The following is a 56,341-nucleotide window of genomic DNA, read 5'->3' on the forward strand; positions in this document are numbered from 1 at the left end:
CCTGGCACAACCTCGCCAATGCATTGCGGCGTCAGGGCATCCCGACGCGAGCGGTCGTTTGCGCCCGGCGTGCGATCGAGCTGCGCGGCGATACACCTTCGTTCCACAACAATCTCGGCGCGATCCTCGCCGATCTGAGCCAGTTCGACGCGGCGCTCGAGTGCTATCGCGCGGCGCGAGCACTCGATCCCGATTTCGGTGAATCGCACACCTGCGTGCTGTTCGGGCAATCGTACGTCACCGAATGGTCGGCCGACACTCACCTGGCCGATGCGCGATACTTCGGCGAGCGGATGGCGGCGAGGGCCAAACCCTACCGGCATTGGCCCGTGCTCGACGCGGCACGCGGCGGCGCGCGAGCGCTGAGAGTCGGATTCGTGTCGGCCGATTTCAGAAAACATCCGGTCGGCTACTTTTTCGAATGCGTGCTGAGCCGTCTCGATCGCTCGCGTATCGAGCCGATCGCCTATTCGAACGGTCTGCAAAACGACGAACTCACGGCACGCATCAAGCCGCGTTTCGCGGCCTGGCACCACGTTGCCGACACGGGCGACGCGGCGCTCGCGCGGGCGATTCACGAGGAAGGCATCGATATCCTCGTCGATCTGTCGGGCCATACCGGCCGCAACCGGCTGCCGATCTTCGCATGGCGGCCGGCACCCTTGCAGGTGAGCTGGCTCGGTTACTTCGCGACGACGGGTCTTGCTGAAATCGACTACGTGCTGGCCGATCCCCACGTGGTTCCGCCCGACGAGGCCTCGCAATATGTCGAGCAAATCTGGCGATTGCCCGACTGCTATCTCTGCTTCACGCTGCCCGACCTCCGTGTGCCGGTCGCGCCGCTGCCGGCGCTGACCAACGGCTACATCACCTTCGGTTGCTTCAACAACCACAAGAAGCTGAACGACGGCGTCGTTGCACTGTGGTCGCGACTGCTGCGCGCGATACCCGACGCGCGCCTGATGCTGAAGAATCACCAACTGAGCGAGGCCGTCATCCGCGGCGAGACGATCGCGCGCTTTGCGGCCCACGGCGTCCCGGCCGATCGGCTCGTGCTCGAGGGGCCGTCATCGCGCGAGGCTTATTTCGACGCCTATCGTCACGTCGATATCGCGCTCGATCCGTTTCCATATCCGGGCGGCACGACGAGCGTCGAAGGACTCTGGATGGGCGTGCCGGTGCTGGCCCGGCGCGGCGACCGCTTTCTCGCGCACCTCGGTGAGATGGTGGTGCGCACGGTGGGACTCGACGAATGGATTGCCGCCGACGATGAAGACTACCTGGCGCGCGCGATCGCTTTCGCCCGCGACTTGCCGGCGCTCGATCGATTGCGCGCGAGCTTGCGCGAGCGCGTCGAACGTTCGCCGCTCGCGGACGCCGAGCGTTTCGCAGGCCATCTGGCGACGGCCTTCGAACAGATGTGGCAGGCACGCGTGAGTCGCCCCCTGGAGCTGACGCAATGACGACCGCAACGGTGGCGCAGCCGGCGCTGGCTGTGGCCCAGTTCATCGACGAAGGGCTGGCCCTGCATCGCGCGGGCCATCTCGATGCCGCGCTCGCCGCCTATCAGCGCGCGCTGGCGCTCGTGCCGCGTCACGCGGACGCGCTGCATCTATCGGGCGTCGTCGCCATGCAGCAGCAGCGGTTTGCCGATGCCTTCGATCTGATCGGACGCGCCATCGAAATCAGTCCGCAAGCCTCGTTCTTCGACAATCTCGGTTGTGCGCTGTTCGGATGGGGCAAGCTCGCCGCGGCGGCCGAATGCCATCGGCAGGCCATCGAGCTCGATGCGTCGAGCTTTCGGGCGCACAACAATCTGGGCAACGTATTGCATCGGATGCGGCTGCCGGCTGCCGCTGCGGCCAGTTTTCGCGCCGCCGTCGCGCTGAACCGCTCGTTTGCCGAGGCGCACTGCAATCTCGGCAACGTGCTGCGCGAACTCGGCGAGGCGACGCTCGCGGCCGAACATTGCCGACAGGCGATTGCGCTCAATCCGTCGTTCGGCGAGGCCCACAACAATCTCGGCAATGCGCTGAAGACGCAGGGCAAGCTCGATGAGGCCGCACGATCCTATCGCGCTGCGGCACGGCTGATGCCGCACGAAGCGCAGGTACCGCTCAATCTCGGCATCGTGTGCCGGGAGGCGGGCCGGCACGAAGAAGCCGTCGCTTGTTTCCGGCATGCGTTGACGTTGCGGCCCGCGTGGCACGAAGCCTGGAGCAATCTGCTTTTCACGCTGAGCTTCGCGCAAGGCGTGAGCGTGGCGGCCTATCTCGAGGAGGCGCGCCGCTATGGCGAACTCATGCGCGCGCAAGTGTCGCCCTATACCGATTGGCGTGCCGATGCGACGGACGGCGCGCCGTTGCGCATTGGCTTCGTTTCGGCTGATTTGCGCGTCCATCCGGTCGGATTCTTCATCGAGAACGTCGTGGCGCATCTGGACCCGCAGCGTGTGCAGCTCTATGCGTATGTCACGCGGCCCCATGAAGATGCGCTGAGCGCGCGGATCAAGCCGCGTTTCGCGGCATGGCGCAGCATCGTGGATCTCGATGACGAATCGGCTGCCCGAACGATTCGCGATGACGGCATTCATGTGCTCGTCGATTTGTCGGGCCATACCGACTGCAACCGGCTGCCGGTTTTCGCGTGGAAACCGGCGCCGGTGCAAACGAGCTGGATCGCCTACTTCGCGTCGACCGGGCTGGACGCCATCGATTATGTTCTCGGCGATCGATGGGTGCTGCCGCCCGACGAGGCCGATCACTTCGTCGAACGCGCATGGCGGTTGCCGCACGGATATCTATGCTTTACGCCGCCCGATGCGACGGCCGAAGCCGACGCGGCCTTGCACGCGGAGCGACAAGCGAGCGCGCCGGCTACCGAGCGCGCGCCGACCTTCGGTTATTTCGGCGACCTCGTCAAATTGAACGATCAAGTGCTCTCGGTGTGGGCGCGGATTCTTCGCTCGGTACCCGAGGCCAGGCTTTTCGTGAAGGCGCAGCAGCTTGGCGACGAAGTGCAGCGCGAACGCTTGTCCGCGCGCTTATCCGCGCTCGGCATCGAGCGCTCGCGACTGGTCATGGAAGGCGCTTCGCCGCGCGCGCACTATCTCGCGGCCTATGGCCGCGTCGACATCACGCTGAGTCCTTTCCCCTATCCGGGCGGCACGACGACCGCCGAAAGCCTCTGGATGGGCGTCCCCGTGCTGTGCCGCCGCGCCGATCGCTTTCTCGGCCATCTTTGCGAAAGCGTCCTGCAGAGCGTCGAGCTGGGCGATTGGATTGCGTCGGACGACGCGCAATACGTCGAGAAGGCCGTAGCGTTCATGCGCGAGCGCGCATCGTTGAGCGCGCTTGCCGCGGGATTGCGCGAGCGGATGCTGGGCTCGTCGCTGTGCGATGCAAAACGCTTTGCTCGTTCGCTGGAAGGCGCGTTTGCCGCGATGTGGCAAGCGCACCTGCAAGCGCGGTGACGCAACTGCTGTAGTGGACTGCGGAGGAGCGGGGCGGGCGGGCGGCCGGACGAGCCTGCTTATGCCTGCATGCCCGCGGCTTTGCGCGCGTTTTGCAAGAGCGTCGCACGGATCTGATGGAACATGTCGAGGTAATGCGCGCGGCGCGTTTCGATGGCCGCGGTCTTGAGGGCATCGAGCACGAGCAGATCGGCTGGATAGCCTCGCACGATCGAGACAGACATCGGCAGGCGCAGCGGATCGAAGTGGTGGACCCGCCAGCGCGGATCGGCGGCGAGCACGAGTGCGACGATGCGCTCGATGATGAACACTTTCGACGGCGCGGCGCCCGGGCCGTAGGCGATCGGTGCATTCAACAGTCGCGCGAGCTCGCTCGTGCCTGCTTCGGCGATGGCGAACAGGGGCTCGGTGACACCGAGCCACATGCGCCAGAACGCCGGCTTCGCGACGAAATAATTGCAGAAGATGCTGTGGCGCGAGTCCATCGGCAACGTGTGCGGATCGATTCCGGGCGCGACGACCTTCATGACAGCCTCGAAGATCGGCCAGATACCCGGGTGGTTCGTCGCGGCCTGCTCGAAGACGTTCAGATGAGCGGCACCCTGGTCGAAGAACGGTGAAAAGCCAATGACGTCGACGTCGGCGGGGGCGGCTTCGATGAATGCGCTGACAGTCGCGGAGTCGAGCGTCGTCTTCTGTCGGAACTTCGGCGAGAAAAAGCCGTAAAGCGTGCCTTCGTCGAGCGAATGCCCGAGCAGGTAGGTCCGCATGGGCCAATACTCGCGCCAGTCGGGGCGGTGCCCGCAGTTGTCGAGGGCAATGAAGCCCGGGTCGAGCTGCAGCCGCGTTTGCTCGGAATAGTAGATCTGTCGGATTTCGACAGACCGGGCGCCGCGTGCAGTAGACGGCGATTCGATCATGGCCTCGGTTCCGGTTCAGTGTTTGCCGCTAGCGAGCCGCGCAGCCTTCACGCTCGCGGGACCCAGACGATATTTTAAGCGGCACGTGGTTTCGCTCGATTGGTGGAAATGAGCGGAGATTCAGCTTCAGTTCGTCCCGATGAAACGGCCGAGCCAATAAAAAAAGCCGCGTTGCCGCGGCTTCGAGAGTGACGCACCGCGCCTGTTTCACGCGGTTGTTCTTCTTCGTTCGATATTGCCGCGCTGCAGGCGGCCAACGCGCATCAGCGCAACTGTTCGGTGGCGAGGTATTGACCCGCGGCCGCGACGCGCCGTTGCGCATCGTTGTACCGCGACGAGATCGCATTGCGGGCGGCGGCCGCCTTGTCCATGATGGCCGCGTTCATCGCCAGGATCTCGCGGATCATGGCGAGCCCCGTGTCGGACTGCTCGCGCCCCAGCGACATCAGAAGCGGCGAGCGTTCGTCGGCAAGGTCCGCGGCGCCGCAATAGTCACCGGCATCGAGCGCGGCGACGAGCGTGCGCGTCAACTCATAGGCGCGCGTCAAGGTTTCATTCGACATGCTGGCTCACTCCTGCTCGGATGGGACTGCATCAGGCCGACTTGTTCAGCGTGCCGGCACTGCCGTTGCCGCCGAACAGCTGATTGAGGTACGACGTGTTGTTCGCCATCTGCGTCATCAGCGTGTTGAGCGCGGTGAACTGTGCGTTGTACTGCGCGGCCAGCGTGTTTTGATAGTCGGTCAGCGCCGTTTGCTGATCGGTCAGGCTGGTCAGATCGGAAGTGATCGTCGCGGTGCGTTGATCGATCTGGCCGGTGGTCGACTCGGTGTACGCGTTGACGAACGAATTGAGCTGCTGCCCGATGCCGTTGGTTCCGTTAAAAAGCGCCTGAACCGAAGCGGGGCTCGAGGCGAGCGCAGACGACAGCGTGGCGCTGTTGACGACGATCGTCCCGTTGTCCTGTAGATCGAGGCCAATCTGCGCAAGGCTGTAGGTCGTACCGTTGGACGTGACACCGTTGCTGACGATCGAGGCCAGGCCGTTGACGACCGAATTGAGCATGGCGTCACCCAGCAGCGGCCCCGCCGTCGACGTGCTCGTGTTGAACGAAGACAGCGACTGTTCATTCGTGATCCACGAGTTATACGCCGCCGCGAAGTTCGTGATGGTCTGCTGGATCGTGTTGTTGTTCGTCGCCACACTGAGCGTCTGCGTGGTACCGACCGCGGTGGATGCGAGCTGCAGCGTGACGCCCGTGAGCGCACCCGTCACGGTATTGGTCGCGCTCGTGACGGTGCTGCCGCTGATGGTCAGCTTCGCGTCCTGCGCGGCCGTGACCTGCGTGAAGCTTGCCGTTTGGAGGCCGGCGTCCACGCCGGCGCCGCCGCTGATCGTTACCGTATTGGCCGCGCCCGTGGTCGTCGACGTGAGTACGAGATGCTGGCCGTCGGCCGCTGTGACGACCGAAGCGGTCACGCCCGGATTGGTGGAGGCGCTGTTGATCGCCGAAGCGAGACCGGACAGCGTATTGTTCGTCGAATCGAGCGTGACCGACATCGACTTCGCGCCCACGCCGACCGTCACCGTACCGGTGCCGAGCGTCGCATTGCTCGCATAGGCCGCCGACGAAATCTGATTGGCCTGTGCAAGCTGCTGCACGTTGATCGAATAGCTGCCCGCGACGGCGCCCGTCGTCGTGCTCGCTGTGACACCCGTGCCGCCCATCGTCGCGGTGAGGGCAGTGAATGCGGTGCCGTCGGACAGGCCGGCGAGCGCCGATTGCAGTGCGGAGAGCGAGGACTTCATCGTGCCCAGCGCCGACAGCGTCGTGTTGTCGGTGCTTTGCGCAGTGCTGATCGCAGCGGCTTGGCCCGCTGTCTTGGCGGTGACGAGCGCGGAGACGAGCGAGTTGACGTCGAGTGTCGATTTCGTCGCGCCGCTCAGAATGGACTGTGCGGCCTGCTGTAGCAGACTGTTGGTCGAAGAGGTCGTCGAAGATGCTGTCGTCATTCCAGGCTCCGTGCGGCGCTGCCGTGACAGTCCGCGTCGCTGTGCCGCTCGTGCGGTCGTTATTCCGGTCGATCAGCAATGCGCAACGGGAGGCATGCCTCCCGCGTACGCTTCGCTTGTACTGCGATGTTGCCGGCCAGGCTGCGGTGCGCAATATACCTTTCGCGTACCGCAGCCTGGCTGCATGACAGACGACGTGCCAGACGGCGCGCCGTCCGTCATGCGAGATGCGAGTCTTACTGGAGGAGCTTGAGCACTTGCTGCGGCAGCGAGTTCGCTTGTGCGAGCACCGAGATACCGGCTTGCTGCAGCACTTGCGCCTTCGACAGGTTGGCCGTTTCTTGCGCGAAGTCGGCGTCTTCGATTTGCGAACGGGCGGCCGACATGTTCGTCGACGTCGTTTGCGAGTTCGAGACTGCAGCCTGGAACGTGTTCTGCGTTGCACCGAGCGTTGCTTGGAAGTTGTTCACTTGCGCCAGAGCAGCGTCGATTGCCGTGATCGCGTTTTGCGCGCCCGAGGTCGACGAGATGTCGACAGCCGAAACGCCAAGACCCGTGGTGTTCCAGGTCGTCGTGCCGAAGTTCGCCGTGATCGTCTGGTTGGCGCTGGCGCCGACTTGGAAGTTCACGCTGCCCAGGCCGCCGAGCACGCTTTGGCCGTTGAACGTCGTTTGCGTTTCGACGCGGTTGATTTCAGTCAAACGCGTGGAGACTTCGGTTTGCAGGTTCGCTTGGGCGGCCGTGCCGAGCGAGCCGTCGCCCGATTCGACTGCGAGCTGGCGGATACGCTGCAGGTTGGCAACGGTCGACGAGATGGCGCCCGAAGCGGTTTGCACCATCGAGATACCGTTGTTCGCGTTCATCACGCCTTGGTTCAGCGCGTTGATCGTTGCGGTTTGCGTCGTGGCGATGGCGAGACCCGCGGCGTCATCGGCAGCGGTGTTGATCCGCTTGCCCGAGGACAGGCGGTTGATAGCCGTCGACAGCGCGCTTTGCGAACCCGACAGGTTCGATTGCGTCGAGAGCGACAGGATGTTGGTGTTGATGTTGAGCATTTCTTTCCTCGTGTGGAAAACGTCCAGGAACTAGGCCGTACGGGGTTCGGCGTCGCGCTTTCGCGAATGGCGCTGCCCGCCTGTCCTGGTTGTCGGCGAGGCGCGAGCGAAACTTTAGGGAGCGATTGGGAAATTCACCGACGAATGCGGCGCGGTTTGTCTCTGAGCCCCGTGCGGCGGGGCTCGGCGGCTCGTGCAACGTTTGCGCCGGCAGCCGGCGAAGGCGTGGTTTTACGACTCCGTGCCCCGGTTTTCGGGCGTGCTCAGCGCCGGTTGCGTGCGCCCGACGGAGCGAAACAGCGGGTGCGGCCGTCACAAAAACTAGGCAGCGGGGCGTTTACCTGTTATCATCGCCGGTCCAAATAACATCGCCGCTGGCCTCCAATGAGGGGCGAGCCGCGCGTGAGCCCCTGCCGCCACGCATTTGACCGTAACCTTGGAAGTGACATGACCACCATTGTTTTGAAGGAAAACGAGCCGTTCGAAGTAGCGATCCGACGCTTTCGTCGCGCGATCGAAAAGAATGGCCTGATCGCCGAGCTGCGCGAGCGTCAGTGCTACGAAAAGCCGACGGCGGTTCGCAAGCGCAAGAAGGCTGCCGCAGTGAAGCGCTTGCACAAGCGCCTGCGCAGCCAGATGTTGCCGAAGAAGCTCCACTGAGTACCGGATTAGATCTGGCCTCGCTGCCGCCAGGGCGTGCGGCGAGCTGGAGTGGGCAGGAGCTTGACGCGTAGGGCACGGCCGGACAGGTCGCGCCGAACGGCGGCGGTGCTTTCGAAGCACGCCGCCGTTTGCGTTTGGTGTTCAGGAGCCGCCTTCGCGGCGTTGCCGTGGACGCCGCGCCGCTTTCCTCAAGCGGCGTATTTTTCGAGCCGCGCGGTCGATAACCGGAATTGGCGGGCAATCGATCCGAGCCGTTCGCGCCATTCCCATGTGCCGAACGCATCGTGAACGTTTTGCAGGCAGCTCAGCAGATCGACGGTGCCGGGATCGAAGACGTTGACGCGTGAGCGCAGCAGCGCGCGTTTGAGTGCGGCAACGCCGGCATCCATATAGGCCGGCACCCGGTTCGGCGGAAAGCCGATATACCGCACCGGCACCCCCTCCATCGCCGTCAGGTAATCGCGCGGCGCGATCAGACTGCCGACTGGGCAACCGCCGCGATAGCCGCGGTAAGCGCCGCCGCCACGCGGTAACAATGCGGCATGGCCTTGATCGAAAAGATGATCGACAGCGCGATCGAAAAGGTCCTGGTGCGTCAGGAAATGCAGGTTTTTCATCGTTCGAGGGCCCGCTTCGTTCAGGCGGCGCGTGGGTGTGTTCAATACGGATAACGGCCGCATCGACGCGAACTGGAGCCAATTCGGGGTAGTCCCTGCGGGCGTGCGAACCGCGTCATGCCCGCCGTGCCTTCGCGCGCTTGGGCTTGGCGAGCGCCGCACATCGCTCGCGCCACGCGCAATTCGATTGATGATCGTTGACCATGCCGACCGCCTGCATGAACGCGTAGCAGATGGTCGAGCCGACGAATTTGCATCCGTAGCCCTTCAGGGCGCGGCTCAGTGCATCGGACGCGGGAGTCGAGGCCGGCGCATGTTCCTTGTAGGTGGCCCAGTCGTTCTGTACGGGCTCCCCGTTCACGAACGCCCAGACGAAGTTCGCGAGCGAGCCGTGCTCTTCGCGGATCTTCAGCACGGCTTGCGCATTGACCACGGCGGCTTCGATCTTGGCGCGATTGCGCACGATGCCGGTGTCCGTCAGCAACGCTTCGATCTTTTGAGGCGTGAAGCGCGCGACGGCTTCGGCATCGAAATCGGCAAACGCGCGACGATATCCGTCGCGCTTGTTGAGAATCGTCGACCAGGAGAGTCCGGCTTGCGCGCCCTCCAGCACGAGCATTTCGAAGAGGTGGCGGTCGTCGCGCGACGGCACGCCCCATTCGGTGTCGTGATAGTGCTCGTCTGCCGGCGTTTTGACCCAGTTGCAGCGCTGATCCATTGATTTATTGCCCTCGAAAATGACGCACGACGCACACGCTTTCGTTCGCGTACGAAGCATAGCGGAACGACGACAATCGTGAACGGCTCCCCGAGCGTTGAGCACTCGGCCATCCAGCCAATTGGCGTGGCGCCCGGTTGCGGATACCCTCTCGAACGAATCGTTACGCGCGACTGAGCTAAAGGCAAATATGACGGATCGATCGAAAACAGTACGGTATTGCGTCGGCATCGATGGCGGCGGTACCGGCACGCGTGTCGTGGTGGCCGATGCGCAGGGCGTCGAGCTCGCGCAGGGCACGGGCGCGGCGTCGGGTCTCGGGCTGGGTATCGAGCCGGCCTGGCAGGCCATCGAGGCTGCCGTGGCGCAAGCCTTCGCTAGTGTCGCGCTCACGCTCGACTGGCGCGAGTGCGCGCTCGGGTGCGGGCTTGCCGGGGCCAATAACCCCGAATGGCTCGCTGCGTTCGTGGCGAAGGCGCCCGGGTTGGCGGCGCTGGCGGTGCAAAGCGATGCGTACACGACACTGCTGGGCGCGCACGGCGGCTCGCCGGGCGTCATCGTGGCGCTGGGCACGGGCAGCATCGCGGCTGCTCTCGACGAGAACGGCCATTGCCGGACCGCGGGGGGCTACGGTTTTCCGTCGGGCGATGAAGCGAGCGGTGCCTGGCTCGGCCTGCGCGCGATCGCCCATGCTCAGCAGGCGCTCGACGGCCGCGTCGTGCCCGATGCGTTTTCGGAGGAATTGCTCGTTCGAACGGGAGCAACCGACCGGGCGAGCCTCGTCATCTGGTGTTGCGGGGCCACTCAACCCGCTTATGCGGCGCTCGCGCCCACGGTCCTCGCGCATCGATCGCATCCCATTGCCGCGAGATTGCTGCGGCAGGCCGGCGCGGACATCGCCCAGCTCATCGACGCACTCGATGCCGGCGGGCGTTTGCCCGTCGCGCTCTGCGGCGGCCTCGGCGCTTCGCTGGCCGACTATGTACCGGTAGCGCATCGCGCGAGACTCGCGCCGCCGGCCGCCGATTCCGCGCATGGCGCGGTGCAGCTTGCGCAGCGCGCCGCACGGCAGGCCGAGCAGCGCTAGAATGACGGCCGTTGGCTCTGCCTGCCGCTCTCATCCCATCATGTACCAAGTCATCGCCACCGATCTCGACGGCACCTTGCTCAATAGCGAGCATCAGCTCGATCCGTTTACGATCGCCACGGTGCGTCGGTTGTCCGAAAGCGGCGTGCATTTCGTGATTGCCACGGGCCGGCATTATTGCGACGTTGCGGGCATTCGCGAAGTGCTCGGCATCAAACCTTTTCTAGTGACGTCGAACGGTGCACGCGTGCATGCACCGGACGATACTGTCATTCATGCCCGGAATCTCCCCGGCGATATCGTGCGCAGGCTCGTGCGGCCCGATATCGTGGGTAAGCACGGCCGCGTCATCGTCAATCTGTTCGCCGACGAGGCATGGCTCATCGACCGCGATGCCCCGCATTTGCTCGCTTTACATCAGGATTCCGGCTTCCGATATGAAATCATCGATGTCCGCGAACATGACGGCAGCGAAATCGCCAAAGTGCTCTACATTGGCGAGCCCAGCGATCTCGCGGAAGTGGCGGCCAACCTCGAGCGCGAATTCGGTGCATCGCTATATGTGACGTATTCCCTGCCGGATTGCCTCGAAGTCATGGCGCCTTCCGTTTCGAAAGGCCGCGGGCTGCTGCATGCGCTCGAGCGTCTCGGCGCACAAGCGTCAGCGTGCGTCGCATTCGGCGACAATATGAATGACATCGATTTGCTGGAGACGGCCGGTTACCCGTTCATGATGAATAATGCAAACCCCGATCTCATGGCCCGCCTTCCTCACGTCCCGCGTATCGGCAACAACTTCGAAGCGGGCGTCGCACGCCATTTGTGCAAACTTTTTCCGATTGGTGGGGAATTGACAGTTTGACGTGCGCTATGCGCGACTATTTGATCGCCAATGTGGCTTTACCGACGGTGTAACCGGATTTAAGAATTATCATACGATTACCTGGTATACCCAGGTGAATGGAGCATTGCCAGCTCAGTGACTTCCGTCTAACCTCGGAACAAATGAATTTTTAAGGGAGACCACGATGTCCCAATACGCGGAACTGAAGGCGCAGATTGCGAAGCTGCAGGCACAGGCGGACGAGGCGAGGCGTGCTGAACTCGCCACTGTAATCGCGGACATTCGGCAAAAGATTGCGGAGTTCGGGTTATCGGCGACCGACCTCGGCTTCCCGCAAGGTGCGCGCCGCGGCCGTCCGCCGAAGAAGACTCCCTTGCCGCCGAAGTACCGCGACCCGAAGTCCGGCGCCACCTGGAGCGGGCGTGGCAAACCGCCGAAATGGATCGCCGGCAAAAATCGCAACCGCTTCGTTCTCGATCAATAAACGATTCGAAACGCTGCCGTTATGGCGGACGCAATACAACGCCATTCGGCGTTTATGCGGTGTGCGTCCGATTCCGGCGACATGCGTTGAATGCGTTGCTGCAGACGATAAAAATACCCGGTGCGTCGAAGTCCCACCGGGTTGCCGCAATGGTCGTTCAGAACTTCCATTACAGGTTCTTACAAGAGCGCATCGATGGCAGGCCCCGGGGCATTCGAATTCGCTGTGAAGCTGCGCGCATTCGCCCGACGCCTGCCTTACCATCGTCCGCCGTTTATCCTGCCACCACGCTGCGCAGTATTGGGCGACGCGCGCGCTGCTCGATCAATGCGGTATAGCGCTCGACATATTCGCGCGCCATGGCCTGAGCGGTGAACCGTCTTTCGAATTGAGCACGGATTTCCTCGCGCGACAGTTCGTCGAGCCGCTGCAGCGCCGCGACTGCGCCTTGAACGTCTTCGACGATATAGCCCGTGACTGCATGGTCGATGACTTCGGGAACCGAGCCGCGATTGAATGCGATCACGGGCGTGCCGCACGCCATCGCTTCGATCATTACGAGGCCGAACGGCTCGCACCAATCGATCGGGAACAAAAGCGCCTTCGCGCGCGACAGGAACTCCGGCTTGCGCGTTTCATCGATTTCGCCGATGAATTCCACATTCGCGTGGCTCAGCAGCGGTTCGATCTCGCTCTTGAAATAGTCCTGGTCTGCCTTGTCGACTTTTGCCGCGATCTTCAGCGGCAGCCCGCTCATGGCCGCGATCCGGATAGCCGTATCGACGCGCTTTTCAGGGCAGATCCGCCCGAGGAACGCCAGATACTCCGGTTCGCAATGGGGCTGAGGCGTCAACAGCTTTTCGGGCAGGCCATGATAGACGTTGCCGAGCCACCGCGCCTGCGGCAGCGGAATGCGCTGCGACTCCGAGATCGAAATGACGGGTGAATCGGTGAACGTATTGAAGACCGGTTGCAGCTCGGGCAGATCGAGTCGCCCGTGCAACGTCGTGACCGACGGTGTTTCGGCATCCGCGAAGAGCGAGAACGGCAGATAGTCGAGGTGAAAGTGCAGCACGTCGAAATCGGCCGCCACGCGGCGCACCTGCTCGAGCAGCAACACATGCGGCGCGAACGGATCGCGGATCGACGGGTCGAGCCGCAGCGCCCGTGGCCAAGCCGCTTCGAGCGTGGCGGACGTGACCGAGTCCCCGCTTGCGAACAACGTCACATCATGGCCGAGTTCGACGAGGGCTTCCGTCAGATACGACACGACGCGCTCGGTACCACCATAGAACTTCGGCGGGACGGCCTCGTAAAGCGGCGCGATTTGGGCGATACGCATGCGTCAACCTCCTTCGTCAAAAAGTCGGCGCGACAGTGTTGCCGCGCCGCATGAGTGCCTTGGTAGCCATTATCGGGAGACGCCGCGCCCCTTATTAGCGTATTTTCAAACCTTTAAGCCTTGTTACAGCCCGAAACAGCAAGAGGCTCCGTCAAAATGCGGATTCGGTAAATATTCGGTAAAGTCAGCGCATTCCGTTTCTGCTACCGGCATTTGTTGCGGCTCGATAGCTATTCTTCCTATAATCCCCGCGCCATCGGCCGTAAAAGCATCCGCCCATTTCCGCCGCGGTTTTCGGCCACGCATCCTTCCCCCGACCTTCGCACGAAGCCCCAAGAACGCAGTCGATGCGCTCTGTAGGAAGAATTCCGACACGCTTAATAGACATTTCCGACGGCACTAGCCGGGCTTCTTCCGATTTCCACTGCTTTTACATTTCGACACAATTCGGCCAAAGACCAGAACGACCTGTTTACGCCGGGCGGATTGTGCGTCGCCGGGCAAACGTTTCCGCACGAAAGACCATTTGAACGACTCGGGGGAAATGATGAGCGCCACCAGCGAAATGCTCAGCGAGATCAAGGAGATCAACCTGTCGTATCTGTTGCTTGCCCAACGTCTGCTGCGCGAGGACCGGGCGATGGGGATGTTCCGCATGGGCCTCACGGGCCAGCTTGCCGATGTGCTCGCGAACCTTTCATTTGCTCAGACCATCAAGCTCGCGGCGTCGAACCAACTGCTCTGCCGCTTTCGCTTCGACGACCACGCACTGCTCTCGTCGCTGGCGGACAAGGGCCGCGCAGGGGCGCTCGGCCATACCCATGCGGCGATCCTGATGGCGGGCCAGCCGGCCGAGACGATCGGCTAGCCGTTATGGCAATCAAGAGCGTCGTGCTCGAAGTGTAGGAAATCATGCTGGCCGTCGAGCTGATCGAACTGGGCGCGCCCTCGCCCCTGAAACACCCCTGAAGCGCCCCTGAAACGCCTGTTCGCGCCCTGCCACCGGCGCAAACGGGGCGGCAACCCTCCCTCTCCGGGTTTGCACGGCACGTAACCGTTTGCTCTCGTCCTCAAAGTTTCGGTTTGCCTGCCGTAAACCTGACTAACGGCGGTCTGTCCGCTGACCACTATGAGGACCCGGCAGTGCTGATTTTCGTTGGAACACTCGTGACCGTGCTGTCCGTTTTCGGCGGCTACGCGTTGGCGGGCGGCCATCTGGGCGCGCTCGTGCAGCCTGTCGAGATCCTGATGATCGCCGGCGCGGGCTTGGGCGCGTTCATCCTGGGCAACGGATTGAAGACGATCAAGGCGACTTTCCGGCTTTTGCCGACGCTCTTCAAAGGCTCGAAGTATACGAAAGAGGTCTACATGGAGCTGATGGCCCTGCTTTACGTTTTGCTTGCAAAGGCGCGTAAGGAAGGGACGCTGACGCTCGAGGCCGACATCGACGATCCCGAAAAAAGCCCGATCTTTACCCAATACCCGAGGATTCTCGCCGACAAGCACATCGTCGAGTTCCTGACGGACTATCTGCGGCTCATGGTCGGCGGCAACATGAACGCGTTCGAGATCGAAAGTCTCATGGACGAGGAGATCGAGACGCACCACGCCGAAGGCGAAGGTCCCGCGCACGCGCTCATGCGTGTGGGCGATGCAATGCCGGCTTTCGGCATCGTCGCGGCCGTGATGGGCGTCGTTCATACGATGGCCTCGGCCGACCAGCCGCCCGCGGTGCTCGGCGCGATGATCGCGAAGGCCCTCGTGGGCACGTTCCTCGGCATTTTGCTTTCGTACGGATTGATCGGTCCGCTTTCCAGCCTCGCCGAACAGCGTGTGGCTGAGTCCACCAAGATGTTCCAGTGCATCAAGGTCACGATTCTCGCGAGCCTGAACGGCTACGCGCCGGCGATTGCCGTCGAATTCGGCCGCAAGGTGTTGTTCTCGACCGAGCGTCCGTCGTTCACGGAGCTCGAGGAACACGTGCGCCGCGTGAAGGCGAAGTGAACGGGCCGGATGAAGCGAGGATGAATGCGCAATGAGCAAGCCTAAGGACAAGGCAATCGTCGTCAAGCGCGTGGCGCCCGCAAAGAAGGGGCACCACGGCGGCGCGTGGAAGCTCGCCTATGCGGACTTCATGACCGCGATGATGGCTTTCTTCCTGCTGATGTGGCTGCTGAGCGCTGTGACGCCCGTCCAGTTGAAGGGCATTGCCGAGTATTTCAGCCAGCCGCTGAAGGCGGCGCTGTTCGGGGGCGATCGCAGCGCCGACGCTTCGAGCATCCTCAAGGGCGGCGGACGCGACATTTCGACGGATATGGCCGGCGTCACGCGGCAGACCGACGGCGCGAGCCAGAAGGGGGCGCATACGTCCAGGGCCGCGGAGGACGCGCTCGATGCACTGTCCGGCGCGCTCGAGCGACGCGAGCAGGCCCGCTTGCACGACCTGCAGGTCAAGCTGATGGCGGCCATCGAGGCGAATCCGGTGCTGCGTCAGTTCCGCCAGCAGATCCGTATCGATTCGACGCTGCAGGGCTTGCGCATCGAGATCGTCGATACCCAAAAGCGGCCGATGTTCGCAACGGCGAGCGATGACGTCGAGCCGTACATGCGCGACATCCTGCGCGCGATCGGCAAGACGCTGAACGACGTGCCGAATCGGATCGTCGTGCAGGGACATACCGACGCCGTGCCGTACGCCGGCAACGGCACGGGCTATAGCAATTGGGAGTTGTCGGCGGACCGCGCGAACGCATCGCGCCGCGAGCTGATCGCGGGCGGCATGGACGAGGGCAAGGTGTTGCGCGTGCTCGGCCTTGCTTCGACGCAAAACCTCGACAAGGCGGATCCATTGAATCCGGAGAATCGCCGCATCAGCATCATCGTGCTCAACCGGAAATCGGAGGAGGCGATGACGCGCGACGATTCCACGTCGACGACGTTGTCGAACGACGCCGCGGGCGCGAACCCGCTCGCGGACAAAATTGCGCCGGGGCCGGCCATTGCGCCGGCGGCCGGCTCGGGCAGCAAGCAATGAAAGCGGCAGGCGCACGATTCGCCGATGCGGTTCGGCGCGGTGACGAAGGGCAATGAGGCATTCATGATCAAGGACATTCTGGCGATCGACGATTCGGCCGCGATGCGCGAGATTCTCGCCGCGACGCTGCGAGCGGCGGGCTATCGGGTCACGGTCGCATCCGATGGCGACGAAGGCCTCGCGAGCGCGCTCGCGCAGCCGTTCGATCTCGTCTTGACGGACCAGTACATGCCCAAGCGCAGCGGTCTCGATGTCATCGCGGCGCTGCGTCTGGAACGAAGCTACGAGGCGACGCCGATCTTCGTGTTGACGACGGAGGATGGCGATGCGTTCAAGGATGCGGCGCGCGCGGCGGGGGCGACGGGTTGGATTGCCAAGCCGCTCGATCTCGACACGCTGACCGACCTGATCGCGGCGCTGCACGCGTGACGCGAGCGGCGGATAGGGCACGAACGGATACACGCGTAGCTCGCGGATAAGAAGGCACAGATTCTTTGCGGTGACTCAGCATGACACTCGACATCACACAGTTTTATCAGACGTTCTTCGACGAGGCCGATGAGCTGCTCGCACAGATGGAGCAGCTGCTGTTGAACCTCGACGTCGGCACGCCGGATCCCGAGGACCTGGCGGCCATCTTCCGCGCGGCCCATTCGATCAAAGGCGGCGCGGCGACGTTCGGGTTCACCGCGCTCACCGAAACGACACACATTCTCGAATCGCTGCTCGATCGCGCACGCAACAACGAATTGACGTTGCGCAAGGACATGATCGATACGTTCCTCGAGACGAAGGACGTGCTCGCCGATCAGCTTGCGGCCTACCGCGCCAGCGAGGAGCCCGACGCGGCGGCAGCGGCAACGATCTGCGCGAAGCTCGAGCGCTTGAAAGGCGGCGATGAGGCAGCACCGGCGGCAGCCCCGGTCGTCGAGGCGAGCGCCGACGTGAACGCGAATGCGGGCGGTGCGCCCGAGCATGTCGTCTCGCAAGCCGTCGAAGCGACGCATGGCGGCGCGGCCGGTACGCCGGACGCCGCAACCGATGCAGGACCTCACCTGAAAATTACGCTACGGGGGGTGGGGGAGAAGGACCAGGGGCTGCTGACCGAAGAGTTGGGTAACCTGGGTAACATCGTCGGGCGGGTGAAGACGGACAACGATCTCGTTGTCTATCTTCAAACGGATGTCCCGTCCGACGACATCACGGCCGTGTGCTGCTTCGTCATCGACGAAAGCCAGATCACGATCGCGCGTGGGACGGCGCCGGACGAGGGTACGCAAGCCAGTACTCCCGCGCCGGCGGACGTCGCAGTGCAGGTTCCGCGGGCGAGCGCGCCCGCGGTGTCTGCGCCCGCCGTACAGGCGCACTCCGCGAGCGAGCCGAAAGCGGAACCGAAGAACGAATCGCCGGCTCCGGCCGCGAATGTGCCGGAACCGGCCGCCGCATCGAATGCCGCGGAAGAAAAGAAAGCGCGTCCGGCCGCCGCGGCCGCGGCGGGCGAGGGCAGCTCCATCCGCGTCGGCGTGGAGAAGGTCGATCAGCTGATCAACCTGGTCGGCGAGCTCGTCATCACGCAGGCGATGCTGGCGGAGACGACGAGTACGTTCGATCCGGCGTTGCACGACCGGCTCTTCAACGGCATGGCGCAGCTCGAGCGCAACGCGCGCGATCTGCAAGAGGCCGTGATGTCGATTCGCATGATGCCGATGGACTACGTGTTCTCGCGCTTCCCGCGTCTCGTGCGCGACCTGGCGGCGAAGCTGGGCAAGGAAGTCGAGCTCGTCACGTTCGGGCAAGCCACCGAGCTCGACAAGAGCCTCATCGAACGCATCATCGATCCGCTGACGCACCTCGTGCGCAACAGCCTCGATCACGGCATCGAAACCGTCGAAGCGCGACGCGCGGCGGGCAAGGACGGCATGGGCCAACTGATTCTCTCGGCGGCGCATCACGGCGGCAACATCGTCATCGAGGTGAGCGACGACGGCGCGGGACTGCGCCGCGACAAGATTCTGGCCAAAGCGATGAAGCAGGGCATGCAGGTCAGCGAATCGATGACCGACGAAGAGGTCTGGAACCTGATCTTCATGCCGGGCTTCTCGACGGCGGAGCAGGTGACCGACGTATCGGGCCGCGGCGTCGGCATGGACGTCGTCAAACGCAACATTCAGGCGATGGGCGGCCATGTCGAGATCACCTCGCATGCGGGCAAGGGCACGACCACGCGCATCGTCCTGCCGCTGACGCTGGCGATTCTGGACGGGATGTCGGTGAAGGTCGGCAGCGAAATCTTCATCCTGCCGCTGAATTTCGTCATGGAGTCGCTGCAACCGAGAGCCGAGGACATCTACACCGTCGCCAACGGCGAGCGTGTCGTGCGCGTGCGCGGCGAATATTTGCCGCTCGTCGCGCTGCACGAAGTGTTCTCGGTGGAAGGCGCGCGCACCGAACCGACGCAGGGCATCGTCACGATCATGCAGACGGAAGGCCGCCGCTTTGCGATGTTGATCGACGAGCTCGTCGGGCAGCAGCAGGTGGTCGTGAAGAATCTCGAGACCAATTACCGCAAAGTGCGCGGGATCTCGGCGGCGACGATTCTCGGCGACGGCAGCGTCGCACTGATCGTCGACGTGGCAGCACTGAACCGTGAGTCCCGTGCCCTGCACGGTGCTCTGAACTTTTCGTAATACCCAACCGTTTGGGGGCTAACGTGGCAGAAGTCCAAACCACTAATTCGAACACTGCGCTCGTCGCAGGTGGGCGCCGCGATGCGCAGCAAGCCGATGCGGCCGGCCAGGAGTTCCTGGTCTTCACGCTCGGCGCGGAAGAGTACGGCATCGACATCCTCAAGGTGCAGGAAATCCGCGGCTACGACAGCGTGACGCGCATCGCGAATGCGCCCGAGTTCATCAAGGGCGTGGTCAATCTGCGCGGCATCATCGTGCCGATCGTCGACATGCGCATCAAGTTTCACCTCGGACGCGTGGAGTACGACCACCAGACCGTCGTGATCATCCTGAACGTCGCGCATCGCGTCGTCGGCATGGTCGTGGACGGCGTGTCAGACGTGTTGACGCTCACCCCCGATCAGATCATGCCCGCGCCCGAGTTCGGCGCGACGCTGACGGCCGAGTATCTGACGGGCCTCGGCACCGTCGACGGCCGGATGCTGATCTTGATGGACATCGAGAAGTTGATGGTCAGCAAGGAAATGGCGCTGATCGAGTCTTTCTCGGGGCAGTAATTCGGACGAGCGGTGCGGTGCGGACGCCGGCGCGCGATGCCGGCGCGCCGCCCCGCGTGCGGTCCAGAACGGAGATTTGAAAGATGCTGCAGAACTGGTCGATTCGCACCACGCTCACGGCCATGGGGGCCGTGTTCGTCGCGCTGACACTCGCGGTCGGTGCGCTGGGGCTCACGGCGCTATCGAGCGCCGGCCGGGTCGTGGATACGCTCGCGGGCGACGATTTGCCGGCGATTCACGCGCTCGACGACGCGGGCTCGTACCTGCTGCGCACGCGCATTTCGCTCGACCGCTATCGCGCGCTGACCGAGTCGAACAATCTCGACGAGGCGAAGAAGGTACTCGATCGTTCGCAAGTGCTGCTCAACAAGGCGAACGAAGCCTGGCAGGCCTTCCAGAGCGAGCCGAAGCAAGGCGTCGATGCCGCACTCGTCACCGAGATCACCGCGCGCTACGCGACGCTGTTGCATGACGGCGTCGAGCCCGAATTCGCGGCCGTTCGTGCGGGCGACATGGCCGGCTACCACGCGCTCGCCGATACGAAGATCAGCCCGATGTTCGTCGCGTTCGGCGATGCGGCCGATCACATGCTGAAGGCGTTGCGGGATCGCGCCGAAGAGCAGCGCGTGCAGTCGGCGTCGAATATTTCGATGATGAACGTGCTGATCGTCGGGGCGCTCGTGCTCTCCGTCGTGCTGATGGTGGCGATCCGCTTCGTGCTGCGTGGTCTGATCGTTCAGCCGCTCGACGATGCGATTTCGCACTTCGGCCGCATTGCCGACGGCGACCTCACGCGCATGATCCAAGCGAAAGGGAAAAACGAAATCGGCCGGCTCTTCGATGGCGTGCGGCAGATGCAGGGCAGCATGGTGACGATGGTCAAGGCGATTCACGGCGGCACGGAATCGATCGATGTCGGTGCGCGCGAAATTGCGATGGGCAATACCGATCTGTCGCAGCGCACCGAAGAGCAGGCGTCGTCGCTGCAGCAGACGGCGTCCAGCATGGAGCAGTTGACGGGCACGGTGCGCCAGAACACCGAGAACGCGCGCCAGGCGAGCCAGCTCGCGGTCAATGCGTCGGATATCGCGATGCGCGGCGGCGAAGTCGTGAGCGAGGTCGTGACGACGATGCAGGACATCGCGACGAGCTCGAGCAAGGTCGTCGACATCATCGGCGTCATCGAAGGCATCGCATTCCAGACCAACATCCTCGCGCTGAACGCGGCCGTGGAAGCGGCCCGTGCCGGCGAGCAGGGACGCGGCTTCGCCGTGGTGGCGGGCGAAGTGCGCAGCCTCGCGCAGCGCAGCGCGGCGGCAGCCAAGGAAATCAAGGCGCTGATTGGCGATTCGGCCGACAAGGTGGCTAGCGGCTCCGCGCTCGTGGGACGTGCCGGCACGACGATGGACGAGATCGTGCAGGCCGTGCGGCGCGTGACCGACATCATGGGTGAAATCAGTGCCGCGTCGGAAGAGCAATCGACCGGTATCGAAGGCGTCAACCGCGCGCTGGCTCAAATGGACGACGTGACGCAGCAAAACGCGGCGCTCGTCGAAGAGGCTGCGGCCGCGGCCGCATCGCTCGAAGAGCAGACGCGGCAACTGAAGACGGTGGTTGGCCGTTGGCAGGTGCAGGGCTCTCATGTGTCGGCTGCCGCGGCGAAGCCGGCCGCCGTTGCGGCGAGCAAACCGGCCAGCGCGCCGGCGGCCCGCTCGATGGATCGATCGAGCGCGAAGCCGCTCGCCAAGACCCCGGCAGCGTCGGCTCCGAAGGCCGTTCGCGCTGCCGCGCCGGTGGCACATGAAGCTGGCGCGCCGAGCCGGATCGCCGCGACGGGCGAGAAGCGCGCCGCCGCACCGGCCGTTGCCACGGCGCCGAAGGCAAGCGTTGCGCCGAAGGCAAGCGTTGCACAGAAGGCAAGCGCGGCGCCGGCCGTCAGACCCGCGCCGCCCGCCAAGCCGGCGCCGGCCGTGACGGCTGCGTCGGGCAAGTCGGACGACGACTGGGAAACGTTCTAACACCGCCGCGCGGCAACGCGCGACGGGTAGTGCAGGTAACCGAGCAACATCATGACAGCGCGCGCACCCCAACGGCCCGAGCGGGCCGAGCCAGCCGGCACAGGTCCGGCCGAGCGTACCGCGTTCGCCGATCGCGATTTCGAATTCACGTCGGCGGATTTCGCACGCATTCGCGAGCTGATCCACCGGCGCGCGGGCATTTCGTTGTCCGATCACAAGCGCGACATGGCGTACAGCCGGCTCGCGCGGCGCTTGCGAGCCCGCAACCTCGAGACCTTTCGTCAATATCTCGAGTTGCTCGAGTCGGAAAACGATCCGGCCGAGTGGGAGGCGTTCACGAATGCGCTGACGACGAATCTGACGGCATTTTTTCGTGAATCGCATCACTTCCCGATCCTGGCCGAGTTCGTGAAGCGCCGCCAGCAACCGGTATCGATCTGGTGTTCTGCCGCTTCGACGGGCGAGGAGCCGTACTCGATCGCCATGACGCTCATCGAGGCGCTGGGCGATGCGGCCGCGCGCCAGGCGACGATTCTCGCCACCGATCTCGATACGCAAGTCCTCGCGAAGGGCGAGGCCGGCATCTATTCGCTCGAGCAGGTCAAGCCGCTCTCGCAGGAGCGCCTGAAGCGCTTTTTTCTGAAGGGTACCGGGCCGCATGCGGGGCTCGTCAAGGTGCGCCCGGAGCTGCGCGCGATGATCCGCTTTCAGCAGCTCAATCTCACGGATGCGGACTACGGCTTGCGTACGCAGTTCGACGCGATCTTTTGCCGCAACGTGATGATCTACTTCGACAAGCCGACGCAATCGCAGGTGCTTTCGCGTTTCGATCCGCTCACGAAGCCGGGCGGATTGCTGTTCGCGGGGCACTCGGAGAACTTCACCTACGTGACGCAGTCGTTCCGGCTGCGCGGCCAGACGGTCTATGAGCTCACGCGCGACGTGGCGCCCGGCACGCGTCCCCGCGCGCCTGCTCGCACCACCGCGCGCACAGGCGAGGAGGCTGAAGCATGAGCGGACTGCCCATCGCAACCAATCTGTATTTCGACAACCACTTCGAGCGGCGCGGTGTGAAGCTGCTGCCGAACGAGTTCTATACGACCGGCGAAGACATGGTGCTCGTCACCGTGCTCGGCTCGTGCGTGGCTGCCTGCATTCACGACCGCACGCTCGGCATCGGCGGCATGAACCACTTCATGTTGCCCGACGATGGCGACAATCCGGCCGCCGCGGCGTCCGACTCCATGCGCTACGGCGCGTTCGCGATGGAAGTCCTCATCAACGAACTGATCAAGATGGGCGGACGGCGCGAGCGCTTCGAGGCCAAGGTATTCGGCGGCGCGGCGGTGCTGGCCGGGATGACGACGATCAACATCGGGGACCGCAACGCCGAGTTCGTGCGCCGCTATCTGGCGCTCGAGAACATCCGGATCGTCGCCGAGGACCTGCAGGGTCAGCATCCGCGCAAGGTCGCGTTCATGCCGGCCACGGGCCAGGCGATGGTCAAGAAATTGCGCCTGCAGCAAGAGCCGAATGTCGCCGAGCGCGAGCAGGCGCTGGCCAGGCAGGTCGCGGAAGCGCGCGCGGCGCGTCATGCGCGCGCGCGAACGAAGGAACACGCCGAGCTGTTCACATCGCCCGCGGCGGCGGGCGCAGCCAAGCCTCGCATCGAGCTGTTCGGTGCGCGACCCGCGCCGTCGCGCGTCGAGGCTTTTGGTGCCGGCATCAGCATGAACGACAGCGCCAAGACCGTGAAGGAGGCATGACCGCTGTGCAGAAAATCAAAGTATTGTGTGTCGACGATTCGGCGCTGATCCGCAGTCTGATGACCGAGATCATCAACAGCCAGCCCGACATGTCGGTCTGTGCAACGGCGCCGGATCCGCTCGTCGCGCGCGAACTCATCAAGCAGCACAATCCGGATGTGCTGACGCTCGATGTGGAAATGCCTCGCATGGATGGGCTCGATTTCCTCGAAAAGCTCATGCGGCTGCGGCCGATGCCGGTCGTCATGGTCTCGTCGCTGACGGAGCGCGGCTCGGAGATCACGCTGCGCGCGCTCGAACTCGGGGCCGTGGATTTCGTCACGAAGCCGAAGGTCGGCATTCGCGACGGCATGCTTGAATATGCTGAGAAACTCGCCGACAAAATCCGCGCGGCCGCGCGCGCCCGTGTGCGTGCCACGCAGGCGCAGCCCGCGCATGCCGCCGCTGCAGCGCCCGCGGCGAGCCATGCGCCGATGCTCGACAACCCGCTCATCAGTAGCGAGAAACTGATCATCGTCGGCGCCTCCACGGGCGGCACCGAGGCGATTCGCGAACTGCTCGTGCCGCTGCCGCCCGACTCGCCGGCCGTGATGATCGCGCAGCATATGCCGCCCGGTTTTACAAAATCGTTCGCGCAACGCCTAAATGGTTTGTGCCGAATTACCGTTAAAGAGGCTGAGCACGGCGAGCGTGTGCTTCCGGGCCATGCCTATATCGCGCCCGGGCACGCACATTTGTTGCTGGCGCGCAGCGGGGCCAACTACATCGCCCACCTGTCGGACGATCCACCCGTCAATCGGCATCGGCCGTCGGTCGATGTGCTGTTCCGCTCGGCGGCCCAGCACGCGGGCAAGAACGCCGTGGGCGTGATCTTGACCGGCATGGGGCGTGACGGTGCGGCGGGTTTGTTAGACATGAGAAATGCGGGCGCATACACTCTCGCGCAGGATGAGGCGAGCTGTATCGTCTTCGGAATGCCGCGCGAGGCGATCGCGCTGGGTGGGGCCGACGAAGTCGCGCCGTTGTCGGAGATGAGCCGGCGCGTGATGACGCGCCTGGGCGATCGTGTGGGACGCGTATAGCCGGGGCCGAGAGCAGCGTCTTCGCCGCGAAATTGGGATAAAGGGATCGAGATGGATAAAAGCATGAAAATTCTGGTGGTGGACGACTTTCCGACGATGCGCCGGATCGTCCGCAACCTGTTGAAAGAGCTCGGCTATGCGAATGTCGATGAAGCCGAAGACGGTGCCGCCGGGCTCTCGCGTCTGCGCGGCGGCGGCTACGACTTCGTGATTTCCGACTGGAACATGCCGAACCTCGACGGCCTGGCCATGCTCCAGGAAATCCGCAAGGATCCCGCGCTTTCGCACCTGCCGGTGCTGATGGTGACGGCGGAGTCGAAAAAGGAAAACATCATCGCGGCGGCGCAAGCCGGCGCGAGCGGCTACGTGGTGAAGCCGTTTACCGCTGCAACGCTCGACGAAAAGCTCACGAAGATCCTCGAGAAGATGCAAAAGACGGGGTGATCGAGTGGACCAGTCGACCGATATGGGCGCTGCCGCGAGCGCGGGTGCCGAAGCCGGCACCGAAATCAACGCGGACCGCATCCTGGCGAGGATCGGACAACTCACGCGCACGTTGCGCGATTCGATGCGCGAGCTTGGTCTCGACAAGCACGTCGAGCACGCGGCCGAGGCGGTGCCGGACGCGCGCGACCGGCTTAAGTATGTCGCGGCGATGACGGAGCAGGCGGCCGAGCGGGTGCTGACGGCGATCGACATCGCGAAGCCGATGCAGGAACAGCTGCAGGCCGATGCGGCGACGCTCGATGCACGCTGGGCGCAGTGGTTCGCAGCTCCGATCGAGCGTGACGAGGTGCGTGCGCTGATGACCGATACGCGTACGTTCCTCTCGCGTGTGCCGGACTCGACGAGCGCGACCAACGCGCAATTGCTCGAGATCATGATGGCGCAGGATTTCCAGGATCTGACGGGTCAGGTGATCAAGAAGATCATGGATGTCGTCTATCTGATCGAGCAGCAACTGCTGGGCGTGCTGGTCGAGAACATTGCGCCCGAGCGGCGCGAGCAGTTCGCGCAAACGGCGGCGGCGCTGGCTGCCGAGCCCGGCTCCACGGGCAGCCCCGAGCATCTGCTCAACGGCCCGCAGATCAATCCGGAGGGCAAGACCGACGTCGTGCAGGATCAATCCGACGTCGACGATCTGCTCGCCAGTCTGGGTTTCTGACGCAACTCCTTTGTTTCAGGTTACGAGGTGTGGCCCCGCGTTGTGCGGCGCCGCTCTCGGCATGTGTGTAGCGGGGTAGCGCTGGCTCACCCCCCGCGCGCTCGGCGCGACCGTTTGTGCGCCGATGGTTGTTCAAAAGGTGATGCCGGCATCAAGCGCCGAAGTGCGCAATAAGAAATCAACCAAAAGAGGGTTTTTCCGATGTTGAATCGAACCATGCGCGCCGCGGTTTGCGCGGCGCTGACGTGCGGGGTATGGGGCGTGGCCGCGCCCGCTTTGGCCGCCCTCGGCGGCACGCCCACGCCGCCGCCGGCGGGGGCTGTCTCGAGTTCGCTGGCTCCTGTCGTCCATGCCGCGTCGGGCGCGGTCGTCACCGCGCCATACACGGTGACACAGACGACGTTCACCGCCGGCACGATCGTGCGCGAGTACGTCTCGACGGCCGGAACGGTGTTCGGCATCGCCTGGAATGGGCCGATCATGCCGAATCTGCCGGTTCTTCTTGGTACCTACTTCCCCCAGTTCGATAGTGCGCGTGTCGCGTTGCGCGCGGCGCATCCGGGCCGCGGTCCGATTGCCGTGGACTTGCCTGACCTCGTCGTGCATTCGGGTGGCCATATGGGCGGCTTCTCCGGGCAGGCTTATCTGCCGCAGTCGCTGCCGGCCGGCGTAAGCGCCGCCGACATCCAATAACGAACGAGAGCGAGGAGAACCATGTTGCGTATTCAGAGCAAATTGGCCCGAGCGCTCGGCGCGTTCGGTTTGGCGGCAGCCGTTGCGCTCGTCGCGGGTTGCGGCGGTGGCGGCGGATCGAGCGGCACGACGACGAGCACGACCGGTAGCACGAGTAGCACGAGCAGTACCGGCAGCACGAGCAGCACGGGCAGTTCCAGCACGACCACGTTGGCCGCCGGCGCTCCGGTGTCGACCACGCCTTCGACGCTTGCGAGCAACCAGGTCGCTGTCGTCGTGGCGTCAAACGCGGTGAGCCGTGCCGCAAACATCCCGATGGTCAGCGTGAAGGTTTGCGTTCCGGGTACGAGCACCTGTCAGACGATCGACGACATTCAAATCGATACCGGATCGTGGGGCTTGCGGCTCACGAAGGATGCGCTGAACAGCACGATGCAGAGTGCGCTGACGGCCGAGACGGTGAGCGGCCAAACCGTGGCCAACTGCGCGGGCTTCGCCGACGGCAACACGTGGGGAACGGTGCGTACGGCGGACCTGACGATCGGTGGTGAAACCGCTTCGAGCGTGCCCATCCACGTACTCGGCGATCTGCCGCAGTCGGCGGCCGGCGGCGCGAGCAACAGCTGTGCGAGCGGCACGCTCAACGATACGTCTTCCGCAATTGCCTCGCACGGCATACTCGGCATCGGGACTGCAAAGTTCGACTGCGGTTCCGGCTGCGCGAGCACGACCCCGAACGGCGTCTATTACGGATGTACGACGGTTGGCAGCACGACGACCTGTACCGACTTGGCGGTGCCGGAGGCGCAGCAGGTGACCAATCCTGTGCGGCTCTTTGCCACCGACAACAACGGCGTGATCCTCAACATGCCGGCTGTAACGGCAGCGGGGTCGACGAGTGCTTCGGGTTTCCTGACCTTCGGCATCGGCACGCAGGCGAACAATGTGCTGCCGGGTTCGGGTATCAAGCAGATGACGACAGACCATTACGGCAACATGCAAAGCGCATCGTTGAGCGGTACGAGCACGAGCGCTGCGTTTTTCGATACCGGATCGAACGGCTTGTTCTACGCCGATTCGCTGACTCGGTGCTTACCGAGTTTCGGTTTCTATTGCCCTGCCTCGACAGTGTCGCGTACGCCTTCCGTGACCGGCTTCAACGGTACGACGACCTCCGTCGCGCTGAGCATTGGCAACGCGCAGGACTTGTTCAACGACGGTGGTTATGCCTACGACAACATCGGTGGCGCCCTGTCGGGGGGGGCTTTCGATTTCGGTATGCCGTTCTTCTACGGCCGTACCGTCTACGTCAATTACGACCCGGCCGCCGACGGCAGCATCGGTGTTTCGTCACCGGCTTTCATCGCGTTCTGATCGGGCGCATCTGACCTGAATCCTGTTGTCTCCCGAAGGGCGGCCCGCGCAAGCGGTGCCGCCCTTCGGCGCTTTCCGGTCGAATTTTTCCCAAAATCGGGTCTGGCGCGAATATTGCACATTGCAAGATGACAGTAGCCAGTCGTCCTGGTGTGCGTTAGATTTTTGAAAGGCGTTGTCCTGAAGACTGGCAGTCGTTCAGGCGTTTGACGTGCAGGATGCGCCGAGGGGCGCGTAACAATACTTCGAAAAGAGGAACCATCCCATGTCGATCCGATTGATTCGAGCCCTCGTGCCGGCAGCGCTCGCTGTCGCCACCACGCTGGGGGTTGCCCCACCGGCCCGTGCCGCGCTCGGAAGCGCCCCCATGGCGACGCCATCCGGCGCGGTCGCAAAAACCGTTTCGCCGGTGGCGAGAGCCGCCTCATCGACGAACGCTTCGAGCGTGTCCGCGTCGGCGAACTACACCGTGAAGGAGACGACGTCCTCGTCCGGCACCGTCGTTCGCGAGTATGTCGGGACCGACGGCAACGTGTTCGGCATCACTTGGCGCGGACCGTTCATGCCGGATTTGTCCGCGCTGCTTGGCACGTACTTCCCGCAATACAAGAGTGCAGTCGAAGCACAGCGCTCGCAGCGCAAGGGGCGGGGGCCGATTGCCGTCGAGCAATCCGGGCTCGTCGTCCATTCGCTGGGCCATATGGGCGCGTTCTTCGGACAGGCCTATCTGCCTGCGGCTTTGCCGTCGGGCGTGAGCGCCGACGATATTCGATAACCGACAGCCACGAGGAGAACGATCTTGCAAACAAATGGCAAACTCGTGCGCGCACTGGGCGCGTTGACAGCCGCGTTGATAGCGTTGGTCGTTGCGGGCTGCGGCGGAGGGGGCGGGTCAAGCAGTAACAGCGGTTCGGGCGGTAACGGCAGCGGCGGCACTACCCCGGTGGCGGCGAATCAGGTGGCGATCACGGTGGCACGGGGGACGAGCGGGGCGGTCAACATCCCGACGGTCAGCGTAACGATCTGCGCACCGGGCACGACGACCTGCCAGACGATCGACAATATCCAGGTCGATACGATGTCGTACGGTTTGCGCATCGTGAATACGGCAGCGGCTACGGTGCTCGGCAGCCTGCCGATCGAGACGGATGCCAGCGGCAATCAGATTGCCGAATGCACGGTCTTTGCCGACGGCTTTACGTGGGGATCGGTGCGCAAAGCCGATGTGACGATTGGCAGCAAGACGGCTGGCAGTCTGCCGATCGCAATTGTAGGAGATATGGGGGTGTCGACCGTGCCGACGGCCTGTTCGAGCGCCGGGGCCGCGGAAAACACGGTGTCGGCGCTTGGCGCGAACGGGATTCTCGGCATCGGTGTGGCACCGTATGACTGTGGCGCGGCGTGCGTATCGTCCGTGCCGAGTTCTCCCAGCACGCCGCCTTATTATGTGTGCCCGAACGGCGCGAATTGTACGGCGACGACAATGCCGCTCGCACGGCAGGTGACGACGCCGGTCGTCAAATTCGCGAGCGACAACAACGGCGTCGTGCTGACGATGGCACCCGTCAGTTCGGGCGGCCAGGCGACGGCAACCGGCACGATAACGTTCGGTATCAATACACAGACGAACAATGCGCTCACCGGCGCAACCACCTATGGCACCGATGGGGCCGGCGACGTCAATGCCACGGTCAATGGCGCGGCGGGCTTTGCGTTCTTCGATTCAGGGTCGAACGGCTTCTTCTTCAACGATACGACGCTCGCGAAATGCGCGAGCCCCAATTCAACGTTCTATTGCCCATCGGCGTCGACGACGCGCTCTGTCCCTATCTCAAACGCGTCGGGCTCGACGGCGTCGACCACAGTGACGATGGCGATCGCCAATGCGAATACGATCTTCACCAACTCGACGAACAACGGTTGGTTCGCATTCGACAATCTGGGTGGCGATCTGGGCCTCACCAACGTGGTCGACTTCGGCATGCCGTTCTTCTATGGCCGGACGGTCTTCTTCGGCTATGACCAGACTGCAAGCGGTGCGGGCACCCAGACGCCTTACGTGGCGTTCTGATCGATAAACGCTTTACGCCGGCCTCGCTCGGAGGCCGGCGCGTTTTCCTCGTGCGAATCTCCTCTATTTGATCGATGTCAGCGCAATCAAGGGTTTTCCCTTATTAAGCCCGCGCAACCTATCACTCGAAATACACCCCTTTCCCCGTCCTTATCCGCCGATCGTCGATAGACGCCAACAGGAATAATCGCTCTCAATGAAGAAGCGGCATGTTGCCGCGCCTGGAGCGGAGAAAACCCTGTGGCAGAGGATAGCGACCTCGAAAAGACCGAATCAGCCACCCCCCGGCGCCTGGAGAAGGCGCGGGAAGAGGGGCAGGTTGCGCGTTCGCGGGAGCTGGCGTCGTTTGCGCTGCTCGCGGCGGGCTTCTTCGGTATCTGGGGTCTTTCCGGTCCGATCGGCGAGCATCTGCAAACGATGCTGCGCGGCGCGTTCACGTTCAACCACGCGAGCGTCGTCGATACGAACCGCATGCTGATCGGCGCCGGCGCGGCGGGCCGCGAAGGGCTGCTGGCCGTGCTGCCTGTGCTCGCGCTGACCGGTATCGCAGCGCTCGCGGCGCCGATGGCGATCGGCGGCTGGCTCCTGTCCCCCAACGTTTTCCAGTTCAAGCCGGAGCGCGTCAATCCCATTGCCGGCTTCGGCCGCATCTTCTCGCTCAACGGTCCGATCCAGGTCGGCATGTCGATCGCCAAGGTTCTCGTGGTCGGGGGCATCGGCGGCACCGCCGTCTGGCATCGCAAGGACGAACTGCTGGCGCTCGCCAACGAATCGCTGACGGCCGCCGTCGGCCATGGACTTTCGCTGATCGCGGTGTGCTGCGCCACGACGGTGGGCGGCATCTTCGTGATTGCCGCGCTCGATGTCCCGTACCAGATCTGGCAATTCCACAAGAAACTGCGCATGACGAAGGAAGAAGTGAAGCGAGAGCACCGCGAAAGCGAAGGCGATCCCCACGTGAAGGGGCGCATTCGCCAGCAGCAGCGCGCCATCGCCCGCCGCCGCATGATGAGCGCCGTGCCGAAGGCCGACGTCGTGGTCACGAACCCGACCCACTATGCGGTCGCGCTGCAATACGCCGACGGCGAAATGCGTGCACCGAAGGTCGTCGCCAAAGGCGTCAACCTCGTGGCCGCCCGGATTCGCGAGCTTGCCAGCGAGCACAACGTGCCGCTTCTCGAAGCGCCGCCGCTCGCTCGCGCGCTCTATCACAACGTCGAACTCAACCGCGAAATCCCGGGCGCGCTCTACAGCGCGGTCGCCGAAGTACTCGCGTGGGTCTATCAGCTGCGGCGTTTCCGCGACGAAGGCGGCGATGTACCGGCGGCGCCGACGGAGTTGGACGTGCCGGCCGGCATGGACAAGAGCCCGATTTCGGATAGCGACGTGCGTGAAGAAGAAGACGATGTGCTCGGCACGGACAACGGAGCTTCGGCATGAACGCGCGCGTCGGAAGCTTCTTCGGCAAGCGGCCGCCGGCACTGGCGGCAACGAATCTGAGGGCGCTCGCAGGTCCGGTTCTGATCTGCATGATCCTCGGCATGATGATCCTGCCGCTGCCGCCGTTCCTGCTGGATCTGCTCTTCACGTTCAACATCGCGCTCTCGGTGATGGTGCTGCTCGTCAGCATGTACACGATGAAGCCGCTCGATTTCGCGGCCTTCCCGAGCGTGCTGCTGTTCTCCACGCTGCTGCGGCTCTCGCTGAACGTCGCCTCCACGCGCGTCGTGCTGCTCGAAGGCCACACCGGGCCGGCCGCGGCGGGGCGCGTGATCGAATCGTTCGGTCACTTCCTCGTCGGCGGCAACTTCGCGGTGGGTATCGTCGTCTTCGCGATCCTCATGGTCATCAACTTCATGGTGATCACGAAGGGCGCGGGCCGTATCGCCGAAGTGGCGGCACGCTTCACGCTCGATGCGATGCCGGGCAAACAGATGGCCATCGACGCCGATCTGAACGCGGGCCTCATCAACGAGGAAGGCGCACGCAAGCGCCGCCTGGCCGTGTCGCAGGAAGCCGAGTTCTACGGCGCCATGGACGGTGCCTCGAAGTTCGTGCGCGGCGACGCCATCGCGGGCCTCATCATCATGGTCGTCAACGTGTTCGGCGGACTCATCGTCGGCATGGTTCAGCACGGCATGGATTTCGAATCGGCCGGCACGACCTACACGCTGCTCACGATCGGTGACGGACTCGTCGCGCAAATCCCGTCGCTGATCATTTCGACCGCGGCCGGCGTGATCGTTTCGCGCGTGGCCACCGATGAGGACATCGGCACCCAGCTCACGGGCCAGCTCTTCACGAACCCGCGCGTGCTGATGATCACGGGCGTGATCATCATGGTACTCGGCCTCATTCCCGGCATGCCGCACTTCGCGTTCGTGCTGCTGGGCGGCGGCGCGATCCAGTTGAGCCGCATGCTGAAAAAGCGCGCCGAGCAGGCGAAGGCGAGCGCCATCCTCGTCGATGCGGCACCGGCCGTCACCGCCCCCGCCGAAGCGCACGAAGCGAGCTGGGACGACGTCACGCTCATCGATACGCTCGGGCTCGAAGTCGGCTACCGCCTCATTCCGCTCGTCGACAAGAACACCGACGGCGAGCTGCTCAAGCGCATCAAGAGCATCCGCAAGAAGTTCGCCCAGGAAATCGGCTTCCTGCCGCCCGTCATTCATATCCGCGACAACCTCGAGCTGCGCCCCAACGGCTATCGCATCGCCTTGAAGGGTGTGGAAGTGGGCGTCGGCGAAGCGTATCCGGGCCAGTGGCTCGCCATCAATCCAGGGCAGGTGTCGGCCGCCCTGCCGGGCACGCCGACGCAGGATCCGGCCTTCGGTCTGCCCGCGGTCTGGATCGATACCAACCTGCGCGAACAGGCCCAGGTCTATGGCTACACCGTCGTCGATGCGAGCACCGTCGTCGCCACGCATCTGAATCATCTCGTCGTTCAGCATGCCGCCGAGCTGCTCGGCCGGCAGGAAGTGCAGGCGCTCATCACGCGTATCGGCAAGGATGCGCCCTCGCTCATCGAAGACCTCGTGCCGAAGACGCTCTCGCTTTCGACGCTGCAAAAGGTCCTGCAAAACCTGCTCGAGGAAGCCGTGCCCATCCGCGATATGCGCACGATCCTCGAAGCGCTGTGCGAGCAGACCGGCAAGACCGGCGACGCGCACGAACTGACCGCCGTCGTCCGCCTCGCGCTGGGCCGCGCCATCACGCAGCAGTGGTATCCGGGCGCGGGCGAAATGCAGGTGATGGGGCTCGACGCGAATCTGGAGCGCGTGCTCTCGCAAGCGCTCTCGACCGGTGCCAACCCCGGGCTCGAGCCGGGTCTCGCTCACTCGCTTCTGACGGAGACGCAACGCGCGATCGCCCGTCAACAAAATTCCGGGCTGCCGCCCGTGCTGCTCGTGCAGCACGCGCTGCGCACGATGCTCGCGCGGTTTTTGCGTCGCAGCCTGCCGCAATTGAAAGTGCTCTCGTACGCTGAAGTGCCCGAGTCACGCACGATCAAAGTCGTCAACCTCATCGGGGGTCTAGCTTGAACATTCGTAAATTCATTGGTGCAACGAGTCGCGACGCTTTGCGTCTCGTGCGCGAGGCTCTCGGTGCCGACGCAGTCGTCCTTTCCAACCGCACGAACGACGACGGCACCGTCGAAATCGTGGCGCTTGCCGATACGGATTTCGCGGCCATCGCACCCGATGCCGGCGAAGATGCGGCGCAAGGCATGGGTCACTCGCCGCGTCGCGCGCCGGCCGCTTCGCTGCCCGCGCCATCGCAGACTATGATGCCGCCCGCCGCTGCCGCGCCCGGCATGGCGCCGATCAATCCGTACGCGAACGGCATGCCGGACGTGTTCTCGGCTGTTTTCGGGGCGAGTCCGGAAGCCGGTCTGGGTACGAGCGGTGCGTCTGCTGCAATGCCGCTCAACACTGCCAGCACCGCCCTTGGTGGCGGCAGCAGCGCGGCCGGTGGCCATCCGGCGGGCATGGCCTCGCGCGAGCCGCGCGCCGAAGCAAACACGGCCCACGCCGCACCCTCGACGGCCCGGCCGGTGCGGACCGCGCGCCCGGCTGAGCCCGCGGTTGCCGAGGCGTCGCCGACGCTGGCCGAATCGAACCCCTGGCTCATCGATCATGCGCAGCGCATCGCCTCGCAGCAGCGTGGCGCCGAGCCTGCTCAAGCCGCCCATACGGCGCGCACGCATGCAATGACGCCGGCTGCTGCCGCCGCGAAGGGACTCGGCACGCCCGGCAAGATTCTTTCGCCGGAAGAGCTGGTCGCCGGGGAACTCCCCGACTGGGCGCATGAGGCCGCGCAAGTGGCCGCGCGCCGCGCCATGCCGCGCATCGCGCCTGCGTTCGACGGCGTCGGAGCCAAGAGCAGTAGCGCCGAAGACACGGCCGCCATGGTCGACGCGGTTCGCGCGCGCATCGAGGAAGTGGTCAATCAAACCGTGATGAGCGAGCTTTCGTCGATGCGCGGGATGATGGAAGAGCAGTTCGCGGGTCTGCTGTGGGGCGAGCGCCAACGCCGCAACCCCCTGCAGAGCACGCTCACGAAGCAGCTTTTTGCGGCCGGGTTTTCCGCTCAGCTCGTGCGGATGATGGTCGAGCGCATGCCCGAGCTCGAAAATGCCGATGCCGGCATGGAATGGGTGCAGTCGGTGCTCGGCGCCAACCTGCCCGTGCTCGAGAACGAAGAGGCACTGATGGAGCGCGGCGGCGTGTTCGCGCTGATGGGTCCGACGGGCGTCGGCAAGACCACGACGACGGCCAAGCTGGCGGCGCGCTGCGTCATGCGCTTCGGCGCGAGCAAGGTCGCGCTGCTGTCCACCGACAGCTACCGGATCGGCGGCCACGAGCAACTGCGCATCTTCGGCAAGATTCTCGGCGTATCGGTGCATGCCGTGAAAGACGCCGCCGATTTGCAGCTGGCGCTCGCCGAGCTGCGCAACAAGCACATCGTATTGATCGATACGATCGGCATGAGCCAGCGCGATCGCACGGTCTCGGACCAGATCGCGATGCTGTGCGGAGCCGGGCTACCGGTGCAGCGCCTGTTGCTGCTCAATGCGACGAGCCACGGCGATACGCTCAACGAGGTCGTGCAGGCTTATCGCAGCGCCGAAGGCCAGCCTGAGCTTGCCGGCTGCATTCTGACGAAGCTCGACGAAGCCACGAATCTGGGTGGCGTGCTCGATACGGTGATCCGCTACAAGCTGCCCGTGCACTACGTGTCGACGGGACAGAAAGTGCCCGAGAACCTTTACGTCGCGACGAAGAAGTTTCTGATCAAGAGTGCGTTCTGCATTCCGCGCGACCGCTCGCCGTTCGTGCCGCACGACGACGATATCCCTGCTTTGCTGTCTTCGCTCTCCAGCCGTACGAACGCCGAGCTGCACGAGGTCCGCTTTGGATAAGCACGTCACCGATCAAGCCGAAGGGCTGCGCAGACTGCTCGCGAAGAGCGGCTCGCGCGTGGTAGCCATCACGGGTGGGCCCGTGGGCGTGGGCTGCACGTCGACGGTCGTCAATCTGGCCGCGGCGCTGGCCGGGCTCGGCAAGGATGTCCTCGTCATCGACGAATGTCTCGGCGCGAAGTCCGTATCGGCGATGTTGGGCAGCGTGAGCGGCGCGGGCAATCTGCGGGCGTTCCTCGCCGGCGACATCGGCATCGAAGAGGCTGCGCGGCGCCATCCGCTCGGGTTTTCGGTGCTCGCCGCCTCGCGTGAGAACTGCGCGGGTTATAGCGCCGAGCAACTCGGCGCGCTCCTCGCCGGACCGGCCGACGTGGTGCTCATCGATGCGCGGCTCGACCGCCGCGGCATGCTCTCGGCGCTGGCCTCGCAGGCGAATGACGTGATGATCGTCACGCGTGTGGCGGCCCAGGCGATTACCGAGGCGTATGCCGGCATGAAGCGGCTGCATTACGAACACGCGATTGCGCAGTTCCGCGTGCTCGTGAATCACGTTTCGAGCCACTCCGATGCGCATACGGCGTTCGAGAACCTCGCCGAGGTGGCCGCGCGCTACCTGACGGTGTCGATTGCGGACGCTGGCTGCGTGGCGGAGGACGCATTCATGGAGCGTTCGCTCGAGCTTGGACGATGCGTCGTCGACGCGTTTCCGTCCGCGCCGTCCGCGCGCGATTTCCGGCACATCGCTGCCGAGATGCTTTACTGGCCGATGCGCCCGGCGCTTTCGTCGTGCGCATCGACAACAAAGGTACGCACGGCCATGCCGGCGTCGGCGCTCGCCGACGCACCGACCGCGCGTCAACATGCTTGAAACGTTAGGGACAAGGAGAAGGGGGCCCTCGATGTACAACGCTCAAGGGAAAATGTCCCAGACGGAAGTCTTGGAGCAATATGCGCCGCTGGTGCGCAGGCTGGGTTTGCAGCTCGTGGCGAAGATGCCGGCGAGCGTCGATCTCGACGATTTGATTCAGGCGGGCATGATCGGTTTGCTCGATGCGGCGAGCCGCTATAAGGAAGACCAGGGCGCGCAATTCGAAACGTACGCGAGCCAGCGGATTCGTGGCGCGATGCTCGACGAGCTGCGCAACAACGACTGGTTGCCGCGTTCGCTGCGCAAGACGTCGCGCGAGGTGGAGTCGGCCGTGCATCAGGTCGAACAGCGGCTGGGCCGCTCGGCCAGCGAGACCGAGGTGGCCGATCATCTGAGGATGCCGCTCGATAGTTTTCAGTCGATGCTGCAGGACCTGCATGGCTCGCAGCTGATCTATTACGAAGACTTCGATCGTTCGGCCGATGACGAGCCGTTCCTCGATCGTTACTGTGTCGATCACACGGACCCGCTTTCGGCACTGCTCGATGAAAGTCTGCGTGCTGCGCTGGTCGAGGCGATCGACAAGCTGCCGGAGCGCGAGAAGCTTTTGATGTCGCTTTATTACGAGCGCGGGATGAACCTGCGCGAGATCGGGGCGGTGATGGAAGTGAGCGAATCGCGTGTGTGCCAGCTGCATAGCCAGGCAGTGGCGCGGTTGCGGGCGCGGTTGCGGGAGATGGCTTGGGCGAGTGTGGACTGAGGGTTCACGAAGTCCTCGTCAGCATCCGGTGCCGGACTGCCCAGGCGATTACGCACGCGATCAGCGCGAGCGACAACCATATTTCCAACCATAACTCGTAGCCAGCGGCATCAAAAGCGTATTCGCCATCAAGGCCGAACAGCGATGCGATCACGCCGAGCGTCATCCTGTCGAGGATGGCTGACGGAAGCGCACGTGTGACCACCTGTGTCAGCACGTTTAGCGCTGCGGCGGCCGCCAGGGCGATCAGAAAGATACGGCTTCTTCGGCGTGCGAGGGTAACCGCGAGCCACGACGCGCCGATACCAAGAATCAAAATGGCGACGAGGCTGGCAATCGTAGATGAATCCGAGCTTGGGAATGGCAGAAGTACGATGAACGGAGCCACGTCAAACACCGTTAGAAGTCCTGCCAGGAGGGCGCGTGCGAGGGCGGAAAATGGTGTGCGCATGACGTTGGTTTCGAGACGATAGGGCCGGGACTCAGTTGCGGCACGGAGATACTTAGCGAACCGTGACCGTTCCGTAATAGTTGATTGTCGTGCCGGGAATTTTCCGTGTGGGTTGTGCCTTGAGGAATTGACGCAGCTTATCGAACTGCCCGGCGTGCGGCAGTGTGATGCAGCCTTCACTCATACCCCACCACCCGGATGGATGAAGGCGAAAATTGCCTCGGCGGACGCCCTCCACGAACGTCCAATCGTCGATTGTTCCGTCGTTGCGGTAGAGCGCGAACCACCTGGAGCGATCTGTTCCCGCTCTCGCGTCGGCCATGAGGTCGTTGAACCATCCTAGTCGGCCACCGCTCTGACGATCGACGATGAAATACGTCCCAGCGGGGAGAGGCCCTGCTTTCTTCAATGCAGTGGCACCCGGGTCGTCTATATGCCTCCCCGTGCCGGAATATGCTGGCACCGAGCCGAAGCCCGGGCATACGAGGTTTGACATACTGCTTCGATTCAAAATGAAAGTGCATGCAACCGGCATATTAGTACCCGTCCATTCGCGATGCGCTAATTTACCCCCTTTTTACCGCTCTTGCGAAAGTCCGAGGGGTGCGATGCTGTTTGTCGGATAGTTGCTGTTTTGAGCTCCAGCGCGAGAAGAATGTGTACGCGTCGTTATGCTGGTAGCCCGTTTGCAACTCGAATACCCTTTCCGGATCGCCCGCGGTGATGAGGCTTTCGTCGACAGATCTTTGCAAGGAAAGCGATAACGAGTGGCCGACCGCACCATATTCGAGACCCGGCTGGGTGTAGTCAAGCTCGCTTGTCTGGGAAATGACCTTATCGATTTTCTGAACGATCGCGGTTGGTGTTTCAAGTTCGGGTTGGTAAATCGTTTCCACTCGTTTCAGCGTTTCCGCGTTCCATCCACAGGGAACGGTATCCAGCGTGTTAAAAACGCGTATCCCGCGCTCTTCCATCTGATTATCGAAATACGCCGCGAACGCGCCGTTACCCGCCGTCGGCGCGCCAAACGTATCGCACTGGTGAATCTCTCCTGACGACGCCCACATTGTGATTCGGCACGTCTTTTCCCGAGGTGTCCGTGGTTGCGCCGTTGAGGACGAACGAGAGCAGGAGGTTCGTCTGGAGCTGTTCGAGCATGCCTGAGGGGAGCATACTCCCGCGCCTTCCTCTCCGCCATGGCTCCGAGGGATGGCATCAAGCCCCGGCTGAAAGACCGCCATTGCTGGATTTGGTTCGATTGCGGCGAGGCCGGGCCACCCATCTACGAGCGCTCAATGACCGCGATGCGGCCATTGCGATAACATCTTGGAATCGCCGACCGCCCGAATGTGGCGGCCGCACTACGGAGGATTCTTTATGCCCGTGATCGGCTTCAGTCACTACAACCTGCGGGGCGATCGAGGCACACTCGACGCGTTGCGCGATTTTTATGTCGACGTGATCGGGCTACGGGTCGGCGAACGCCCGCCGTTCGCGCATTTCGGCTATTGGTTGTACATCGGCCAGCAAGCGGTATTGCATCTGAGCGAAGCGCGTCCGAACGAAGTGCGCGAAGCGAACGTGACGGGCACGTTCGATCACGTCGCGTTCTCATGCACGGCGCGCGCCGAATTCGAGGCGCGCTTGCACGAGCGCGGCATCGCTTACCGCAGCTCGCGTGTACCGCTTACCAATCAGTACCAGCTCTTCCTGGTCGATCCCGCCGGCAATGGCGTAGAGCTTAATTTCGCGGATGACGAATAAGGCAACTGCACCAACTCAAACCAGCGAACCCCCGCTATCCGGCATCTATGGGCACGCTCGATCACGCGCGCCAGGGCGCGGGTCGCATTGGCGGACGACGTGATCGTCGAGTGGCAATATAGTACAAAACTATGTACAATTGGCTGTCCGCTCCCAAGTTCGGGGCGGCCATTGCGTAGCAGACACGCCTCGCCTCGACAACTCGAGGCGCTGGGCAAAGTGAGAACAGAGATGAATATCCTGACTTTCAGTGAGGCGCGAGCCGGCTTTAAGCAGGCGCTGGACACGGTATGCCGAGATCATGAGCCGACCGTCATCACGCGGCAGCGCGGTGAGCACGTGGTTATGATTTCGCTGGACGATTACAACAGCATGCAGGAGACGTTGCACCTTCTGGGAACGCCAACGAATGCTGATCGACTGCGCCAGTCCATTGCCGAATTCAAGGCCGGCAAGACCTTGATAAGGGACTTGCCAAAAGATGTCGCAACAGAAGAAAGCAAAAAACAAGGCCGCAGCCGCAAGTAGCTGCAAGGTTGCTTGGAGCACGAACGGTTGGGACGACTACCTACACTGGCAAAAGCACGACCGAGATATCGTCGAAGAGATCAACGGTCTCATCGAGGAAATTTGGCGTGACCCGTTCAGAGGTACAGGAAAACCCGAGCCTCTGAAGGGTGATCTCACAGGCTACTGGTCAAGGCGCATCACCAAAGTTGACCGTCTGGTGTACATCGTTCAAGACGGCATCATCCACGTGATGCAGTGCCGATTCCACTACTAATTTCGGCACGACAAGGGCGGCGCAACGGCGTCCTTGTCGGTTCGATGCCGCAGACCCCGCAGCCTAAACCAACGAAACCCGCCCATCCGGCCCATACACGCCCGATGCATTATTCGCGGTTGCCCCACGCAAGATCGCAAGCGCCTTCTCGTTGTAGTTCATGCGCACGCGAATCATGAGCCCGTTGGTCATATTGGCGCGCCGGGCGCGGTCGACCACGTCTTGAAGCAGCTTCCATTGTTGGGCGAGCCGCGGCTCGTCCGCGCTCGCGAGCTCCATGCCGCGCTTACCGGCAGGCAGGCCGAGCGCCTTCAGTTGCGCGTCGCGCGCTTTCTCCAGCGACGCGAGCTTGTCGGTCAATTCGGTTTTCTTTTCGAGGATGGCAGGCAGCGTCTCGAGCGGTGACACAGCAGCGAGCGCTTTTTCCTCATAGACCAGCAGCGACGCAAACGCCTCGAGCGTCGCATGTTCTTCCGTCACGGTATTGAGCAGGGCGTCTTTCATCGGATTCGCCAAAATTCGCGCGTGAGCGCTCGTTCATCAGAATCGCCCCGCAACAATGCCGTGCTTGAACGGCCTCAGCCGCCGGACGATTGAGGTTTTTGCAACAAATTGCGCGCGGTTTCGAGGATGCCGTCCGCGATCTTGCCCGTATCGATCGACAGCGTGCCGTCCTTGATGGCCTGCTTGATCGATTCGACTTGCGCAACATCGATGTCGGCTGCGCCCGATGCCGCGAGCGAACGCAGCTGGGACGAAAGGCCCGACAAGCTGACGCTCGCATCGCCGCCGGCCGACGCACCGGCCGCACCCGCGCCCGCCGTGCCGGCAGTATTGACCGCCGGGGCTGAATCTCCCTGGCGCGCGTTTTGGACGCCGCCCTTGGGCGACGACACGCTGGAGTTGGTGGAGGAGTCGATTTTCACGATTGGCTTCCCAAGGTTCTCGATTTGAATGTGATATCGGCACACCCAGGTCGAACTTTAGCGCAATCGAGTCCGTCGCCTCCCCCGCCAACTGGTCTCCTTTCCCTTCAGTCCCGAGGCCGTAGGCGCCCCGGTCTGTCCCCGTTACATCTGAATTTCCACGGTGGAACCGTCCTTGACGATTCCCGAAATGATCTGGCCCCCCGCGGTCTTGACCCGCACCTGTTGTCCCGGCGACGCGTTGTTCATGACGGCGCCTTCGGACGAAATCGAGAATCCGGTGCCCACCGCGATCACCCTGACCATCTGACCGATCGTCACGGAACTGGCGCTGCGCAGCATGTCCTCGCGCAGCGGCGAGCCCGCGCCGATCCGCGCGAGCGCGACGGCGCCGACGGCTTGCGAGGGATCGGTCACGATCGTTCGCGGCAGGTTGGCGAGGTCGCCTTCGCGCGTCATCAGGTCTGCGGGGGAGACCACCGCACCCGGTTCGATCTGCCGCGCGGCGAGATAGTAGGTGGCTTCGAGCGAAACGCGCGCTTGCAAATAAAGCGTCCACGGCCGTTCGCCGGCGCAGCGCACGCCCACCGTGGTGCGGCCCCACAGGCGCGCGCCCGGTGGCATGAACGGCACCAGCGTCGTGCACGAGGCGAGGCCGCGCGGGAAGGCGGGCGCGACGGTGATCGTGATCTTGCCCGGCAAGCCGGCCGATTGCTGCTGCAAAAACGTCAGCGCGGTGCGGCGAACGGATTCGCCGTCCTGCTGGCCGGCCGGCACGGCGGCCGCGACTGGTGTGGGTGCCGCGTTGGCCGGCGAGGCGGTGGTTTCGACAGTCCGTGCCGCAGCTTGTGCGGGTGTGCCGGTTTCGGCGAGCCTTGCGGCCTGCGAAGCGCCGTTCGTGGCCGCCGCGCTCGGCCCGGCCGAGCTGGCCGGCCGGTCGATCGGAATCGGCTGCGCGGCCCTGGTCGCGCGCGGCGAAGGCGTGACGACAACCGGGATTACCCGGGACGTGGCCTGCATGGCCGCCACATGCGGTAGCGCGCTGCGGGACGCGGGTTGAGCCGCGGCCTGTTCGCCCGGTCCTGGAATGGTGATCACGCCGGCCGTCGCGCCCGGCTGTACCGGGCGCTCGCCCGGACCGGGGATCGTAATCATGCCCCCCGGTGCCTCGCTACCGTTGCCGCCCATAACGTCAGGGCCGCTGGTGGCGCTCAGGGTGCCGACGGCCGGGGCGGCCGGTGCTGCCGAACGCTCGCCGGGCCCGGGAATGTAAATCTGCGTGCCGCCCGTTGGCTGGGCATGGGCTGCCGTTGCCAGGCCCAGGCACGTCACGACCGACGCCGCGAGCCCTAGAACAGCACCGGCGAGCGAGCGCGAAGCGCGTTCGCGCGCCGTCCGCGCGGCGGCGGGCAGTGCTGAGCGCGAAACTGCGGTGGCGGCGAAAAGCGACATCGTGTGTTTCTCCATCGAACTTCGGACAGCCCCCGAAGCGCGAGCTCGTCATGACAACGAATTCTAGAAGCCCGCCCCATCGCGCAAACGTTGAATAGAGGCCTGCTTCCCCGGTTATTCGTCCGATTGGTACTTGACCGCCGCCCATAAGATGCAGTCCATGCAAAAAGGTCTTGCCGGACGGCGCTCCAGGGCTCTCCGACAAGGCGAACCGCCTGACTCATTGCTTGGCAACGGAGAAACATTCGATGCTGGACAAACTCGATGCCGAATTCGCCTTCGGCCGTGAAGCGCTCGATGTGCGCGCTTATCGGCAGGAGCTGCTCTCGTCGAACATCGCGAACGCCGATACGCCCGGCTACCGGGCGCGCGACGTCGATTTCGCCTCGTCGCTGGCCGGCGCCCTGAAAAAAGCGGGTGCGCCCGGCACGAGCGCCACGGCGACGGTGGCCGGCACTTCGAATGCCGCGCCGCTGGCCATGGCGCAACCGGCCGGTGTGACGAGCGGCATGGCGATGAACGCGACGGCGCCCGGCCATATGGCCGGCGAGGCGCGGCTCGTGGCCACGGGCGGCTCGAGCCAGGACTACGGTCAACTGAAATACCGCAATCCGACGCAGCCCGCGCTCGACGGCAACACCGTCGATCTCGACGCGGAGCGCGTGCAGTTCGCGGACAACTCGCTGCATTACGAATCGGGCATGACGGTTCTGACGCAGCAGATCAAGACGATGCTCGCGGCGATTACGTCGGGCGGCTGATGCCGCTCACCAGACACTTCGCCGCAGCCAACGAATAAATCGCTACGGGGCATTAACAGGAAAGCAAGGAGGCCACGCCGTCATGTCATTGATGAACATCTTCACGGTTGCCGGTTCGGCGCTCTCGGCACAGTCCGAGCGGCTCAACGTGACCGCGTCGAACCTCGCCAACGCGGATAGCACGACGGGCCCGGACGGCCAGCCGTACCGCGCGAAACAGGTCGTTTTCCAGGTCAAGCCGGTGGGCGGCGCGCACACGGCGTCGGGCCAGCAGATCGGCGGCGTCCAGGTGAGCAACGTCATCGACGATCCCACGCCGATGAAGACCACCTACGACCCGAGCAACCCCTCGGCGGACGAGAACGGCTACGTCACGCGTCCGAATGTCGATCCGGTCCAGGAAATGGTCAACATGATCTCGGCATCGCGCTCGTATCAGGCCAACGTCGAGACGTTGAATACGGCCAAGAACCTGATGCTGAAAACACTCACGATCGGCACCTGAGGAGAAACTTCGTGACTTCATCCAGTACGACCATCGCCTCCGGCGGCACGGTCTCGCAGTCGCTGCTCGACACGATGAACGGGGCGTCGTCCGGTTCGTCGAGCACGTCGTCCACCGGCAACGCGACGACCGATCTGCAGAACACCTTTCTGAAGCTGCTCGTCACGCAGTTGAAGAACCAGGACCCGACCAATCCGATGGACAGCTCGCAGATGACTTCGCAGCTGGCCCAGATCAATACGGTAACGGGGATCAGCCAGCTCAATACATCGCTCACCTCGCTCGCCTCGCAGCTCGCCGCCGGCCAGAACGCGCAGACCTCGCTGCTCATCGGCCAGAACGTGCTCGTGCCGGGCAACACCGCGACGGTATCGAGCGGCAGCTCGTCGGGCTTCGGCTTCACGCTTTCGCAAGCGGTCACGGATCTGAAGGTCACGATCAAGGATTCGTCGGGCAACGTGGTCAATAGCGTCGACCTCGGCCCGCAGGCAGCCGGCACGGTGCCGGTGGGCTGGACGCCGACCGACGCATCGGGCAACACGCTGCCCGATGGCACCTACACGATTTCGGCGCAGGGCACGACGAGCGCCGGCACCTCGGCCACGGGCATTACGACCCTGACGGGCCAGCAGGTGGTGAGCGTCGTGCAGCAGAGCTCGGGCAAGCAGGGCCTGCTGCTCAGAAACGGCACCACGGTCGATTCGACGAGCGTCGCAGCGATCCTCTAACCCTACTTCCAGAACACTCGCGCAGGAGACCCGACAATGGGCTACCAACAAGGTTTGAGCGGCTTGTCCGCATCGGCGAACGACCTCGATGTCATCGGCAACAACATCGCGAACGCGAACACGACGGGCTTCAAGGAAAGCACGGCGCAGTTCGCCGACGTCTACGCCAATACGATCGCCACGACCGTGAGCAATCAGATCGGTCTCGGCACGCGGCTCGCCAGCGTCCAGCAGGATTTTTCGCAAGGCACGATCAACACCACGGGCCAGGCGCTCAACGTGGCCATCAACGGCACGGGCTTTTACCAGATGTCGAACAACGGCACGCTGACCTACTCGCGTGACGGCGTCTTCCAGATGGACAAGAGCGGCTATATCACCGACGCACAGGGCCTCAAGCTGATGGGCTATGCGGCCGGTGCGAACGGCGTCATCAACACCGCTTCGACGGTGCCGATCCAGGTGCCGACGACGAATATCGCTCCGCTCGCGACGACGAACATCACGGCGCAACTGAACCTGAATTCGCAGGACACGGTACCGACCGTCACGCCTTTTTCGGCAACGAACTCGCTGACCTACAACTATTCGACGTCGATCCAGAGCTACGACTCGCTCGGCGGTTCGCAGCAGGTCAACATGTACTTCGTCAAGACCGGATCGGGTGCGTGGGACGTGTACTCCGGCACGGCGACCGGCACGGTCAGCAAGGTCGGCGCGGTCGGCTTCGACACGGCGGGCGCGCTTTCGACCACGACCGCCACGGCACCCGCAACGAGCTCGGGCACCGGCATGCTGACCTTCAACATTACGAACTCCGACGGCAGCACGTCGCCGCAGGCGCTGACGCTGAATCTGAGCGGCACGACGCAGTACGGCAGCAAGGACGGCGTGAACAGCCTCGCGCAGGACGGTTACGCCAGCGGCCAGTTGACGAACTTCTCGATCGCCGACGACGGCACGATCACCGGCAACTATTCGAACGGCAAGTCGCAGCCGCTCGGCCAGATCGTGCTCGCGAACTTCTCGGACCCCAACGGGCTGCAGGATCTCGGCGGCAATCAGTTCGCCGAAACAGCGGCTTCCGGCGTACCGCAGATCTCGGCGCCGGGCTCGACGAACCACGGCACGCTGCAAGGCGGCGCGGTCGAAGAGTCGAACGTCGATCTGACGAAGCAGCTCGTCAACCTGATCACGGCGCAGCGCAACTACCAGGCGAACGCGCAGACGATCAAGACGCAGCAGGCGGTCGACCAGGCCGTCATCAACCTGTAAGCGGATTTGCGCTTCTCAGGACCGGGCACTCACGACTTCATCGGAAAAAGCGAGTCATGGACCGACTGATCTATACGGCGATGACGGGCGCGAGCCAGACGCTCGAGCAGCAAGCCACCGTCGCCAACAACCTGGCGAACGTCTCGACGACGGGCTTTCGCGCGCAACTCTCGACCTACCGGTCGGCGCCGATGAATTTCGGCGATGGCACGACGATCAACCCCGACACGACGCGCACGTTCGTGCTCTCGTCGACGCCGGGGGCCGATTTCGCGCCCGGTGCGATCTCGCAGACGGGCAACCCGCTCGACGTCGCGATACAAGGCCAGGGCTGGCTGTCCGTGCAAACGGCGGACGGCAACGAAGCCTATACCCGTGCCGGCAATCTTCACGTGGACCAGAACGGGCAGCTCGTGACGGCCAGCAACCTGCCGGTGGTCGGCAGCGGCGGGCCCATTTCGATTCCGCCCGGCGCCGAGGTCACGATCGGCAAGGACGGCACGATCACGGCATTGATGCCGGGCGATCCGCCCGCAGCGCTTGCCGTCATCGACCAATTGAAGCTCGTCAACCCGAGCCCGGGTTCGTTGCAGCGCGGCGACGACGGACTCTTCCGCGCGGCCGACGGCCAGCCGGCCGATGCGGATCCCACAGTCACGGTGGCCTCGGGCGCGCTCGAGGGCAGCAACGTCAATCCCGTGGCGGCGATGGTCTCGATGATTACCAACGCACGGCAGTTCCAGATGCAGACCAAGCTGCTCCAGACGGCCGATCAGAACGAGCAGACGGCAAACCAGCTGCTGCAGTTCAGCTGACCGGTTCGCTCGACGAAACCGGCCCCCTCATTTCAGGAGAAGTTTTACCGTGAACCGCTCGCTCTATATCGCCGCCACGGGCATGAACGCCCAGCAGGCCCAGATGGACGTGATCTCGAACAACCTGTCCAACGTCAGCACGAACGGGTTCAAAGGCTCGCGCGCCGTGTTCCAGGATCTCATCTATCAAACGCTGCGCCAGCCCGGTGCGAACTCGACTCAGCAAACGGAACTGCCCTCCGGCAGCCAGATCGGCACCGGTGTGGAGCAAGTCGCCACGGAGCGCCTCTACACGCAGGGCAATCTGCAGCAAACGGGCAACTCGAAGGACATCGCCATCAACGGCAACGGCTTCTTCCAGGTGCAGATGCCCGACGGCACGACGGCTTACACGCGCGACGGCTCGTTCCAGACCAACGCGCAGGGCCAGCTCGTCACGTCGAGCGGCTACCAGGTGATTCCGGCCATCACGATTCCGCAAAACGCGACCTCGATGACGATCGGCACCGACGGCGCGGTCAGCATCACCGTGGCCGGCTCGACGACGAATCAGACCATCGGCACGGTGCAACTGGCCACCTTCATCAATCCGGCCGGTCTCGAATCGAAAGGTCAGAACCTGTTGATGGAAACCGCTTCGTCGGGCGCGCCGAACGTCTCGACGCCGGGCCTGAACGGCGCCGGCACGCTCAATCAGGGCTACGTCGAAGCATCGAACGTGAACGTCGTGCAAGAGCTCGTGAACATGATCCAGACGCAGCGCGCGTACGAAATCAACAGCAAGGCGGTCCAGACTTCGGACCAGATGCTGCAGACCTTGAGCCAGATGTCGGTTTAAGGCGATCGGCAGCATTCTCGAAGAAACAGGCGGTAAAGGAAGATGTCGCACACGAGCCCCATTCCGTTTCGCATGCGCACGCTGCGTGCAACGCTCTCGCTGATCCACGCAGGCGCGCTCGCAGGCCTGCTGACGAGCACGTTCGCCGGCTGTGCGTATGTCGAGCACCGGGAGCCGATCACGCAGCAGCCGATGACGGCCACGCCGCCGTTGCCTCCGGCGCCGCAGCCCACCGGATCGATCTACAACCCCGGGTTTGCGGGCAGGCCCCTTTTCGAAGACCAGCGGCCGCGCAATATCGGCGACATCCTGACGATCGTGATTCAGGAAAAGATCAACGCGACGAAGTCCTCCGCAGCGGGCGCCGGACGCGCGGGCTCGACGGCGACGTCGGTCCCGACCGCGGGCTTTCTCGGCGGTTTGTTCAACAAGGTCAACCTGAGCGCGTCGGGCAGCAATACGTTCCAGGGTACGGGCGGTGCGAACGCGTCGAATACGTTCGACGGCACGATCACCGTCACGGTCACGAACGTGCTGCCCAACGGCAACCTCGTCGTGAGCGGCCAGAAGCAGATGCTCATCAACCAGGGCAACGAGTTCGTGCGTTTTTCCGGGATCGTCAATCCGAACACCGTCGCGGGCGACAACAGTGTGCTCTCGACGCGCGTGGCCGACGCGCGCATCGAATACTCGGCCAAGGGCTACATCAACGAGGCAGAGACGATGGGCTGGCTGCAGCGATTTTTCCTGAACGTCTTGCCGTGGTGATCATGGATACCGTTTCCACTCGGCGTGTCGGCGCGGCATTACGCGGCTTGCTCACGCTCATCGTCCTTCCCGCCATGCTGGTGTTCGCGGGCAACGCACATGCCGAGCGGTTGAAGGATCTCGTGCAATTCCAGGGCGTGCGGGACAATCCGCTCATCGGCTACGGCTTGATCGTCGGTCTCGACGGCACGGGCGATCAGACGACACAAACGCCGTTCACGACGCAAACGCTCACGAACATGCTCGCCAACCTCGGCATTTCGCTGAACAGCAACGGCTCGAGCGGCTCGTCGGCCTCGTCGAACATGCAACTGAAGAACGTCGCCGCGGTGATGGTCACCGCAACCCTGCCGCCGTTTGCGCGTCCGGGCGAGGCGATCGACGTGACAGTCTCGTCGCTCGGCAACGCGAAGAGCCTGCGGGGCGGCACGCTGCTGCTCACGCCGCTCAAGGGTGCCGACGGCCAGGTCTATGCGCTCGCTCAGGGCAACGTCGCCATCGGCGGCGCCGGCGCCAGCGCGAACGGCAGCAAAGTGCAGGTCAACCAGCTCGCGGCTGGCCGGATCACAGGCGGCGCGATCGTCGAGCGCTCGGTGCCGACGCAGGTCTCGCAGGCCGGGACGCTGCAAATGGAACTCAACGATATGGACTACGACACGACGCAGCGTGTCGTGGCGGCTGTCAACAACATGTTCGGCAGCGGGACGGCGATGCCGCTCGACGGCCGCACGATCCAGTTGCGGGCGCCCACCGACCCGGCGCAGCAGGTCGCCTTCATGGCGCAGCTTCAGAACATCGAAGTCAAACCGGCCCAGGCCGCGGCCAAGGTGATTCTCAACGCGCGCACGGGCTCGATCGTGATGAATCAGATGGTGACGCTGCAAAACTGCGCCGTGGCGCACGGCAATCTGTCGGTCATCGTCAATACGACGACGGCAGTCAGCCAGCCCAACGCATTCTCGAACGGTTCGACGGTGGCGGTGCCGCAGTCGCAGATTCAGCTCAAGCAGGACAACGGAGCATTGAAGTTCGTGACGGCCGGCGCGAATCTCGCCGAAGTCGTCAAGGCGCTCAACACGCTTGGCGCCACGCCCGCGGATCTCATGTCGATCCTGCAGGCAATGAAGGCCGCAGGCGCATTGCGCGCGGACCTCGAGATCATATAAGGGCTCGTCAGCGCGTATTCGACGGGCTCCCAGGAGGCACAGATGGAATCGAACGTACCCAACACCGCAACGGATTTGTCGCAGCGCTTCGCGCTCGACGTGCAAGGTTTCGACGCCTTGCGCGCTCAAGCCGCCGCGTCTCCGCAACAAAGCCTCAAGGGGGTGGCCAAGCAGTTCGATGCCGTGTTCCTGCAAATGATGCTCAAGAGCATGCGCGAGGCGACGCCGCAAGACAGCCCGCTGGATTCGCGCGACGGCGCGCAGTTCACGTCGATGCTCGACGAGCAGCTCGCCCAGCAGATGTCGTCCAAGGGGGTCGGCGTGGCCGATGCGCTGATCAAGCAGCTCTCGCGCAGCGTCCCGGGTGCCGGCGCGAACGGCGCGGCGGGTGCGTCAGGGGCTTCGGGCGCGATGGGCGCGCTCGGTGCTGCCGGTAGCGGGGGCGGCATCGGTGCCGAAGGCAATGCCGCAATGATGAACGCGCTGGCGCGCGCCTATTCGAACGCGGCGGCCAACGGCTCGCTGTCGAAGGGCGCCGGCTATTCGGCCGCGAGCTCGCTCACGCCGCCGTTGCACGGCAACGGCAATTCGTCGAAAGTCGATGCGTTCGTCGACAAGATGGCCGCGCCGGCCCAGGCCGCCGCGGCGGCAACGGGTATTCCCGCGCGGTTCATCATCGGCCAGGCGGCGCTCGAATCCGGCTGGGGCAAGGGCGAGATCAGGAATGCGAACGGCTCGCCGAGCCACAACGTATTCGGCATCAAGGCCACCAAGGACTGGACGGGCAAGACGGTATCGACGGTCACGACAGAGTACGTGAACGGTCGGCCCCGCAAGGTGGTCGAGAAGTTCCGCGCCTACGATTCGTATCAGGACGCGATGACGGATTACGCGAACATGCTGCGCAACAATCCGCGCTACGCATCGGTCGTCAACAACGCGCACGATGCCGCAAGCTTTGCACACGGGATGCAGCGGGCCGGTTACGCAACGGACCCGCATTACGCGAAGAAACTGATTTCCATCATGCAGCAGATGGTGTGATGACGGAATCTGCTCACGGGGGTGCCTTCGGGCGCGACGGGGCCAGGCAGTAGAAGACGGTACGGCCGGCTATCGAAAGATGGCTGGCCGAAGCCGCAACTGTCAAGTATCGGGGCATCGACTCACTCAGGGATCGGAGCCGCCCGACAATCTCACCGGATTTGCCCGCTTCGGCCCGCCCAGACTGGCGCTCGCGCGGTTCACAAAAATTAGAAAAATTATTTCCGGATTGCCTCTAAACTTTGCACGTTTGATGCCGCTAATCAGATAGTCCCTTTTCGGATCGCCGCAAGGTATCCGAAAGCACGTGCGTCGGCGCCTTGCGCGCTCCGACGCGACCACGCATACGGCAAGCCCATGGATACCAATCAGTCGAACGATTCGATGGAGGAAGACGTAGAACCCGCTCTCGACTTCGGGCGGCGCAATCCGCTTGAAATCGGGGTGCAGCTGCGCAACCTCGCCAATCGCGGAGACTTTTTGACCGTTCAATACAAGAGCGGTCAGCTCGTCACGCGTATTCTCGATGTCGATGTGAGAGAGCGCACGTTCATCTTCGACTGGGGCGCGCTGGCCGAGCAAAACCGCGGCATGCTCGCCTCGCCGAGCTGTACGTTCCGGGCCTCGCCCGAAGGCGTGCGCGTCGAGTTTTCCACGCCGACGCCGGCCGAGACCCGCTTCGAAGGACTCCCCGCGTTCGAGGCGGCGTTTCCCGAAGTGCTCTACTACGTGCAGCGGCGCGAGTATTTCCGCGTAGATGCGCCCATTCTCGATCCGTACTTTTGCCGCGGTCAGCTGCCCGAGGGCGAGGCGTTCCGCTTCGAGATCCACGACATTTCGCTCGGCGGCATCGGCCTGCGCACGGCTGACGAGCGCGTCGTCGAATTGCCGATGGGCGCGACGCTGGAAGACGTCGAGGTCAATCTGAACGGACACGGTACGCTGTCGCTCGATCTCGAGCTCGTTTCGCTGCGCGCGACCGAACTGCCCAACGGCGGCCGGCGCTACCAGCTCGGCATGCGGTTCGTATCGCTACCCGGCAGCGCCGAAAACACCCTGCAGCGGCTGATCACGCAACTGGAAATGAAGCGCCGCTCGCTCGTGCGCGCCTGAAGACGAAACGGTCGCGCCGCGCTGGCCCGCGACCGCCCCACGCGGGTCTCCTCGGCCCGCCCACCGACGCCGAAAAAGCGTCGCGTCATGTCGATCTGTGCCCTTAAATTTTCCGGCGCGCGGCCGATATACATGTGTTCCCTCAACGAGGCGGTGGCAACGAAGCTCGCCGTCCTTCAGGAAGACGCATGTCCAACAACATCTTCAGCATCGGCCTTTCGGGGCTGGCGGCCGCCCAGTGGGGCCTGACGACGACGAGCAACAACATCAGCAACGCGTCGACCACGGGCTACACCGTGGAGAATCCCGTCTACGCCGAAGCGAGCGGGCAGTACACGGGCGCGGGGTACATGGGCGGCGGCGTGTCGTCGGTGACCGTGGCGCGCAACTACAGCCAGTACCTCTCGACCGAGCTCAACAACGCGCAATCGACGAGCAGTGCGCTGACCACGAACTATTCGATGGCCTCGCAGCTGAACAACCTGATCGGCAGCCCGACGGCCGGGATTTCCACGGCCATCACCGCCTACTTCACGGGCTTGCAGAACGTCGCGAACGATCCGAGCAGCCTCGCCACGCGCCAGGGCGCGATGAGCGCCGCGCAAACGCTCGCGAGCCAGATCACCGCGACCGGCGCGCAATACGACCAGCTGCGCCAAACGGTGAACCAGCAATTGACGACGACCGTCAACCAGATCAACGGCTATTCGAAGCAGATCGCGGACCTCAACGCGCAGATCGCGAACGCGAGCGGGCAGGGGCAGCCGCCGAACCAGCTGCTCGACCAGCGCGATCAGGCTGTTGCCGACCTCTCGAAGGCGGTGGGTGTCTCCGTCGTACAGGGCGCGAACGGCTACAGCGTTTTTCTGAGCAGCGGTCAGCCGCTCGTGGTCTCGAACCAAAGCTTCGATCTGGGCACCAAAGTGTCGTCGGGCGACCCGAGCGAACTGGATGTCACTTATAACGGGCTTGCCGGCACGACGCCTGCGACGACGCAATATCTGTCCAGCTCGGTGCTCTCGGGCGGAACCGTCGGCGGCTTGCTCACGTTTCGCAGCCAGACGCTCGATCCGGCGCAAGCGCAGCTTGGCGCCGTCGCCACGAGCTTCGTGAACCAGGTCAATTCGCAAAACACGCTCGGTCTGGACCTGTCGGCCAATGTGGGCGGCAACCTGTTCAGCGTGGCGGCGCCGACCGTCTACTCGAATCTGCAAAACACCGGCACCTCCACGCTGTCGGTGGCGTTCGCCAACGGCTCGCAGCCGACCGCGGGCGACTACACGCTGTCATACAACGGCACCACCTATACCCTGACCGACAACGCGTCGGGCTCGACCATCGGCACGAGCACGGCGCTGGGTGCCGGTTCGGTGACGATAGGTGGGCTCGCATTGACGCTCTCCGGGACGATGAACTCGGGCGATTCGTTCACGATCCAGCCGACGCGCGGCGCACTGAATAGCTTCGCGCTCGCCACGTCGAACACGTCGGCGATTGCGGCGGCGTCACCGGTGCTCGTGTCGACATCGACCACGAATACGGGCACGGGGACCGTCACGCAAGGCACGGTCTCGGCCGGCTACACGCTGCCGGCCACGCCGCTCACGCTGACCTACAACTCGGCGACGAATACGCTCGACGGCTGGCCTGCTGGCGCGAGCGTTTCGGTAAATGGAGCAGCCGCGACCACGGGAACGTCGTTCCCGTATGCGGCGGGCAACACGTACACCTACAACGGCATGAACTTCACGATGAGCGGCGCGCCCGCGAACGGCGACACGCTCACGCTTGCGAAGAACACCGGCACGGCCGATGGCCGCAACGCGCTGGCGATGTCGAAGCTCGTCTCCACCACGACGCTCGGCAACGGCACGGCCACCTTGACGGGTGCCTACGCGAACTACGTCAACAACGTCGGCAACGCGGCCACCCAGCTGAAATCGGCGAACACCGCGCAAACGGCGCTCGTTTCGCAGATCACGGCGGCACAGCAATCGGTCTCGGGTGTGAACCTCGATGAGGAAGCGGCCAATCTGTTGAAGTATCAGCAGCTCTATCAGGCCAACAGCAAAGTCATTCAGTCCGCCGAGTCGATGTTCCAGACTCTGATGGGTATCTTCGGCTAAGGTGCAAAGCGATGCGTATTTCTTCCTCACAGTTGTTCGCGCAAAGTGTCCAGACGATGGACAACCAGCAGTCGTCGCTCAATCAGCTTTATCAGCAGATTTCGACGGGGCAGTTGCTGCAGACGCCGGCCGACAATCCGCTCTATGCGGCGCAGGCCGTGCAGTTGACGATGACGACGGCGACGCTCACGCAGTACACGACGAATCAGAACTCGGCGCAGACCTCGCTGCAAATCGAGGACAAGACGCTTTCGAGCGTGACCAACGTCATGCAGAGCATCAATTCGCTGATCGTGCGCGCCGGCGATGGCACGTTGCAGGACTCCGACCGCGTGTCCATCGCGAAGACGATGCAAGGCTATCGCGACCAGTTGCTGACGCTCGCCAACACGAGCGACAGTTCCGGGAACTACCTCTTTTCGGGTTTCCAGGCCACGACGCAACCGTTCACGAACAATGCCGCGGGCGGCGTGAACTATCTGGGCGACAATGGCCAGCGCCAGGTGCAGGTGGCCGATTCGCATCAGATCACGACGAACGATACGGGCGCGAGCGTCTTTTTGTCGGTGCCGTCGATCGGCACATCGCCTGTTGCCGCGGGCTCGGCCGCTAACACGGGAACGGGCGTCATCGGCCGTGTGGCGAACAACAATCCTTCGGTTGCGACGAACGGCGACAAGTTCACGATCACGTTTGGCGGAACGGCCGCCGCGCCGACCTACACGGTGACGGACAATACGACCGGCTCGACGACGGCTGCCACCGCGTTCACGGCCAATGCGCCGATCGCGCTCGGCACCGGTATGACGGTGTCGATTTCGGGCGCGCCGAATCCGGCCGATACGTTCACGGTGACGCCCGCGACGACCTCGGCGAACAGCAGCGTGTTCTCGACGATCGATTCGATGATCGCCTCGCTTCAGACGCCGGCGGACAACAACCCGGCGGCCAAGGCGACGCTGTCGAACGATCTGGCGACGGGCCTGACGCGCTTTCAAAACTCGCTGACGGCGATCACGGTGGTGCAGGCGTCGGTGGGCGGGCGCGAGCAGGAGCTGACGGCACTGCAGACGACGACAAAGAACAACTCGCTGCAAGCGACGAACGACCTGTCGAACGTGACCGATGTCGACATGGTGTCGGCGATCAGCCAATACCAGCTCACGCAAAACGCGTTGCAGGCGGCGCAGCAAAGCTTCGTGAAGATTCAGGGGCTGTCGCTATTCCAGTACATGTGATCGAACTCTGCGATGAGGTTCAGCCGTCACCACAATAAAAGCTTGTCGGTCGGCTCGGCGATGTCGTCATGAGAGATGACGATCAGAACGGAATGTTTGAAACGTTCGCGGAAAGCGGAAAGGATAGCCTTCGCCGAGCGTCGGTCGAGGTTCGTCGTCGGCTCGTCCAGAATCAACACGCCGGCCTCGCGAACGAAAGCTCGCGCCAGCGCAATTCGACGTCGCTCACCGCCGGACCAATCGCCGCCCCTGTCATTGATCCTGTCCGATACTGTTAGCCCTCGCGCTGCCAGCATCTCGGCTATACCCAGCTGCCGCACGGCATCCTCGATGCGCTCGTCCGAAATCGAAGGATCGCCTAAGCGAATGTTTTCTGCGATGGTGCCCGCGAAAACGTAGTCGACCTGGGGCACGTACAGCGCGTGTCGCCGCAGCTCGTTACCCTTTGCCGGAAGGGGATATACGCGCCCGTCCACGTTGACCGCGCCTCCTGCAGCGGGAGTCAACCCCGCCAGGGTGCGAGCCAGGGTAGATTTTCCAATCCCGCTCGGTCCATGGAATACCACGACGTCGCCTTGCTTCCATACCGCGGATCGGGGCGGGCCGATGGCTCGATCGCCGTTCATCGTGGTCACGGAAGTGAATTCGAAGCGTTGCACCGGCAACCGGCATAGGGCTGCTGCGGGACGAGCGTCGTGTGCATCTCGTAGGACGTTTGCGGCAACCTCCATACTCGCCGACGACCGCGTGAGACGCTCTGCCGAGCGCGATAGATCGACAATCGGCGCGATGAGCTGGAAATAGGCCAGCACCAGTGCCACCAGGCCGCCTACCCGTTCTGCGCCTTGGGGGCCCGCGGTCGTGCCGTAGCCGGATAGGTATAGCGTAACGGCCGCCGCCAAGCCGGCCCAACGAATGATCTCCAACCGAACATGTTTGGCGAAATAGTGGCGTGCATGCCGACGCACGTGGCAGTCGAATTCAGCAAGTTGGTCGTGCAGTCGGCGGGTCACGAACGTCTCCGTACCGTAGCTGCGCACGACCTCACCTAACTCGTGTGCTGTCGCAATGTTTGCGACAATGCCACGCTGGGCTTCGTCGAATGACTTACCTAGTGCGTATTCTTTGCGTACGTCGCGCAAATTCCAGGTGATAAATGCGCAGGCCGTCGCGAAGATGATTAAAGCAGTGGGCCAACTGACTTGCACTGCGATGAGCGAAACGGCAACCAGCAGGCCCGCCGCATAGGGAGCAAGGTCGATGAAAAGATCGGAGACGATCGCGTGCGCGGCCTCCCTGCCTTTATTGAAGGCATGAATCAGATCGCTTATCGAATAGCGCCAGAAGGACCGGTCGGGGCGCAGGAGTGCGGCCAGTGTGGCAAGGGCAATGTCCCCACCGATTCGCTCTCGCGAACGCAATGCGAAGTAGTTGGCGCCGGCCGAGCAGGTGCCGCTGAGTAGGCCGATGCCGACATAAGCGGCGAGGATCGCCGCGAGATTACTGCTTCGGGCCAGGGCAATCGTCGCTTGCGCCAGCACAAAGGGCTGAACCGCCTGCAAAACGCTCGCGAGCGTAGCGAAAGCTGCCACATAGAGGCCAGCCCGGACAGTGTTCGGCTGGATGACGCTCCGCAAAAGGTTGATGTTGGCAATCAGTCGCATGTGTCGGTGACAGCTCGCCGTTGTGACATCGGCGAGGTCAGCTGCCGCAACGCGCAGGCGTGCCCAAGATAAATTTCGACGCAGGCCTGCGAAACGAGCGGCCGAGAAACTCGGACCGATTTACGCTACCGGACGCGGGAGTTGTTGGTATGGACTGGAATGAAGCCACCGCTTGAGCTCACGCAGGCGGCTCGGAACGAGGCGAGCTCGC

57 protein-coding genes (1 of these 57 only partly in view) are annotated in these 56,341 nt (G+C 63.6%); 42 read left to right on the top strand and 15 right to left on the bottom strand.

The annotated features are described in order from the left end of the window. A protein-coding gene (locus ACR9ZC_RS07415) for a tetratricopeptide repeat protein (protein WP_481579830.1) crosses the window boundary here: on the top strand, window positions 1-1,463 show its 3' portion. 871 nt of this gene lie to the left of the window's left edge; only the last 1,463 of its 2,334 coding nucleotides appear in the window; its start codon lies beyond the left edge, outside the window; it ends in the stop codon at window positions 1,461-1,463. After that, complete coding sequence (locus ACR9ZC_RS07420) at window positions 1,460-3,472, top strand: O-linked N-acetylglucosamine transferase, SPINDLY family protein (protein WP_481579831.1); 2,013 nt, start codon at window positions 1,460-1,462, stop codon at window positions 3,470-3,472. Before ACR9ZC_RS07415 ends, ACR9ZC_RS07420 begins: the two co-directional genes overlap by 4 nt. A gap of 59 nt (window positions 3,473-3,531) precedes the next feature. Here ACR9ZC_RS07420 and ACR9ZC_RS07425 read toward each other — a convergent pair whose 3' ends face one another. From ACR9ZC_RS07425 to ACR9ZC_RS07440, 4 genes are all read right to left on the bottom strand, one after another. Beyond that, window positions 3,532-4,392, bottom strand: a complete 861-nt coding sequence (locus ACR9ZC_RS07425) for a hypothetical protein (protein ID WP_481579832.1) — start codon at window positions 4,390-4,392, stop codon at window positions 3,532-3,534. A gap of 263 nt (window positions 4,393-4,655) precedes the next feature. Beyond that, window positions 4,656-4,955, bottom strand: a complete 300-nt coding sequence (gene fliT / locus ACR9ZC_RS07430) for a flagellar protein FliT (protein WP_331570928.1) — start codon at window positions 4,953-4,955, stop codon at window positions 4,656-4,658. Between the two features lie 31 nt (window positions 4,956-4,986). Next, complete coding sequence (fliD, locus tag ACR9ZC_RS07435; RefSeq protein ID WP_481579833.1) at window positions 4,987-6,405, bottom strand: flagellar filament capping protein FliD; 1,419 nt, start codon at window positions 6,403-6,405, stop codon at window positions 4,987-4,989. Between the two features lie 236 nt (window positions 6,406-6,641). After that, window positions 6,642-7,460 carry a flagellin domain-containing protein gene (locus tag ACR9ZC_RS07440; protein WP_331570924.1) on the bottom strand — a complete coding sequence of 273 codons (819 nt, stop codon included), beginning with the start codon at window positions 7,458-7,460 and terminating at the stop codon, window positions 6,642-6,644. A gap of 447 nt (window positions 7,461-7,907) precedes the next feature. On the opposite strand from ACR9ZC_RS07440, the gene rpsU reads away from it, so the two are divergent. Beyond that, window positions 7,908-8,120 (top strand): 30S ribosomal protein S21, encoded by a 213-nt coding sequence (gene rpsU / locus ACR9ZC_RS07445; protein ID WP_173256018.1) that lies wholly within the window; start codon window positions 7,908-7,910, stop codon window positions 8,118-8,120. 191 nt (window positions 8,121-8,311) lie between these two features. On the opposite strand, the gene ACR9ZC_RS07450 is transcribed toward rpsU, so the two are convergent. Both ACR9ZC_RS07450 and ACR9ZC_RS07455 read right to left on the bottom strand, forming a co-directional pair. Further along, window positions 8,312-8,740 (bottom strand): hypothetical protein, encoded by a 429-nt coding sequence (locus ACR9ZC_RS07450; protein WP_331570923.1) that lies wholly within the window; start codon window positions 8,738-8,740, stop codon window positions 8,312-8,314. A gap of 115 nt (window positions 8,741-8,855) precedes the next feature. Beyond that, on the bottom strand, window positions 8,856-9,458 hold the full coding sequence (locus ACR9ZC_RS07455) for a DNA-3-methyladenine glycosylase I (RefSeq protein ID WP_481579834.1): 603 nt from the start codon (window positions 9,456-9,458) through the stop codon (window positions 8,856-8,858). A gap of 190 nt (window positions 9,459-9,648) precedes the next feature. Here ACR9ZC_RS07455 and ACR9ZC_RS07460 point away from each other — a divergent pair, with 190 nt between their 5' ends. The 3 genes from ACR9ZC_RS07460 to ACR9ZC_RS07470 all read left to right on the top strand — a co-directional run bounded on the left by ACR9ZC_RS07460 (window position 9,649) and on the right by ACR9ZC_RS07470 (window position 11,873). Continuing rightward, entirely contained in the window at window positions 9,649-10,545 is an 897-nt protein-coding gene (locus ACR9ZC_RS07460) for a glucosamine kinase nucleotide-binding domain-containing protein (protein ID WP_481579835.1), read from the top strand. A gap of 40 nt (window positions 10,546-10,585) precedes the next feature. Then, entirely contained in the window at window positions 10,586-11,407 is an 822-nt protein-coding gene (locus ACR9ZC_RS07465) for a Cof-type HAD-IIB family hydrolase (RefSeq protein WP_481579836.1), read from the top strand. Window positions 11,408-11,573: 166 nt separating this feature from the next. Next, window positions 11,574-11,873, top strand: a complete 300-nt coding sequence (locus ACR9ZC_RS07470) for an H-NS histone family protein (RefSeq protein WP_481579837.1) — start codon at window positions 11,574-11,576, stop codon at window positions 11,871-11,873. 274 nt (window positions 11,874-12,147) lie between these two features. On the opposite strand, the gene ACR9ZC_RS07475 is transcribed toward ACR9ZC_RS07470, so the two are convergent. Beyond that, window positions 12,148-13,215 (bottom strand): glycosyltransferase family 4 protein, encoded by a 1,068-nt coding sequence (locus tag ACR9ZC_RS07475; RefSeq protein ID WP_481579838.1) that lies wholly within the window; start codon window positions 13,213-13,215, stop codon window positions 12,148-12,150. Between the two features lie 547 nt (window positions 13,216-13,762). Here ACR9ZC_RS07475 and flhD point away from each other — a divergent pair. The 13 genes from flhD to ACR9ZC_RS07540 all read left to right on the top strand — a co-directional run bounded on the left by flhD (window position 13,763) and on the right by ACR9ZC_RS07540 (window position 26,217). Continuing rightward, window positions 13,763-14,083, top strand: coding sequence for a flagellar transcriptional regulator FlhD (gene flhD / locus ACR9ZC_RS07480; RefSeq protein ID WP_481582613.1), 321 nt, complete (start codon window positions 13,763-13,765; stop codon window positions 14,081-14,083). Between the two features lie 275 nt (window positions 14,084-14,358). Further along, on the top strand, window positions 14,359-15,219 hold the full coding sequence (gene motA, locus ACR9ZC_RS07485; protein ID WP_173256020.1) for a flagellar motor stator protein MotA: 861 nt from the start codon (window positions 14,359-14,361) through the stop codon (window positions 15,217-15,219). A gap of 31 nt (window positions 15,220-15,250) precedes the next feature. After that, window positions 15,251-16,249 carry a flagellar motor protein MotB gene (motB, locus tag ACR9ZC_RS07490; protein ID WP_331570913.1) on the top strand — a complete coding sequence of 333 codons (999 nt, stop codon included), beginning with the start codon at window positions 15,251-15,253 and terminating at the stop codon, window positions 16,247-16,249. Window positions 16,250-16,312: 63 nt separating this feature from the next. After that, entirely contained in the window at window positions 16,313-16,678 is a 366-nt protein-coding gene (locus tag ACR9ZC_RS07495; RefSeq protein ID WP_481579839.1) for a response regulator, read from the top strand. Window positions 16,679-16,758: 80 nt separating this feature from the next. Further along, window positions 16,759-18,936, top strand: a complete 2,178-nt coding sequence (cheA, locus tag ACR9ZC_RS07500; protein ID WP_481579840.1) for a chemotaxis protein CheA — start codon at window positions 16,759-16,761, stop codon at window positions 18,934-18,936. A gap of 23 nt (window positions 18,937-18,959) precedes the next feature. Next, window positions 18,960-19,493 carry a chemotaxis protein CheW gene (locus ACR9ZC_RS07505; protein WP_481579841.1) on the top strand — a complete coding sequence of 178 codons (534 nt, stop codon included), beginning with the start codon at window positions 18,960-18,962 and terminating at the stop codon, window positions 19,491-19,493. An 83-nt stretch (window positions 19,494-19,576) separates the two neighbouring features. Continuing rightward, on the top strand, window positions 19,577-21,511 hold the full coding sequence (locus tag ACR9ZC_RS07510; protein ID WP_481579842.1) for a methyl-accepting chemotaxis protein: 1,935 nt from the start codon (window positions 19,577-19,579) through the stop codon (window positions 21,509-21,511). A 48-nt stretch (window positions 21,512-21,559) separates the two neighbouring features. Next, on the top strand, window positions 21,560-22,525 hold the full coding sequence (locus ACR9ZC_RS07515) for a CheR family methyltransferase (RefSeq protein WP_481582614.1): 966 nt from the start codon (window positions 21,560-21,562) through the stop codon (window positions 22,523-22,525). Further along, window positions 22,522-23,277, top strand: coding sequence for a chemoreceptor glutamine deamidase CheD (cheD, locus tag ACR9ZC_RS07520; RefSeq protein WP_481579843.1), 756 nt, complete (start codon window positions 22,522-22,524; stop codon window positions 23,275-23,277). The genes ACR9ZC_RS07515 and cheD overlap by 4 nt, the downstream gene beginning before the upstream one ends. Continuing rightward, entirely contained in the window at window positions 23,274-24,359 is a 1,086-nt protein-coding gene (locus ACR9ZC_RS07525; protein ID WP_481579844.1) for a protein-glutamate methylesterase/protein-glutamine glutaminase, read from the top strand. Before cheD ends, ACR9ZC_RS07525 begins: the two co-directional genes overlap by 4 nt. A 51-nt stretch (window positions 24,360-24,410) precedes the next feature. Further along, window positions 24,411-24,803: a chemotaxis response regulator CheY gene (cheY, locus tag ACR9ZC_RS07530; RefSeq protein WP_173255935.1), complete on the top strand. Its 393-nt coding sequence runs from the start codon at window positions 24,411-24,413 to the stop codon at window positions 24,801-24,803. 22 nt (window positions 24,804-24,825) lie between these two features. After that, window positions 24,826-25,524, top strand: a complete 699-nt coding sequence (gene cheZ, locus ACR9ZC_RS07535) for a protein phosphatase CheZ (protein WP_331570960.1) — start codon at window positions 24,826-24,828, stop codon at window positions 25,522-25,524. A gap of 201 nt (window positions 25,525-25,725) precedes the next feature. Next, window positions 25,726-26,217, top strand: a complete 492-nt coding sequence (locus ACR9ZC_RS07540) for a DUF2844 domain-containing protein (protein WP_481579845.1) — start codon at window positions 25,726-25,728, stop codon at window positions 26,215-26,217. A gap of 32 nt (window positions 26,218-26,249) precedes the next feature. Here ACR9ZC_RS07540 and ACR9ZC_RS07545 read toward each other — a convergent pair whose 3' ends face one another. After that, the gene (locus ACR9ZC_RS07545; protein WP_481582783.1) at window positions 26,250-26,570 is read right to left on the bottom strand and encodes a hypothetical protein; all 321 of its coding nucleotides are present in this window, start codon (window positions 26,568-26,570) and stop codon (window positions 26,250-26,252) included. Between ACR9ZC_RS07545 and ACR9ZC_RS07550 the strand changes: the two genes are divergently transcribed. From ACR9ZC_RS07550 to ACR9ZC_RS07585, 8 genes are all read left to right on the top strand, one after another. Continuing rightward, complete coding sequence (locus tag ACR9ZC_RS07550; RefSeq protein ID WP_481582615.1) at window positions 26,509-27,591, top strand: DUF3443 family protein; 1,083 nt, start codon at window positions 26,509-26,511, stop codon at window positions 27,589-27,591. The genes ACR9ZC_RS07545 and ACR9ZC_RS07550 overlap by 62 nt on opposite strands. A 265-nt stretch (window positions 27,592-27,856) precedes the next feature. Further along, a complete protein-coding gene (locus tag ACR9ZC_RS07555) occupies window positions 27,857-28,366 on the top strand; it encodes a DUF2844 domain-containing protein (protein ID WP_481579846.1) in 510 nt (169 codons plus the stop codon). Between the two features lie 24 nt (window positions 28,367-28,390). Beyond that, on the top strand, window positions 28,391-29,662 hold the full coding sequence (locus tag ACR9ZC_RS07560) for a DUF3443 family protein (RefSeq protein WP_481579847.1): 1,272 nt from the start codon (window positions 28,391-28,393) through the stop codon (window positions 29,660-29,662). Window positions 29,663-29,902: 240 nt separating this feature from the next. Next, the gene (gene flhB / locus ACR9ZC_RS07565; RefSeq protein WP_481579848.1) at window positions 29,903-31,102 is read left to right on the top strand and encodes a flagellar biosynthesis protein FlhB; all 1,200 of its coding nucleotides are present in this window, start codon (window positions 29,903-29,905) and stop codon (window positions 31,100-31,102) included. Continuing rightward, window positions 31,099-33,204, top strand: coding sequence for a flagellar biosynthesis protein FlhA (flhA, locus tag ACR9ZC_RS07570; protein ID WP_481579849.1), 2,106 nt, complete (start codon window positions 31,099-31,101; stop codon window positions 33,202-33,204). Before flhB ends, flhA begins: the two co-directional genes overlap by 4 nt. Continuing rightward, on the top strand, window positions 33,201-35,084 hold the full coding sequence (gene flhF / locus ACR9ZC_RS07575; RefSeq protein ID WP_481579850.1) for a flagellar biosynthesis GTPase FlhF: 1,884 nt from the start codon (window positions 33,201-33,203) through the stop codon (window positions 35,082-35,084). Before flhA ends, flhF begins: the two co-directional genes overlap by 4 nt. Further along, window positions 35,077-35,952 carry a MinD/ParA family ATP-binding protein gene (locus ACR9ZC_RS07580; protein WP_481579851.1) on the top strand — a complete coding sequence of 292 codons (876 nt, stop codon included), beginning with the start codon at window positions 35,077-35,079 and terminating at the stop codon, window positions 35,950-35,952. The genes flhF and ACR9ZC_RS07580 overlap by 8 nt, the downstream gene beginning before the upstream one ends. A gap of 31 nt (window positions 35,953-35,983) precedes the next feature. Then, window positions 35,984-36,712: an RNA polymerase sigma factor FliA gene (locus ACR9ZC_RS07585; RefSeq protein ID WP_481579852.1), complete on the top strand. Its 729-nt coding sequence runs from the start codon at window positions 35,984-35,986 to the stop codon at window positions 36,710-36,712. Between the two features lie 4 nt (window positions 36,713-36,716). On the opposite strand, the gene ACR9ZC_RS07590 is transcribed toward ACR9ZC_RS07585, so the two are convergent. The 3 genes from ACR9ZC_RS07590 to ACR9ZC_RS07600 are packed head-to-tail and all read right to left on the bottom strand — an operon-like array spanning window position 36,717 to window position 38,230. Beyond that, a complete protein-coding gene (locus ACR9ZC_RS07590) occupies window positions 36,717-37,163 on the bottom strand; it encodes a hypothetical protein (RefSeq protein ID WP_481579853.1) in 447 nt (148 codons plus the stop codon). 52 nt (window positions 37,164-37,215) lie between these two features. Then, window positions 37,216-37,698, bottom strand: a complete 483-nt coding sequence (locus ACR9ZC_RS07595; RefSeq protein ID WP_481579854.1) for a DUF2778 domain-containing protein — start codon at window positions 37,696-37,698, stop codon at window positions 37,216-37,218. A gap of 31 nt (window positions 37,699-37,729) precedes the next feature. Beyond that, on the bottom strand, window positions 37,730-38,230 hold the full coding sequence (locus tag ACR9ZC_RS07600; protein ID WP_481579855.1) for a lipase family protein: 501 nt from the start codon (window positions 38,228-38,230) through the stop codon (window positions 37,730-37,732). A gap of 310 nt (window positions 38,231-38,540) precedes the next feature. Between ACR9ZC_RS07600 and ACR9ZC_RS07605 the strand changes: the two genes are divergently transcribed. From ACR9ZC_RS07605 to ACR9ZC_RS07615, 3 genes are all read left to right on the top strand, one after another. Continuing rightward, window positions 38,541-38,927, top strand: a complete 387-nt coding sequence (locus ACR9ZC_RS07605) for a VOC family protein (RefSeq protein WP_481579856.1) — start codon at window positions 38,541-38,543, stop codon at window positions 38,925-38,927. A 231-nt stretch (window positions 38,928-39,158) separates the two neighbouring features. Next, complete coding sequence (locus ACR9ZC_RS07610; protein WP_173255953.1) at window positions 39,159-39,455, top strand: type II toxin-antitoxin system Phd/YefM family antitoxin; 297 nt, start codon at window positions 39,159-39,161, stop codon at window positions 39,453-39,455. After that, the gene (locus ACR9ZC_RS07615; RefSeq protein ID WP_173255954.1) at window positions 39,409-39,711 is read left to right on the top strand and encodes a Txe/YoeB family addiction module toxin; all 303 of its coding nucleotides are present in this window, start codon (window positions 39,409-39,411) and stop codon (window positions 39,709-39,711) included. The genes ACR9ZC_RS07610 and ACR9ZC_RS07615 overlap by 47 nt, the downstream gene beginning before the upstream one ends. Before the next feature lie 63 nt (window positions 39,712-39,774). Here the strand turns inward: ACR9ZC_RS07615 and ACR9ZC_RS07620 are convergent, their stop codons facing one another. The 3 genes from ACR9ZC_RS07620 to flgA all read right to left on the bottom strand — a co-directional run bounded on the left by ACR9ZC_RS07620 (window position 39,775) and on the right by flgA (window position 42,089). After that, on the bottom strand, window positions 39,775-40,215 hold the full coding sequence (locus tag ACR9ZC_RS07620; RefSeq protein WP_481579857.1) for a flagella synthesis protein FlgN: 441 nt from the start codon (window positions 40,213-40,215) through the stop codon (window positions 39,775-39,777). A 74-nt stretch (window positions 40,216-40,289) separates the two neighbouring features. Next, window positions 40,290-40,637, bottom strand: coding sequence for a flagellar biosynthesis anti-sigma factor FlgM (gene flgM / locus ACR9ZC_RS07625; RefSeq protein WP_331571335.1), 348 nt, complete (start codon window positions 40,635-40,637; stop codon window positions 40,290-40,292). Between the two features lie 144 nt (window positions 40,638-40,781). After that, window positions 40,782-42,089: a flagellar basal body P-ring formation chaperone FlgA gene (flgA, locus tag ACR9ZC_RS07630; RefSeq protein ID WP_481579858.1), complete on the bottom strand. Its 1,308-nt coding sequence runs from the start codon at window positions 42,087-42,089 to the stop codon at window positions 40,782-40,784. 248 nt (window positions 42,090-42,337) lie between these two features. On the opposite strand from flgA, the gene ACR9ZC_RS07635 reads away from it, so the two are divergent. The 12 genes from ACR9ZC_RS07635 (at window position 42,338) to flgL (ending at window position 54,466) form a co-directional block, all read left to right on the top strand. Then, window positions 42,338-42,850 carry a flagellar basal body rod protein FlgB gene (locus ACR9ZC_RS07635; RefSeq protein ID WP_331571332.1) on the top strand — a complete coding sequence of 171 codons (513 nt, stop codon included), beginning with the start codon at window positions 42,338-42,340 and terminating at the stop codon, window positions 42,848-42,850. Window positions 42,851-42,932: 82 nt separating this feature from the next. Then, window positions 42,933-43,355 carry a flagellar basal body rod protein FlgC gene (gene flgC, locus ACR9ZC_RS07640; protein WP_173255962.1) on the top strand — a complete coding sequence of 141 codons (423 nt, stop codon included), beginning with the start codon at window positions 42,933-42,935 and terminating at the stop codon, window positions 43,353-43,355. A gap of 11 nt (window positions 43,356-43,366) precedes the next feature. Next, window positions 43,367-44,083, top strand: coding sequence for a flagellar hook assembly protein FlgD (locus tag ACR9ZC_RS07645; protein ID WP_481579859.1), 717 nt, complete (start codon window positions 43,367-43,369; stop codon window positions 44,081-44,083). Window positions 44,084-44,119: 36 nt separating this feature from the next. Beyond that, window positions 44,120-45,358 (top strand): flagellar hook protein FlgE, encoded by a 1,239-nt coding sequence (gene flgE / locus ACR9ZC_RS07650; RefSeq protein WP_331571330.1) that lies wholly within the window; start codon window positions 44,120-44,122, stop codon window positions 45,356-45,358. Window positions 45,359-45,414: 56 nt separating this feature from the next. Beyond that, window positions 45,415-46,173, top strand: a complete 759-nt coding sequence (gene flgF, locus ACR9ZC_RS07655) for a flagellar basal-body rod protein FlgF (protein WP_173255968.1) — start codon at window positions 45,415-45,417, stop codon at window positions 46,171-46,173. Window positions 46,174-46,222: 49 nt separating this feature from the next. After that, window positions 46,223-47,011: a flagellar basal-body rod protein FlgG gene (flgG, locus tag ACR9ZC_RS07660; RefSeq protein ID WP_173255969.1), complete on the top strand. Its 789-nt coding sequence runs from the start codon at window positions 46,223-46,225 to the stop codon at window positions 47,009-47,011. A 72-nt stretch (window positions 47,012-47,083) separates the two neighbouring features. After that, complete coding sequence (locus ACR9ZC_RS07665) at window positions 47,084-47,779, top strand: flagellar basal body L-ring protein FlgH (protein WP_481582616.1); 696 nt, start codon at window positions 47,084-47,086, stop codon at window positions 47,777-47,779. Window positions 47,780-47,781: 2 nt separating this feature from the next. After that, the gene (locus ACR9ZC_RS07670) at window positions 47,782-48,945 is read left to right on the top strand and encodes a flagellar basal body P-ring protein FlgI (protein ID WP_440559144.1); all 1,164 of its coding nucleotides are present in this window, start codon (window positions 47,782-47,784) and stop codon (window positions 48,943-48,945) included. A gap of 42 nt (window positions 48,946-48,987) precedes the next feature. Continuing rightward, window positions 48,988-49,989, top strand: a complete 1,002-nt coding sequence (flgJ, locus tag ACR9ZC_RS07675) for a flagellar assembly peptidoglycan hydrolase FlgJ (RefSeq protein ID WP_331571325.1) — start codon at window positions 48,988-48,990, stop codon at window positions 49,987-49,989. 357 nt (window positions 49,990-50,346) lie between these two features. Beyond that, a complete protein-coding gene (locus tag ACR9ZC_RS07680) occupies window positions 50,347-51,102 on the top strand; it encodes a flagellar brake protein (RefSeq protein WP_481579860.1) in 756 nt (251 codons plus the stop codon). Window positions 51,103-51,290: 188 nt separating this feature from the next. Next, window positions 51,291-53,228, top strand: coding sequence for a flagellar hook-associated protein FlgK (flgK, locus tag ACR9ZC_RS07685; protein ID WP_481579861.1), 1,938 nt, complete (start codon window positions 51,291-51,293; stop codon window positions 53,226-53,228). A gap of 11 nt (window positions 53,229-53,239) precedes the next feature. After that, window positions 53,240-54,466 carry a flagellar hook-associated protein FlgL gene (flgL, locus tag ACR9ZC_RS07690; RefSeq protein WP_331571322.1) on the top strand — a complete coding sequence of 409 codons (1,227 nt, stop codon included), beginning with the start codon at window positions 53,240-53,242 and terminating at the stop codon, window positions 54,464-54,466. Window positions 54,467-54,492: 26 nt separating this feature from the next. On the opposite strand, the gene ACR9ZC_RS07695 is transcribed toward flgL, so the two are convergent. Then, window positions 54,493-56,130, bottom strand: coding sequence for an ATP-binding cassette domain-containing protein (locus ACR9ZC_RS07695; protein WP_481579862.1), 1,638 nt, complete (start codon window positions 56,128-56,130; stop codon window positions 54,493-54,495). Between the last annotated feature and the right edge of the window lie 211 nt (window positions 56,131-56,341).

The sequence above is a fragment of the Trinickia sp. HAY1-2D genome, from assembly GCF_056754935.1.

Coding starts and splice junctions, on each gene's coding strand:
- ACR9ZC_RS07420 (WP_481579831.1), top strand. CDS start 1,460: ATGACGACCGCAACGGTGGCGCAGCCGGCGCTGGCTGTGGCCCAGTTC.
- ACR9ZC_RS07425 (WP_481579832.1), bottom strand. CDS start 4,392: ATGATCGAATCGCCGTCTACTGCACGCGGCGCCCGGTCTGTCGAAATC.
- fliT (WP_331570928.1), bottom strand. CDS start 4,955: ATGTCGAATGAAACCTTGACGCGCGCCTATGAGTTGACGCGCACGCTC.
- fliD (WP_481579833.1), bottom strand. CDS start 6,405: ATGACGACAGCATCTTCGACGACCTCTTCGACCAACAGTCTGCTACAG.
- ACR9ZC_RS07440 (WP_331570924.1), bottom strand. CDS start 7,460: ATGCTCAACATCAACACCAACATCCTGTCGCTCTCGACGCAATCGAAC.
- rpsU (WP_173256018.1), top strand. CDS start 7,908: ATGACCACCATTGTTTTGAAGGAAAACGAGCCGTTCGAAGTAGCGATC.
- ACR9ZC_RS07450 (WP_331570923.1), bottom strand. CDS start 8,740: ATGAAAAACCTGCATTTCCTGACGCACCAGGACCTTTTCGATCGCGCT.
- ACR9ZC_RS07455 (WP_481579834.1), bottom strand. CDS start 9,458: ATGGATCAGCGCTGCAACTGGGTCAAAACGCCGGCAGACGAGCACTAT.
- ACR9ZC_RS07460 (WP_481579835.1), top strand. CDS start 9,649: ATGACGGATCGATCGAAAACAGTACGGTATTGCGTCGGCATCGATGGC.
- ACR9ZC_RS07465 (WP_481579836.1), top strand. CDS start 10,586: ATGTACCAAGTCATCGCCACCGATCTCGACGGCACCTTGCTCAATAGC.
- ACR9ZC_RS07470 (WP_481579837.1), top strand. CDS start 11,574: ATGTCCCAATACGCGGAACTGAAGGCGCAGATTGCGAAGCTGCAGGCA.
- ACR9ZC_RS07475 (WP_481579838.1), bottom strand. CDS start 13,215: ATGCGTATCGCCCAAATCGCGCCGCTTTACGAGGCCGTCCCGCCGAAG.
- flhD (WP_481582613.1), top strand. CDS start 13,763: ATGAGCGCCACCAGCGAAATGCTCAGCGAGATCAAGGAGATCAACCTG.
- motB (WP_331570913.1), top strand. CDS start 15,251: ATGAGCAAGCCTAAGGACAAGGCAATCGTCGTCAAGCGCGTGGCGCCC.
- ACR9ZC_RS07495 (WP_481579839.1), top strand. CDS start 16,313: ATGATCAAGGACATTCTGGCGATCGACGATTCGGCCGCGATGCGCGAG.
- cheA (WP_481579840.1), top strand. CDS start 16,759: ATGACACTCGACATCACACAGTTTTATCAGACGTTCTTCGACGAGGCC.
- ACR9ZC_RS07510 (WP_481579842.1), top strand. CDS start 19,577: ATGCTGCAGAACTGGTCGATTCGCACCACGCTCACGGCCATGGGGGCC.
- cheD (WP_481579843.1), top strand. CDS start 22,522: ATGAGCGGACTGCCCATCGCAACCAATCTGTATTTCGACAACCACTTC.
- ACR9ZC_RS07525 (WP_481579844.1), top strand. CDS start 23,274: ATGACCGCTGTGCAGAAAATCAAAGTATTGTGTGTCGACGATTCGGCG.
- cheY (WP_173255935.1), top strand. CDS start 24,411: ATGGATAAAAGCATGAAAATTCTGGTGGTGGACGACTTTCCGACGATG.
- cheZ (WP_331570960.1), top strand. CDS start 24,826: ATGGGCGCTGCCGCGAGCGCGGGTGCCGAAGCCGGCACCGAAATCAAC.
- ACR9ZC_RS07540 (WP_481579845.1), top strand. CDS start 25,726: ATGTTGAATCGAACCATGCGCGCCGCGGTTTGCGCGGCGCTGACGTGC.
- ACR9ZC_RS07555 (WP_481579846.1), top strand. CDS start 27,857: ATGTCGATCCGATTGATTCGAGCCCTCGTGCCGGCAGCGCTCGCTGTC.
- flhA (WP_481579849.1), top strand. CDS start 31,099: ATGAACGCGCGCGTCGGAAGCTTCTTCGGCAAGCGGCCGCCGGCACTG.
- ACR9ZC_RS07585 (WP_481579852.1), top strand. CDS start 35,984: ATGTACAACGCTCAAGGGAAAATGTCCCAGACGGAAGTCTTGGAGCAA.
- ACR9ZC_RS07590 (WP_481579853.1), bottom strand. CDS start 37,163: ATGCGCACACCATTTTCCGCCCTCGCACGCGCCCTCCTGGCAGGACTT.
- ACR9ZC_RS07595 (WP_481579854.1), bottom strand. CDS start 37,698: ATGCCGGTTGCATGCACTTTCATTTTGAATCGAAGCAGTATGTCAAAC.
- ACR9ZC_RS07600 (WP_481579855.1), bottom strand. CDS start 38,230: ATGTGGGCGTCGTCAGGAGAGATTCACCAGTGCGATACGTTTGGCGCG.
- ACR9ZC_RS07605 (WP_481579856.1), top strand. CDS start 38,541: ATGCCCGTGATCGGCTTCAGTCACTACAACCTGCGGGGCGATCGAGGC.
- ACR9ZC_RS07610 (WP_173255953.1), top strand. CDS start 39,159: ATGAATATCCTGACTTTCAGTGAGGCGCGAGCCGGCTTTAAGCAGGCG.
- ACR9ZC_RS07615 (WP_173255954.1), top strand. CDS start 39,409: ATGTCGCAACAGAAGAAAGCAAAAAACAAGGCCGCAGCCGCAAGTAGC.
- ACR9ZC_RS07620 (WP_481579857.1), bottom strand. CDS start 40,215: ATGAAAGACGCCCTGCTCAATACCGTGACGGAAGAACATGCGACGCTC.
- flgA (WP_481579858.1), bottom strand. CDS start 42,089: ATGTCGCTTTTCGCCGCCACCGCAGTTTCGCGCTCAGCACTGCCCGCC.
- ACR9ZC_RS07635 (WP_331571332.1), top strand. CDS start 42,338: ATGCTGGACAAACTCGATGCCGAATTCGCCTTCGGCCGTGAAGCGCTC.
- flgC (WP_173255962.1), top strand. CDS start 42,933: ATGTCATTGATGAACATCTTCACGGTTGCCGGTTCGGCGCTCTCGGCA.
- flgE (WP_331571330.1), top strand. CDS start 44,120: ATGGGCTACCAACAAGGTTTGAGCGGCTTGTCCGCATCGGCGAACGAC.
- flgF (WP_173255968.1), top strand. CDS start 45,415: ATGGACCGACTGATCTATACGGCGATGACGGGCGCGAGCCAGACGCTC.
- ACR9ZC_RS07665 (WP_481582616.1), top strand. CDS start 47,084: ATGCGCACGCTGCGTGCAACGCTCTCGCTGATCCACGCAGGCGCGCTC.
- ACR9ZC_RS07670 (WP_440559144.1), top strand. CDS start 47,782: ATGGATACCGTTTCCACTCGGCGTGTCGGCGCGGCATTACGCGGCTTG.
- flgJ (WP_331571325.1), top strand. CDS start 48,988: ATGGAATCGAACGTACCCAACACCGCAACGGATTTGTCGCAGCGCTTC.
- ACR9ZC_RS07680 (WP_481579860.1), top strand. CDS start 50,347: ATGGATACCAATCAGTCGAACGATTCGATGGAGGAAGACGTAGAACCC.
- flgK (WP_481579861.1), top strand. CDS start 51,291: ATGTCCAACAACATCTTCAGCATCGGCCTTTCGGGGCTGGCGGCCGCC.
- flgL (WP_331571322.1), top strand. CDS start 53,240: ATGCGTATTTCTTCCTCACAGTTGTTCGCGCAAAGTGTCCAGACGATG.
- ACR9ZC_RS07695 (WP_481579862.1), bottom strand. CDS start 56,130: ATGCGACTGATTGCCAACATCAACCTTTTGCGGAGCGTCATCCAGCCG.